This is a genomic window from Psychrobacter nivimaris, from assembly GCF_043419765.1.
Lineage (GTDB): Bacteria > Pseudomonadota > Gammaproteobacteria > Pseudomonadales > Moraxellaceae > Psychrobacter.
In genome coordinates, this window is sequence record NZ_JBHOFX010000002.1 from 173,014 (window position 1) to 230,684 (window position 57,671).

43 protein-coding genes (2 of these 43 only partly in view) are annotated in these 57,671 nt (G+C 43.7%); 21 read left to right on the forward strand and 22 right to left on the reverse strand.

Annotated features, from left to right (window positions below; all coding sequences use genetic code 11):
* On the reverse strand, positions 1-520 hold the beginning of the coding sequence (locus tag ACHEVO_RS04155) for a PepSY-associated TM helix domain-containing protein (protein WP_394124039.1). The gene continues 986 nt to the left of window position 1, outside the view; the window shows 520 of its 1,506 coding nt (coding positions 1-520); the start codon lies at positions 518-520; its stop codon lies off the left edge, out of view.
* 448 nt (positions 521-968) lie between these two features.
* On the opposite strand from ACHEVO_RS04155, the gene ACHEVO_RS04160 reads away from it, so the two are divergent.
* The gene (locus tag ACHEVO_RS04160; protein WP_394124040.1) at positions 969-3,149 is read left to right on the forward strand and encodes a TonB-dependent siderophore receptor; all 2,181 of its coding nucleotides are present in this window, start codon (positions 969-971) and stop codon (positions 3,147-3,149) included.
* A gap of 73 nt (positions 3,150-3,222) precedes the next feature.
* Positions 3,223-3,969, forward strand: coding sequence for a siderophore-interacting protein (locus tag ACHEVO_RS04165; RefSeq protein WP_394124041.1), 747 nt, complete (start codon positions 3,223-3,225; stop codon positions 3,967-3,969).
* Positions 3,970-4,036: 67 nt separating this feature from the next.
* Here ACHEVO_RS04165 and ACHEVO_RS04170 read toward each other — a convergent pair whose 3' ends face one another.
* The 4 genes from ACHEVO_RS04170 to hppD form a co-directional block, all read right to left on the reverse strand.
* Entirely contained in the window at positions 4,037-5,446 is a 1,410-nt protein-coding gene (locus tag ACHEVO_RS04170) for a Na+/H+ antiporter NhaC family protein (protein WP_394124042.1), read from the reverse strand.
* A gap of 83 nt (positions 5,447-5,529) precedes the next feature.
* Positions 5,530-5,871 (reverse strand): 4a-hydroxytetrahydrobiopterin dehydratase, encoded by a 342-nt coding sequence (locus ACHEVO_RS04175; RefSeq protein WP_394124043.1) that lies wholly within the window; start codon positions 5,869-5,871, stop codon positions 5,530-5,532.
* A gap of 149 nt (positions 5,872-6,020) precedes the next feature.
* A complete protein-coding gene (gene phhA / locus ACHEVO_RS04180) occupies positions 6,021-6,968 on the reverse strand; it encodes a phenylalanine 4-monooxygenase (protein ID WP_394124044.1) in 948 nt (315 codons plus the stop codon).
* A gap of 132 nt (positions 6,969-7,100) precedes the next feature.
* Positions 7,101-8,201 carry a 4-hydroxyphenylpyruvate dioxygenase gene (gene hppD, locus ACHEVO_RS04185; protein WP_394124045.1) on the reverse strand — a complete coding sequence of 367 codons (1,101 nt, stop codon included), beginning with the start codon at positions 8,199-8,201 and terminating at the stop codon, positions 7,101-7,103.
* Between the two features lie 161 nt (positions 8,202-8,362).
* On the opposite strand from hppD, the gene ACHEVO_RS04190 reads away from it, so the two are divergent.
* The 5 genes from ACHEVO_RS04190 (at position 8,363) to dctP (ending at position 14,226) form a co-directional block, all read left to right on the forward strand.
* Positions 8,363-9,310, forward strand: coding sequence for a LysR family transcriptional regulator (locus ACHEVO_RS04190; RefSeq protein ID WP_394124046.1), 948 nt, complete (start codon positions 8,363-8,365; stop codon positions 9,308-9,310).
* 157 nt (positions 9,311-9,467) lie between these two features.
* A complete protein-coding gene (locus ACHEVO_RS04195; protein ID WP_394124047.1) occupies positions 9,468-10,664 on the forward strand; it encodes an amino acid aminotransferase in 1,197 nt (398 codons plus the stop codon).
* A 311-nt stretch (positions 10,665-10,975) separates the two neighbouring features.
* Entirely contained in the window at positions 10,976-12,277 is a 1,302-nt protein-coding gene (gene fahA, locus ACHEVO_RS04200; RefSeq protein WP_394124048.1) for a fumarylacetoacetase, read from the forward strand.
* A 173-nt stretch (positions 12,278-12,450) separates the two neighbouring features.
* Positions 12,451-13,026: a VOC family protein gene (locus ACHEVO_RS04205; RefSeq protein ID WP_394124049.1), complete on the forward strand. Its 576-nt coding sequence runs from the start codon at positions 12,451-12,453 to the stop codon at positions 13,024-13,026.
* Between the two features lie 147 nt (positions 13,027-13,173).
* Entirely contained in the window at positions 13,174-14,226 is a 1,053-nt protein-coding gene (gene dctP, locus ACHEVO_RS04210; RefSeq protein ID WP_394124385.1) for a TRAP transporter substrate-binding protein DctP, read from the forward strand.
* 45 nt (positions 14,227-14,271) lie between these two features.
* Here the strand turns inward: dctP and ACHEVO_RS04215 are convergent, their stop codons facing one another.
* A complete protein-coding gene (locus tag ACHEVO_RS04215) occupies positions 14,272-15,129 on the reverse strand; it encodes an IclR family transcriptional regulator (RefSeq protein ID WP_394124050.1) in 858 nt (285 codons plus the stop codon).
* A 157-nt stretch (positions 15,130-15,286) separates the two neighbouring features.
* On the opposite strand from ACHEVO_RS04215, the gene maiA reads away from it, so the two are divergent.
* On the forward strand, positions 15,287-15,937 hold the full coding sequence (maiA, locus tag ACHEVO_RS04220; RefSeq protein ID WP_394124386.1) for a maleylacetoacetate isomerase: 651 nt from the start codon (positions 15,287-15,289) through the stop codon (positions 15,935-15,937).
* Positions 15,938-16,286: 349 nt separating this feature from the next.
* Entirely contained in the window at positions 16,287-17,465 is a 1,179-nt protein-coding gene (locus ACHEVO_RS04225; protein WP_394124051.1) for a hypothetical protein, read from the forward strand.
* 172 nt (positions 17,466-17,637) lie between these two features.
* Here the strand turns inward: ACHEVO_RS04225 and ACHEVO_RS04230 are convergent, their stop codons facing one another.
* The 3 genes from ACHEVO_RS04230 to ACHEVO_RS04240 form a co-directional block, all read right to left on the reverse strand.
* A complete protein-coding gene (locus ACHEVO_RS04230; RefSeq protein ID WP_394124052.1) occupies positions 17,638-22,908 on the reverse strand; it encodes a YadA-like family protein in 5,271 nt (1,756 codons plus the stop codon).
* Positions 22,909-23,337: 429 nt separating this feature from the next.
* On the reverse strand, positions 23,338-24,975 hold the full coding sequence (locus ACHEVO_RS04235) for a sensor histidine kinase (protein WP_394124053.1): 1,638 nt from the start codon (positions 24,973-24,975) through the stop codon (positions 23,338-23,340).
* Positions 24,976-24,989: 14 nt separating this feature from the next.
* The gene (locus ACHEVO_RS04240; RefSeq protein ID WP_394124054.1) at positions 24,990-25,676 is read right to left on the reverse strand and encodes a response regulator transcription factor; all 687 of its coding nucleotides are present in this window, start codon (positions 25,674-25,676) and stop codon (positions 24,990-24,992) included.
* 355 nt (positions 25,677-26,031) lie between these two features.
* Here ACHEVO_RS04240 and ACHEVO_RS04245 point away from each other — a divergent pair, with 355 nt between their 5' ends.
* Complete coding sequence (locus ACHEVO_RS04245) at positions 26,032-26,559, forward strand: Spy/CpxP family protein refolding chaperone (RefSeq protein WP_394124055.1); 528 nt, start codon at positions 26,032-26,034, stop codon at positions 26,557-26,559.
* A 105-nt stretch (positions 26,560-26,664) separates the two neighbouring features.
* Here the strand turns inward: ACHEVO_RS04245 and ACHEVO_RS04250 are convergent, their stop codons facing one another.
* Genes ACHEVO_RS04250 through ACHEVO_RS04260 form a run of 3 tightly spaced genes read right to left on the reverse strand, consistent with a single transcriptional unit; the run spans position 26,665 to position 31,323 of the window.
* Complete coding sequence (locus tag ACHEVO_RS04250; protein ID WP_394124056.1) at positions 26,665-27,543, reverse strand: exonuclease domain-containing protein; 879 nt, start codon at positions 27,541-27,543, stop codon at positions 26,665-26,667.
* A gap of 44 nt (positions 27,544-27,587) precedes the next feature.
* Positions 27,588-29,174, reverse strand: coding sequence for a hypothetical protein (locus tag ACHEVO_RS04255; RefSeq protein WP_394124057.1), 1,587 nt, complete (start codon positions 29,172-29,174; stop codon positions 27,588-27,590).
* Positions 29,175-29,229: 55 nt separating this feature from the next.
* Positions 29,230-31,323 carry a hypothetical protein gene (locus ACHEVO_RS04260; RefSeq protein ID WP_394124058.1) on the reverse strand — a complete coding sequence of 698 codons (2,094 nt, stop codon included), beginning with the start codon at positions 31,321-31,323 and terminating at the stop codon, positions 29,230-29,232.
* A 339-nt stretch (positions 31,324-31,662) separates the two neighbouring features.
* Between ACHEVO_RS04260 and ggt the strand changes: the two genes are divergently transcribed.
* The 5 genes from ggt to cysE all read left to right on the forward strand — a co-directional run bounded on the left by ggt (position 31,663) and on the right by cysE (position 40,070).
* Positions 31,663-33,621 (forward strand): gamma-glutamyltransferase, encoded by a 1,959-nt coding sequence (gene ggt, locus ACHEVO_RS04265; protein WP_394124059.1) that lies wholly within the window; start codon positions 31,663-31,665, stop codon positions 33,619-33,621.
* A 294-nt stretch (positions 33,622-33,915) separates the two neighbouring features.
* Entirely contained in the window at positions 33,916-37,635 is a 3,720-nt protein-coding gene (gene dnaE / locus ACHEVO_RS04270) for a DNA polymerase III subunit alpha (RefSeq protein ID WP_394124060.1), read from the forward strand.
* A gap of 72 nt (positions 37,636-37,707) precedes the next feature.
* Entirely contained in the window at positions 37,708-38,088 is a 381-nt protein-coding gene (locus ACHEVO_RS04275; protein ID WP_394124061.1) for an Hpt domain-containing protein, read from the forward strand.
* On the forward strand, positions 38,088-38,969 hold the full coding sequence (locus tag ACHEVO_RS04280) for an RNA methyltransferase (RefSeq protein WP_394124062.1): 882 nt from the start codon (positions 38,088-38,090) through the stop codon (positions 38,967-38,969). The genes ACHEVO_RS04275 and ACHEVO_RS04280 overlap by 1 nt, the downstream gene beginning before the upstream one ends.
* Before the next feature lie 189 nt (positions 38,970-39,158).
* Positions 39,159-40,070, forward strand: a complete 912-nt coding sequence (gene cysE / locus ACHEVO_RS04285; RefSeq protein WP_394124063.1) for a serine O-acetyltransferase — start codon at positions 39,159-39,161, stop codon at positions 40,068-40,070.
* Positions 40,071-40,576: 506 nt separating this feature from the next.
* Here cysE and ACHEVO_RS04290 read toward each other — a convergent pair.
* The 7 genes from ACHEVO_RS04290 to pheA all read right to left on the reverse strand — a co-directional run bounded on the left by ACHEVO_RS04290 (position 40,577) and on the right by pheA (position 48,449).
* Positions 40,577-41,020 carry a hypothetical protein gene (locus ACHEVO_RS04290; RefSeq protein WP_394124064.1) on the reverse strand — a complete coding sequence of 148 codons (444 nt, stop codon included), beginning with the start codon at positions 41,018-41,020 and terminating at the stop codon, positions 40,577-40,579.
* A gap of 409 nt (positions 41,021-41,429) precedes the next feature.
* Complete coding sequence (locus tag ACHEVO_RS04295) at positions 41,430-41,957, reverse strand: 2-amino-4-hydroxy-6-hydroxymethyldihydropteridine diphosphokinase (RefSeq protein ID WP_394124065.1); 528 nt, start codon at positions 41,955-41,957, stop codon at positions 41,430-41,432.
* Positions 41,947-42,384, reverse strand: a complete 438-nt coding sequence (folB, locus tag ACHEVO_RS04300; protein WP_394124066.1) for a dihydroneopterin aldolase — start codon at positions 42,382-42,384, stop codon at positions 41,947-41,949. The genes ACHEVO_RS04295 and folB overlap by 11 nt, the downstream gene beginning before the upstream one ends.
* Positions 42,385-42,426: 42 nt before the next feature.
* On the reverse strand, positions 42,427-43,389 hold the full coding sequence (gene rarD / locus ACHEVO_RS04305; protein ID WP_394124067.1) for an EamA family transporter RarD: 963 nt from the start codon (positions 43,387-43,389) through the stop codon (positions 42,427-42,429).
* 195 nt (positions 43,390-43,584) lie between these two features.
* Positions 43,585-45,918 (reverse strand): bifunctional prephenate dehydrogenase/3-phosphoshikimate 1-carboxyvinyltransferase, encoded by a 2,334-nt coding sequence (locus tag ACHEVO_RS04310; protein WP_394124068.1) that lies wholly within the window; start codon positions 45,916-45,918, stop codon positions 43,585-43,587.
* Between the two features lie 110 nt (positions 45,919-46,028).
* Positions 46,029-47,171: a histidinol-phosphate transaminase gene (hisC, locus tag ACHEVO_RS04315; protein ID WP_394124069.1), complete on the reverse strand. Its 1,143-nt coding sequence runs from the start codon at positions 47,169-47,171 to the stop codon at positions 46,029-46,031.
* Between the two features lie 105 nt (positions 47,172-47,276).
* On the reverse strand, positions 47,277-48,449 hold the full coding sequence (gene pheA, locus ACHEVO_RS04320; protein ID WP_394124070.1) for a prephenate dehydratase: 1,173 nt from the start codon (positions 48,447-48,449) through the stop codon (positions 47,277-47,279).
* Between the two features lie 475 nt (positions 48,450-48,924).
* Between pheA and ACHEVO_RS04325 the strand changes: the two genes are divergently transcribed.
* The gene (locus ACHEVO_RS04325; RefSeq protein ID WP_102092478.1) at positions 48,925-49,869 is read left to right on the forward strand and encodes a transaldolase; all 945 of its coding nucleotides are present in this window, start codon (positions 48,925-48,927) and stop codon (positions 49,867-49,869) included.
* Positions 49,870-49,969: 100 nt separating this feature from the next.
* Complete coding sequence (locus tag ACHEVO_RS04330) at positions 49,970-50,425, forward strand: hypothetical protein (RefSeq protein ID WP_394124071.1); 456 nt, start codon at positions 49,970-49,972, stop codon at positions 50,423-50,425.
* Between the two features lie 149 nt (positions 50,426-50,574).
* On the opposite strand, the gene ACHEVO_RS04335 is transcribed toward ACHEVO_RS04330, so the two are convergent.
* Positions 50,575-51,141, reverse strand: a complete 567-nt coding sequence (locus ACHEVO_RS04335) for an adenine phosphoribosyltransferase (RefSeq protein ID WP_057759806.1) — start codon at positions 51,139-51,141, stop codon at positions 50,575-50,577.
* Positions 51,142-51,515: 374 nt separating this feature from the next.
* On the opposite strand from ACHEVO_RS04335, the gene ACHEVO_RS04340 reads away from it, so the two are divergent.
* The gene (locus ACHEVO_RS04340) at positions 51,516-51,680 is read left to right on the forward strand and encodes a rubredoxin (RefSeq protein ID WP_057759803.1); all 165 of its coding nucleotides are present in this window, start codon (positions 51,516-51,518) and stop codon (positions 51,678-51,680) included.
* 27 nt (positions 51,681-51,707) lie between these two features.
* Entirely contained in the window at positions 51,708-52,757 is a 1,050-nt protein-coding gene (locus ACHEVO_RS04345; RefSeq protein ID WP_394124072.1) for an alpha/beta fold hydrolase, read from the forward strand.
* 270 nt (positions 52,758-53,027) lie between these two features.
* Here the strand turns inward: ACHEVO_RS04345 and ACHEVO_RS04350 are convergent, their stop codons facing one another.
* Positions 53,028-54,050, reverse strand: a complete 1,023-nt coding sequence (locus ACHEVO_RS04350; protein WP_394124073.1) for a WG repeat-containing protein — start codon at positions 54,048-54,050, stop codon at positions 53,028-53,030.
* A gap of 494 nt (positions 54,051-54,544) precedes the next feature.
* Between ACHEVO_RS04350 and ACHEVO_RS04355 the strand changes: the two genes are divergently transcribed.
* The gene (locus ACHEVO_RS04355; protein WP_057759795.1) at positions 54,545-55,477 is read left to right on the forward strand and encodes a DMT family transporter; all 933 of its coding nucleotides are present in this window, start codon (positions 54,545-54,547) and stop codon (positions 55,475-55,477) included.
* Between the two features lie 144 nt (positions 55,478-55,621).
* On the opposite strand, the gene ACHEVO_RS04360 is transcribed toward ACHEVO_RS04355, so the two are convergent.
* Positions 55,622-57,046: a solute carrier family 23 protein gene (locus ACHEVO_RS04360; protein WP_102092484.1), complete on the reverse strand. Its 1,425-nt coding sequence runs from the start codon at positions 57,044-57,046 to the stop codon at positions 55,622-55,624.
* Between the two features lie 519 nt (positions 57,047-57,565).
* Between ACHEVO_RS04360 and ACHEVO_RS04365 the strand changes: the two genes are divergently transcribed.
* Positions 57,566-57,671, forward strand: the 5' end (the start) of a protein-coding gene (locus tag ACHEVO_RS04365) for an L-serine ammonia-lyase (RefSeq protein ID WP_227511229.1). It continues 1,331 nt past the right edge of the window; only the first 106 of its 1,437 coding nucleotides appear in the window; it begins with the start codon at positions 57,566-57,568; its stop codon lies off the right edge, out of view.

The window sequence follows — 57,671 nt, forward strand, 5'->3', positions numbered from 1 at the left end:
TACGTTTTTGCCACCACAGATACCAACCAGACAAAATCATCAAAATAGTCAATGATGCCGCCGTTTCTAACAAGTAATCACCAACTTTACCAATCAGCAAATCACTGTGAATATCGTTAAACGTACTATAAAGACCGCTACTGGTAGGCACACTTTGGACGATATCAGCCGTATAAGGGTTGACTGCCACCATATTGCTTTGGTCGTCTGATTTTATCTGAAATAAAGCCACCGTATCGGTATCACGAGGGGCGATATATTTAATCAGCGTGCTATCAGGCAAGGTGCTCAGCGCGTTTTTTGCTTGAGTAGAGACAGGTGCTTGAACCGTAGACTCTGGCACGACAACCGTTAAGCGGTCGTTGTCACGTCCTACTGTGTTGGACATAAACAGCATACCGAGCGCCGTTATCGCCAAAACAACTAAAAAGGGAGCAACAAAAATGCCTGCATAAAAATGCCAACGCCACACTGTGAAATAGCGCTGGTTGTTGGTGGATTGGTTGGAGGGTGTGTCCATAAATGTGACCTTAAACAATCTTTGGTTGCTCAATAAACAACGTAAACCTATCGATAATAGTGATGTATCTGCTTGCAAGACCAATCTTAAAAAGTCTCGCAAAGAGCTAGCATGACGCCGTACAGTGACGTCGATACAGCGATGTAAAAACTCTTCTGTAAATAATTGTATTCAGAATGCTGCTGCATAATACGAGAAAAGCCTGACAAAAACCATCGTTTAAAATACATCGGTCAAAACAGTAAGTCTGCATGGCTCTATTCGCAATACTGCTTCATTTGCAATACTGCGCCTCTACCTTTTTAAGTTCTGCAAATACTTCTCAAAACTGTCGCGTTGTAATTTTTTAATGATAATAATTATCATTAGTGTTATTATTAGCGTCGTTGTAAATTTGCTTTAACTGTTATCAATAATATTTAATTATTTTAGTCCAAGAGGAAATCTGATGCGGTCTCATCTAACCACTAACGTCATTCGCAAAAAATATCTCACTACAGCAGTACAAATTGGCCTGATTATGGGTATGAGTCACGCCGCTTACGCTGTAGAGACGACAAACAATACTGAAAACGATGAGGCTGCTACACCATCAGCCACCTTAGATGCTATTACCGTCTACTCAGATGGCTATCGTAGTACTGGCACCAAAACTGCATTGGACCCAAACGATGCGCCAATGAGCTATACCAGAATCGATCAAGACCTGTTGCAAAAGCGTCAGGCAGATAGCGTCAATGCTGCATTACGTTATGAGCCAGGTGTAAGCTCTGAAAGCCGCGGTACGGTATCTGTCTTTGATGAGTACAATATTCGCGGGTTTAAAACCTATTCAAACTTTTATGACGGACTAAGACTGCCCTACGATGGCGCTTGGAATCTGATGCCACAAGTCGATGTCTATGCGACTGAAGCGGTAGAAGTCGTGAAAGGTCCTGCTTCATCCCTTTATGGCTATGCAGCACCCGGCGGTATGGTGAACCAAATAGCCAAAGCCCCTAAGAGCACTCAAGAAAACGAAGTACAGCTACGACTTGGCAATCAAAACCTAAAAGAAGTGGCCGTCGATAGTACAGGCCCAATCACAGACACCTTGGATTATCGCTTAGTCGCGCTAAAACGCCAAAAAGATGGGCAAATGCAAACCACAGAAGAAGAGCGATTGCTGATCAATCCATCGCTTAAATGGCAGGCAACTGATGATGTCTCAATACTTGCCAATCTGTTTTATCAAGATGATCCAGAGATGGTACCATCTACCCCATTGCCTGCTGTCGGCACCGTCTATAATGCAAGCTATGGCAAGCTCGACAGTGATGCCTATGCAGGCGACGACTGGAATAAATTTAGTAAAGAAGTATTTATGCCAAGCGTCACCGTGAACTGGGATATCAATGACCAGTTAACTTTTAAACATATCATGCGCTATACCGATGCCGAGGCGCAGCAACGCAATATGTATAACAGTGGAGGGTTTGTAGAGGGCAGTGACACGATTCTCAATCGCGTGGCTTATACCACGGATGAGAGCATGAATAACTGGACCACGGACAACCAGCTTGCCTATAAATTCAATACAGCTAACACCTCACACAATCTACTGTTCGGTGTTGAGTATCAAGAGACAGATAGTAGCGCGACTTACTATGATGCTGGGGCAGATGGCACGCCAAATCTTGATTTATCTAATCCAAATTATTCACAAATCAATGCTGACACTCTGCCATTAGATGCTTATCGTCAAGAGGAAGATATCGAACAAAGCCAGCTTGGACTCTATGTGCAAGATGAAATGAAATGGAAAGACTGGACTGTAGTGGCAGGCTTACGTCACGATAATTTTGACAGTATCACTGAGCAAACCAAAGCCACTGAAGGCGTCATCTATAGCGACAAAACAATTGACAATGATGCCTCAGAAACCAGTGGGCGTTTCGCTGCCATTTATGACCTTGGTAATGGTTTCTCCCCTTATGCCAGCTACTCGCAGTCATTCCAGCCAGTGGTCGGTAGTAACTTTATTACCAATGAACCATTTAAGCCAACCACTGCCGATCAAGTAGAAGCTGGGGTAAAGTACTTGTCAAAAGATCGTGCCACTCAAGGAACGCTTGCCGTATTTGATATCACACAAAAAAACGTCGTAGTAGCGGATGAGATCAACTACAGAAGCCAAACGCAAACTGGTGAAATTGAATCAAAAGGCTTTGAGATATCAGGCAGTCGCATGCTCAATGACTGGGTAGATCTCGCGGCAAGTTACAGCTACACCGATGCTGAGATCACAGAAGATGAGTTCAACCCTGATGTAGTCGGCAACACCCCTGCTCAAACGGCCAAACACAAAGCCACGCTATGGGCAGACTACTATGCCACAGACAAACTCACTCTAAATGCTGGCATTCGCTACGAAGATGGCATGCAGATTGATAAACAAAACTCTGATGACTTACCCAGTGTGACGCTGGTAGATGTCGGCGGCAGCTATCAGATCAACCCTATGCTGGCTGTGGGTGCTAGTATCAACAATCTGTTCGATAAGACCTATGTTGGTGCTTGTTACGACATCAATAACTGCTGGATGGGACCTGAACGTCAGATGTCAGTCAGCCTAAAAGCCAATTTTTAATCAAATTTACAAGCAGCGGGTTGGTGCTATTAGTAAGCTAACCCTTAACCCGCTGTTAGAAGGAAAGCATAATATGGCAAAACCTACTCCAAGAGAACTAGAAGTTATTGGCACTAGATACATTACGCCAAATATGTGTCGTGTCACGCTTGGCGGTGCTGGCATGGTTAATTTTCCTATCGATCAAGAAAGTGCTTATATCAAACTGATATTCCCTCAAGATGCAGGTAGCCGCCCACTGATGCGTACTTATACGGTGAGCGTGCAACGTGATGACGCAATAGATGTTGATTTTGCTTTACATGAGACGGAAGGACCTGCATCAGCATGGGCACGAAATGCGCAAGTCGGCGATCAAATTCTGATAGGTGGTCCAGGGCCAAAAAAGCTCATTAACAATGAAGCAGATTGGTTTTTATTGGTCGGCGATATGACCGCGCTACCAGCGATTACGGTCAACTTAGCCCTGTTGCCTACTGAGGCTCGTGGTTACGCGGTACTTGAAGTGACGACTGAGGCAGATCGTCAGACGCTCAAAAAACCAGAGAACGTCGAGATACATTGGGTGATTAATGCGCATCCAAATGCAGACGATAGTCCTTTACTGAGCTGTGTTAAATCTTTGAATTGGCTTGATGGTCAACCTGCTGTATGGGCAGCGTGTGAATTTCATAGTATGCGCGCATTGCGCCAGTACTTCAAAGTTGAGCGCGCGATACCAAAGACGCGTTTATATGTTTCTAGCTACTGGAAAGTCGATAGCACAGAGGATCAGCATAAAATCGTCAAAAGTCAGGATGCGCAAACGGAAGATCAGTAGTTACGTATTTCGAAACAAAAAAGGTGGGGCTAATATTAGCCCCACCTTTTTTATAGCCTGCTGTTTATCACAATTCAGCGGTCTTCATATTGCCCTCTTCCACCCGACTAATCGTCAGCCCAGTGAACCCGAATAGCAGTGTCAGCAGTAATGACAAATAACAGAAGAACGCATAAGGCAAGTAGTCTAATACTGGCACCCCTAACGCCTGACTGATAAATACCCCGCACACACTCCAAGGCACCAATGGATTAATCACCGTCCCCGCATCCTCAATCGTCCGCGACAAATTCTTAGGATGTAGATGTAGACGCTCAAACGTCGAACGAAATGCCGTACCAGACAATAAGATACTCAAATACTGCTCACCAATCAACACGTTAATGCTTAGTGCCGACATCGCTGCCGCAAATATCGCTCGCCCTGATGTCGTCAATGTGTCCTTAATACCAGATAGCAGTGCTGGCAGAATACCTAGTGCCGTTAACAGACCACCTAAGCTTAATGCCAGTATCACAATCGCCTGCGTAAAGAACATACTCTGTACACCGCCGCGCGACAGCATACCGCCTACTTCCCCTAGCTCTAATGACTCAGCAGGAGCATACCCTCCAAACAAGTAGCCGCCCAATTGACCAAAGCTTGGTGAACTATGTACATAAGTAATGATGAGTGCCGCAGCAATAGTACAGATAATTGTATAAATCGCATTGACCCGAAACAGTGCTAGTCCAACCAGTACCACAAACGGCAATACCGAGTACCCATGCACCAGACCACTGTCTATCAGTTGTCCTTGTAGCATGGTCACTTGACTCAGATCAGCACTGGTCGTTTGTCCTGAGAACATCCAAAACAAGATAACCGTCAGTACCCAAGCAGGAACCGTGGTGTACATCATATTGCGAATGTGCTCAAACAGATCGATGCCCACGACAGAAGAGGCAATCGTACAAGTATCAGACAATGGCGACATCTTATCACCGAAGAACGCGCCTGATACCACTGCCCCCGCTGCTATCGCCACGTTGGCATCAAAGGCATTACTCATACCAATAAATGCTACGCCAAGCGTTGCTGCAGTCGTCAAACTACTACCTAAAGCAATACCGATAATAGAGGTTAAGATAAAGGCAGAAATATAATAGTATTCAGGTGATATCAGCTGAAAGCCTACATACATGAGTGTAGGTATAGCACCTGACATCATTAGAGCCGCAACCATCAGTCCGATAAAGAAGAACAGGTAGATAGCACCAATACCACGCATGACACCTGAGGCCATTTGCGCTTGCATGTCATCAAAGCTGAGTCCTTTGTACATACCGATAGCCAGTAGCACACAGATAGCCAATATAAGAGATAGGTGCGGCACCCAGCCAAAACCGATCATGGTGATACCCATGATACCGATGACGATGGCGGATATGATAAAGGCGAGCTTGGCACTGATTAATGTGAGCGGTTTTGGTGGCATGACACATCCTTAAAATGCCAGTAAATACTGGCACTAAATTGGGTTTGATTTTAATTTTAGTGACTTGCTAGTGAAGCAACTTATTACTTATCGATTAAGTCATCGGTCTTAGCTGCCATGACGAAATCATTGCGATGCAAACCCTTGATACTATGCGACCACCAAGTGACCGTAGCCTTACCCCACTCTACCAATATACCCGGATGATGCCCTTCTGCTTCAGCGATGTCTGCCAGTTGATTGGCAAATGCCATTGCTGAGACGAAGTTTTTAAATTTATACTGACGCTGCAATTGCTGAATGCCATCTACTTCGATCAATGACCAATCAGGAATTTGCGGTAATAGTTCTCGTGCTTCGGCTTCATCGACTTTCGGTGCGCCAATGCGGCAAGCTTCGCAGCTGTTTTGTGATAGTGCTGTCATAATAAAATCCTTTTATAGTGGCTATTTTTGATGTCTGTTTTGCTAGCTATTTTCTAATACTCGTACGTCCATGTCGATATAGCTGTATTGCTATCTCAATACTTTGTACTGAAGTGATGATTTTCACGTTTAATTTTGAATTGACGTTTTTAATGAGTTTTTTCTGGATAGGTCGGCTCAAATAGTCCAAGCGACATAGCTTTTTTGACCGCACCCATGATGTCACTATTGACGATATCAAATAAGGTATCTAATTCATCAATGACATAGTAGATCGGCTGTATCTGATCGATACGATAAGGCGTCCGCAACACATCGAGCAAATCAAACGCTCGGTGCTCAGGTTGCGGTTTAGGCTGATGCTGTTTTGTATATCGAAGGTTTGATTGCTCTTGTGCTGTATGATCAAGTGCATAAACCGTTTCAGAAGGTGAGCTTAATATACCGCCACCATAGATTCTACGATTTTCCACGCGACTACCAACCAAGCCAAACTCGATGGTAAACCAATACAGTCGTGCTAAAAACCAGCGCTCTTCTTTCGTTGCGCTAAGACCAAGCTTGCCATACGTCTCATTAAACGTCGCAAACGCAGGATGGGTCAACAGCGGGCAATGCCCAACGATTTCGTGAAAAATATCAGGTTCTTCGATATAGTCCATGTCATCAAATCGACGAATAAAAGTCGCCACAGGAAAGGACTTATTGGCGAGCAGTTTAAAAAATTTACCAAAGCTGATTAATGCAGGCACAGCGGCGGTCTGCCAACCTGTGGTCGCTTGCAATACCTCATCGATATCATGCAACTGCGGGATATTCGTTGTCGGTAAATTTAACTTAGTCAAACCCTCTAGATATGCAGTACACGCACGATTGGGCGTTTGTTCCGCTTGACGTGCCAGCAGCGCTTGCCACATTGCATGCTCATCATCACTATAGTGAATATGACCATTGCTATCTGGCTGATGCGAGATATACGGCTGTTTCTTATTTGCTGCGTCAGGATGACTGGCCGCATCGTCGCTTTGCTTACTAGTAGCAACGCTATTGGTACCGATGGCAGTATTAAGAGAATCTATCTGTGATAGGCGTTCCATGCCTGTATTCCTTTTATCGCAATGAGAGCATTACCTTTGCAATCGTGCTGTTAGGTAATGCACCTATTAAGGACAACACAAACTCCTTTTGTCTTGTCCAATTGTTAGATGTGGTCTAAGCGTTAGATAATATTATAGGGCTTCAGTCTCTTGCTGACCGACTGTGCCGCGACGTACTTGGTCGCGCTCTATCGATTCAAACAACGCTTTAAAGTTACCTTCACCAAAGCCATCGGCATAATCGCCTTTACGCTGAATAAACTCAAAGAACACTGGGCTACCCAAAATAGTTTCAGAGAAAATCTGTAGTAGCAGACGCGGTGCACCGCCTTCTGTCGTACCGTCTAACAAGATACCACGCGTTTGCAAGTCGGCGACATTTTCACCATGGTTTGGCAAACGCTCGCTCAGCATTTCATAGTAAGCAGCATTTGGTGCGGTCATAAGCGGAATACCAGCCGCTTTTAGCTTATCGATACTGGCAAACAAGTCATCACTGGCTAGCGCAATATGTTGAATACCTTCGCCATTGAAGTGCATTAGGTACTCTTCGATTTGACCACCGCCCTGTTTGGCTTCTTCATTCAGTGGAATACGGATTTTTCCATCAGGTGCGGTCATGGCTTTACTGGTTAGTCCCGTGTACTCACCTTTGATATCAAAGTAGCGAATCTCGCGGAAATTAAAGATACGCTCATAGAATTTTGCCCAATACGCCATGCGTCCACGATAGACGTTGTGCGTTAAATGATCGATGACTTTGAAGCCATAGCCGACAGGGTTTCTGTCGATATCTGCAAAGAACTCAAAGTCGACATCATAGATAGATTCGCCATCTTTATAACGGTCAATCAAATAGATTAATGAGCCGCCAATGCCTTTGATAGCAGGCAATCTAAGCTCCATCACCCCAGTTGGTACGTCTACTGGCTGTGCGCCCATTTCTACCGCACGCTCATACGCTTTTTTGGCATCTTTTACCCGAAAGCCCATGCTACAAGCACCGGCGCCATGCTCTTCAACGAAATAACTGGCTTGGCTTTTTGGTTCGCGGTTTAGGATAAGGTTGATATCACCTTGGCGGTATAGCGCAACGTCTTTTGAACGGTGATTGGCGACATGGGCAAAACCAAGCTGCTTAAACAATGCGTCGACTGCATCAGGCTGCGGAGAAGCAAACTCGACAAAATCAAATCCATTTAGTCCCATTGGGTTGTCAAATAAATCTGCCATTGTAATTATCCTTAATTTCAATTGGTGGTAAAAAATCGGTTATTAGCGAAAATCTATAAAACGATTAATAATCAATCTTTATTGTTGACGTTGTATTTATATTAGATTAGCTTTATTTATAAGACTAATTGTTTTTTATGATTTATTTATCAGGTTTACTTATGAATATCAGCATTCGCCAATTGACCGCATTTATCAAAGTCGCTGACAACGGCAGCTTTACTCGTGCCAGCGAACAGATGTATTTGACTCAATCTGCTGTTAGTGGATTGATTAAAGAATTAGAGACTGGCCTCGGTATCGTGCTGTTTGATCGCACCACTCGCCAGTTGTCTCTGTCAGCAGTAGGACGGCATCTACTACCACAAGCGCGGCGCATCTTGAATGAGATGCAGCTGTTTGAAAATGAAGCAAGTAGCTTGACCAGCTTGGCCCAAGGTCAGGTGCGCTTGGCGGTATCACAGTTTGCAGCGTCTTCCCTACCTGCCGTCATCGCTCAATTTGCCAAAGAATATCCAAATATTGGTGTCTCACTATTGGACTGTTCAGCAGAAAACTTGCTTAAGCATATCCAAGATATCGAAGTCGATTTAGGCGTTGGTACTGAGCTTGGCTTTATAGAAACTGAAGATGATATCGGGGCTGACTTGTTGTATCAGCTACCATTTTGTGTGGTTATGCCAGACAATCATGCACTGGCACAAAGAGACGAAATTACTTGGCAAGATTTATTAGAGACGCCGCTGATTACCTTACAAGGTCCGTTCCTAGATCAAGTAACCGCAGAGCTCGACGACTCTATCTCCGCTCACGTTCAACAAGCTCGATACAAGGTGAACTTTATGTCCACCGCGCTTGAGATGACACGCCAAGGCTTTGGTATCACGCTGTGTCTGCCCTATATGCCTGAAGTTATTGATTGGGTCAGCGCCAATGGTCTGCTGATGCGACCGCTTACACAACCAGTCAAAATGCGGCAGTTTTTTATCTATCAGCGAGCCTCACGGGCGCTGTCTCCGGCGACCAGTGCTTTTAAGCAGTTTTTGCAAACGTATTTTGCGACCCATTATAACGACCTACATCACTCTGATTCATCGTCTAGCGAATGACGTATAGCATGTCAAATGCGCTTGATAGATGAATAAACAATCTATTTGGCTATTTATTTTATTAATTGCCGCATATAACCCACTCTCGTGTTGAGTTCAGCCGCGATTTGCTCTATGATTTTCGGCTGCTCGATTTATATTTTTATAAGGAAATGGCATGTTTGAACGTATCGATTATTACGCTGGTGATCCAATCTTAGGTCTTATGGAAAAATACTCAGCAGATAGCAATCCTAACAAGGTCAATTTAGGTATTGGTATTTATTATGATGAGAATGGCGTATTGCCTGTACTCGACTGTGTAAAAACAGCCGAAGAGCGTATTGCTGATCCTATCGCACCGCGTCCATACCTGCCAATGGCAGGCCTACCAGGCCACCGCAAAGGCTGTCAGGAATTACTATTTGGTAAAGACGCCCAGATTTTAAAAGACGGCTTGGTCGCTACTATCGCCACCATCGGTGGTTCTGGCGCGCTAAAAGTCGGTGCTGAATTTATTCATGACTGGTTTCCACAAGCTAAGTGCTATGTGAGCGATCCGACATGGGGCAACCATATCGCTATCTTTGAAGGCTCTGATGTAGAAGTCGGTAAATACCCGTACTACGACAAAGCCAACAGCAGCATCAAATTTGATGAAATGATTGCGTTTTTTGAAACATTAAACAAAAATGACGTCATTTTGCTACACCCATGCTGCCATAACCCAACCGGTATGGATTTGACCCAAGCACAATGGGATACTGTACTCAACGTCGTGAAGGCGCGTGAGCTGATTCCATTCATGGACATCGCTTATCAAGGGTTTGGCGAAGACATGGACAGCGACGCTTACGCTATTCGTAAAGCAGTTGAGATGGGCTTGCCATTGTTTGTTAGCAACTCATTCTCTAAAAACTTATCGCTATACGGCGAGCGCGTCGGCGGCCTATCAGTCGTCTGCCCAACCGTAGACGAAACCGAGCGCGTATTCGGTCAGCTAAACGCAACCGTACGCCGTATCTACTCAAGCCCGCCGTCACATGGTGGACGTGTGGTCGATATCGTCATGAATGATGAAGCACTACATGAGCAGTGGGTTGGCGAAGTTTATGCGATGCGTGACCGTATCAAAGCCATGCGCCTAAAGCTAAAGTCAGTGTTAGAGGCTAAAATCCCTAACCGTAACTTTGATTACATCACTCGTCAAAACGGCATGTTTAGCTTTACTGGTCTCACGCCTGAACAGGTCGAGCGCCTACAAAGCGAGTTTGGTATCTATATGGTTTCTAACTCACGTATGTGTGTGGCTGGCCTAAATACCAGCAACATCGACTATGTAGCCAATGCCATGGCAGACGTCTTAAAAGATTAATTAGTCCAAGTTACTTAACATATTACTCAATATGTAACTTTATAAAAAATAAACATAGATAAGAAAGGCTGAGCGATTGCTCGGCCTTTTTTTATGCCTAGCATTTAATCAAAGTTATTTCGTCAGAACTATTTTATTAAAATCATCTAGTCAGAACCCTTTAGTCAAAACAACGACAACCACTTTTCAAAGCAGCCTTTTCACAAAAGACATTGCACAAAAAACTTGCAATCCATATATCAATAAATTACATTATACGTAAGTAATTAATTATAACGTAATTCATAATTTATATTAGCAAGGAGCAAATCATGTCAACGACTGACAGCACCCTCACCTCTTTTATCGATATCGCTGCTGACTCTGACTTTTCTATTCATAATCTCCCTTATGGTATCTTTAGCGAAACTAAAGACGCTGCTAGTGATAACAAGCGCCGTGCAGGCGTTGCCATTGGTGATCATGTACTGGATCTATCTGTACTCGAAGCCGAAGGATTATTAAGTTTAGACGGTGGTCCGTATTTTGACCAATCCACGCTAAATGCTTTTATTGACTCTGGTCGAGACAATTGGACGCAGGCACGCACGACGATTCAGACACTGCTGTCTAGCGACAATGACACTCTACGTGACAATGCAGACTTGCAGAAAAAGGCGCTGTTCAAGCAAGCAGACGTCACCACGCATTTGCCAGTGCAAGTACCAGGCTTTACCGATTTTTACTCTTCGAAAGAGCATGCGACCAACGTCGGCACCATGTTCCGCGATCCAAACAACGCCCTCCTGCCTAACTGGTCTGAAATGCCTGTCGGCTATAACGGACGCGCCAGCACCGTTATCGTCAGTGGAACTGATATCGTACGTCCATCCGGTCAGCTAAAGCCTAGCCCTGATGAGCGCCCTATATTCTCAGCCTGTAAGCGTTTAGATTTTGAGCTAGAGACCGCCTTTGTCGTTGGCAAAGGCAATCATATCGGTCAGCCAATCACCGTAGATAATGCCGCTGATCATATTTTTGGCATGGTGCTACTCAATGACTGGTCAGCACGAGATATCCAAAAATGGGAATACGTACCTTTAGGTCCATTTAATGCCAAAACCTTTGCCTCCGAGGTTTCTCCTTGGATTGTCACCATGGATGCATTGGCACCGTTTAAGACGGCTTGCCCAACACAAGAACCCAAGCCGCTTGCATATCTAAACGAAAAATCGAGCGACAACAGCTTTGATATCAATCTATCAGTTGAGTTACTGCCTGAAAATGCGGAAACAGCGACCATCATTTGCGAGACCAATTTTAAATACATGTACTGGTCAATGGCACAGCAGCTTACCCACCACACCATCACTGGTTGCAAAGTTGAAGTCGGTGACATGATGGGTTCAGGTACGATTTCTGGGCCAACACCTGACTCTTATGGCTCAATGCTAGAGATTGCTTGGAACGCTACCAAACCAGTCACGCTAAAAGGTGGCGAAACACGCAGCTTTATCGAAGATGGTGACACGGTCATTATGAAAGGCTATAGCGAAAAAGATGGTATACGTGTTGGCTTTGGTGAAGTACGCGGCAAGGTATTACCAGCGCTTAGCTTTGATTTTGACAAGTAGCATTTGGAAAATAGTGACTAATAAATAGTATTTAAAAATAACATAAATAGAGAAATAGCAAAATAGGCGTGAAAATTCTCATGCAGGCAGATAGGAAGACAAACGCATTCACCTACTCATCGTTATGTGAATAAAGCCAAATGAGTGACACGCCTTATCAAAAGGACATTGATATGAGCTTTCAAATTGAGAAAATCCATCATGTGGCTTACCGCTGCAAAGATGCCAAAGAAACCGTCGAATGGTATAAAAAAAATCTAAACATGGATTTTATTTTGGCATTCGCAGAAGACCATGTGCCTTCGACCAAAGCCTTTGACCCCTATATGCACGTCTTTTTGGACGCTGGTAATGGCAATGTCTTAGCATTTTTCGAAGTACCCAACCAACCTGAGATGGGCTTTGATCCTAATACCCCAAGCTGGGTGCAGCACTTAGCGCTAAAGGTTAAGGACCGTGACGAGCTAATCGTTGCCAAAGAACATTTAGAAAATGCAGGCATCAATGTTATTGGCGTGACCAATCACGGTATATTCCACTCGATTTATTTCTTTGATCCCAATGGTCATCGTCTAGAGCTGACCTATGACGATCCAACTTCAGAAGACAAAGTCTCGATGATTACAGACGCCATCAAGCAAGACATGCTAGACGAGTGGTCTCGTACCAAGCGTGCTCCCGCACATACACAGTTTTTGCATAGTGATGAGTTGGCTGAAGCACGCGAAGTTGCTCCTGTCGGCGAGTAACTCTCCTGTCATCCTGTTTGCTACTTTTTTACATGATCAGTTAATCATCGCTTTAATTATAAAGTAGCTAATTGACGACATACCCTAGGTGTCAATAGGTAGTAAACAATACCGAACCCTATCTAACCATCATGAAAGGATTCTATGATGAAAATAAGAACCCCGCTAGGAATACTCTTAGCCGCCTCGCTTGCGATGACTGGCTGCTCCAATAACGACCAAGCAGCAGGCGCGTCTACAGATGTAGGTGAAGTGACAACGTTGCGGTTCTCGCACTTCATGACTGCCACTGACAACATAAACACCGAAGCATTGGAACCATGGGCGAAAAAAATTGAAGCCGATTCAAAAGGCCGCTTAAAGGTTGAGATATACCCTTCTGCGACGCTCAGCAAACCAGGTGCTACCTATGATGCTACGGCGAAAGGCAGTGTAGATATTGGTATGCAAGCGCAAGGATATACAGCAGGACGATTCCCTTTGACTCAAATCGTAGAGTTGCCAGGCATTACAAATACTGCACAGCAGCAGAGCTGTATACTTCATAAACTATATGACGAGGGTGTCATTAAAGACGAGTACGAAGACACTCACTTGCTAGCGCTGATAGGCACTGGACAAGGTGCACTTCATACGGTTGATAAACCGATTCGTACACCAGCTGATATGAAAGGTCTACGTATTCGCCAACCTTCTGCGGTTGCGAGCCATATTATCGAAGCCACTGGTGCTGCACCTGTCGGCATGCCTGCCAGTGATACTTATACCTCTCTGCAGCGCGGTGTCATTGATGGACTCAGTTTTACTTGGCAACCCATTCAAGCGTTTCGCCTTGATGAGCTGATCAATACGCACACCAACATCCCTTTTTATAATTCTACCTTTGTGATTAGCATGAACAAAGAGAAATATAACAGCTTGCCTGATGACCTCAAAAAAGTGATTGATGATAATTCTGGCCCAGAGCTGGCAGCGCATATCTCTAAAGTATTTGACGTCAGCAATGCCAAAGCAATGGCCGCTGCCAAAGAAAAAGGCGATATTATGATTGATATCCCTGATCCACTTAATGATCCAGATTGGAGAGGTCCATTAATGGAAGGCTCTCAGCATTACCTTGATGAAGTAAATGCAACTGGCCTAGATGCTGACAACGTATACGAAAAAGCAAAAGCGGCCAGTAGCGCCTGTATGGTTTAGAGGATGAATTGAAGGCACGCCCTAGCTTATAGCACCACATACTGGCTAGGCAATTTGATAACGCTGTGCTATCGCCAGTATTTGCTTAACCACATTATGTTGCTCACTCATAGGCAATTGCTCTGTTGTTCCAATGATAGTGATAGCATATTCTAGCGGTAGCGCTTCGTTAACAATTTTATCACTACTCGTGGGTGGGTTAACAGCGCTACTGGCAAGCTGTGGCAATATTACAGGAATCGTAATGGCGTTAATACCCACGAGCATATCGCCCGTCACTGTCGCATAGCCTTGAGTACGAATCTTGGCCTGTAGCTGGGTAAAGTGCTGCCACTTCTCGGCCATATCTGCGGCGGTATTACTCGTATGCCATTCAGCTGTGACCAATGGCTGAATGACGGCATCAGGTTGATAACTGGCAAATAACTGCCCTGTGGCCGATGTCGTCAGAGGCATACGTGAGCCAATGCGAGTAATGATACTAATCGGACTGTCTGGCTCAACGGACTGAATAATAATAGGGCCTTCGCTAAACCATTTGGCAATTTGCACACCGCAATTTAAGGTGTCTTTGATTTCATTAGCCACTTGCGTGAGACGTGCCAAAAGATTGTTTTGGTTGAGTCCAGTATGTCCTAGTGATGCCAACGCATTGACTCTATCACCAAGCCCATAGCGACCATCATCGAGCTTACGCGCGTAGTTTTTGCGGATGAGACTGACCAAGTAACGATGGGATTTTGCTGGATGCATTTGCATGGCTTCAGCGATATCTTTTAGCATCATAGGCTCATGGCGGTCGATCAGCACATCGAGTATCGACAGCCCAACCTCAAGCGACTGAACCCCATTTTGGTTTTTACTGGTGATAGAACTGTCTACAAGGGTGTTGTCTGCTGGCATGATTTGCTCGATTCTGGTGTGCTTGGTTATTTTTTAATTTTGGTTGTTAGTGGTCTGTTCAATAAGGGTTTATCCGATCAAATATCACTGAGATACAGCCCCTACTTCATAATATTTATTTTTTTGGAAACACATCTACATAAGGACATGAATAATGATGGCACTTTATGGCTACTTTCGTAGTAGCACTTCTTACCGCACTCGTATCGCGATGAACCTAAAAGGCTTGGATTACGATGATATCACGATCAATCTGGCTCAGGATGAACAGTTAGAGTCTGCCTTTAAAGCCATTAATCCGCAAGGATTAGTACCTGTCCTACAAGCTGACGATTTATTATTATATCAAAGTCCAGCTATCTTGGAGTGGTTAGAAGAGGTCTACCCTGAGCACGCACTATTACCTAAAGATGCTGCTGGGCGTATGCAGGTACGCGCGCTGAGTGCCATGATTGGTTGCGACATCCATCCAATTAATAATCGCCGCATTTTGCAGTACCTGCGTAATGAGCTGTCAGTAAACGAGGAAGATGTGATTGCATGGTGCAATCGCTGGATCAGTGAAGGTTTTGCCGCTTTAGAGACACGTTTGGCGGCGGATAACAATCGCGGACAGTTCTGCTATGGGGACAGTCCTACTCTCGCAGATTGTTATTTGATTCCGCAAGTCTCTTCTGCTCGCCGCTTCAAAGTAGATTTGAGCGCTTATCCCAATATCGTCGCCATTGATACTCATTGCCGTACACTAGAAGCATTTGCAGATGCCGACCCTATGATGCAGCCTGATGCGCCGAAACGTAATGCCTAATTTAAGACAGTTTTTATAGGATACCTATCTTTATAGAATATTTATCTTCTCGGCCAAATATTAAGTGACTTAGAATTAACACTTAATATTTGGTCGAGCTTTATTCTTCGCTATTCTTTACCCCTACCTATTTTTACAGCTTAATTCCTAGCTTAATTGCTGAATTTAGCCTCATTGATTATTATTTATTCAATTTTTACAATATAATTTTTAATATATTCATATTAACGGTTGTATGGTGGGCAGCTGTTGGTTATTCTTTATATAAGCATTTGTCATCGCTCAAATTTGTACTTTATCAGCTGTAGAAAAAAGTACTGTCTTATTCATCACAATAAGGTTGAACAATATGAATGATATATCCTCAGCAGAGATAACCACCCTACCATCGGATGCAGCAAACAAGATTTATGCATCAGCAATCATGTTCAGAGATGAAACAGAAAGCGCTAGAAAAATTGCGCCCGTAGTGGTCAATAAGCTTTCAGAATTTGCATTATTTAGAATGGGGTTGCCTAAATCGTTAGGAGGATGGGCAGGCAACCCAGTAGAAACGCTAAAAACTTACGAGACGTTGGCCAGTGCTGAGGCCTCCGTTGCTTGGATCGTTTGGAACAACCATTTGGCCTGTACATTCGGGCGATTTTTGGATGAATCCAGCATGAAAGAAGTATACAGCGACCCCTCTCATATTTATGCCAATTCCGCACGTCCTGAAGGCGTGGCCCAAACAGTAGATAATGGCTATATGGTATCAGGACAATGGACACTCGTCTCTGGATGCCAATTGGCTGATTGGTTTGTGCTCCGTTGTCTCGTTATCTCCGAAGGCTCTCCTACGACCCTTGGCCCAGGTGCAAATTTAAAGCTATCTTTTATTCCTAAAAAAGATGTAAAAATCATTGATACATGGGACGTGGGCGGCCTAAATGGCACAGGTAGCCACGATATAGTTGTCAAAGACGCTTTTGTCAAAGAGGCTTATGCAGTTGACTTTGATAGTCCTGTGGCTGTCGATACTGCCTACAGTCGTCTGCCTATCGGTTGTATCAATGCTGCTGGCTGTGCGGCGATGGCGCTAGGCGTATTAAAAGCCGCCATGGATGACTTGGTTGATATGTGCCTTGAGAGAGTAACACCGGGTAAGAGTCCAGATCTACGCGACCGTGCAACGGTACAGGCTACTATTGCTAAGAGCAAAACAATACTGGCATCAAAACGCACCCAACTGCATCATAGTGTCGAGGTACTATGGAAAGAGGCACAGCAGCAGAACACCTTTACTGATATACAGCTTGCAGATGTATGGGCAGCGTCTTGTGAAGGCGCAAGAGAAGCTCGTGACATGGTATCTGAAATTTACGCAGTCGCAGGCACAGCCTCCCTATATAAAAAGCATAAGATAGAACGAGCACATAGAGATATTCATGCGATTTTGCAGCATGGTATCATTCAACCTCACTGGATGAATCAAGCAGGTATGGCCTATGTTGGACTGAAACCGAATGGTGCAATGTTCAGAATATAGAATCACCTTAATTACAAGAAATAAGCGCTTGTAAGACACAACCTACAAGCGCTTATATTTACTTATCGGTAGCTTTATTACCTTAATTGTTTATCTTTAAGCCGTAAAAAAGCAAGACATCCAATGTCTTGCTTTTTTATAGTCTACCGATAACTACAATTGAGAGGTTTTGTTAGTCAAAATGGAAGCCTGCACCAACTGCACCGCCTACGTTGCCTTGAGTATCTGCTGTACCATTTACCTTAATGACCCAGCGACCGTCATTAGATAACTTAGAGAAACCAATTGCTACAGCACTCTCTCCGTTATAGGTACCGACACCGCCACCAATCAATGACTTACCTGCGATATAAGCCTGAGGCATTGCCGACATAGCCATTGCAGCTGAGATACCTGCATTTGCATCGTCTTCTACTTCGTCAATTTTGTAGCCAAGATCGCTCATATTGTTATTGAGTCGACTATCAAGCGCGCTAAGCTGACTATAATTGACGGCGTCTGTTGCTTCGACCCCATCGGCGACACCAGTCATGCGTTGGTTACCAGCATATAGACCTTGAGACGTCATACTTGGCCCATCTTGCATACTGATACCCTCACTATTGATAACCGTTGTCCCAACTGTGACACTATCAACGCTGATATTACCGTTTAGATCAAACTTAATACTACTGCCATCTGCTGTGGTGGTGATGTTATTGCCACCAGTGAAGCTTAGGACACTCTCATCGCCAATTGGTTTGTTGATATTGGCACCACTGTCTGCGCCAAAATTGAGTCCAGCATCTAGCTTGTCCGTATTGGTTTCGATATTTGTAGTATTGGTCGTGATATTGCTGGTATTCGTAGCAATATTTGTCGTATTGGTTGCGATATTGGTTGTATTAGTGGTAATGCTCTCTGTGTTAATTTGCACATTTTCACTAATTTCAATCGTGCCTTGTCTGATAGAAGCAATCGCTCCATCGATATTGCTTTCACCCGTTCCACCAATGTCACTGTTGGTAAAAGTACCATCTTCAGCATTGTAAACAGTGTCACCACCGATAATACTGCTGATACCAGTGCCTTGGGCATAAAGCTGACCACCATTTATAGCGTCCTGACTTGTCGCCGAAACTTCCCCGTTTTGAACGTTGGTAATTTTGGTATTAGCGGCATCAATACCACTTCTCGTGATGCTTGGGCCACCTGCAATGGTCAGTCCATCGTCATTCATGACTGTACCACCAGTGGTTACGCTATTCAAAGTAATGTCTGGGTTCAAATCAAAGCTAATGTCATTAGCATTGGTAGGTATGGCTGCAGCTTGTAGTGATGGACTACTATCGAAAGCAGCCACATCACCCACTGATTTCCTAGATACCTTGATATTACCGTCTTTACTACTGAGGTCGACAGCATCTCCTTGTTTTACCATCGTAGCAATATCACCTTGAGCGGTGATGCCCCAACCTTGATCCAAGGCAATGGCGACATCTTTTAACTGCCCAACATTGACAGCATCTGTATTTAGTACACCTTCCCCAACGTTGCGAATGGTGTTGCCTCCATTGTCTAGACCACGGCTACTCAATGAGACCTGCGAAACCATTCTATTCACGCCATTTCCAACGAAGGTAAAGCCTGCATCACTCATGATGCTATTGCCTATCTGTATACTGCCATCATCTCCGAGGTCTAACTGATTATTCAGTTTCACTTGGACGCCAGTCGCAGAAGCGACAGTAGTCAGATTGTTATCTCCTGTGACATTGATCGTATCGCCTAGCGAAAATTGCTGATCATTGGCACTATTGCCGTCACCAATTTTGATGCCTTTAGCGATTTCATCATTAGTCATAGTGAGCTGTGCAAAGTTTACGGCATCGGTTGGGGCAATTCCCTTATCAACTTTGATAATTCTATTATTACCATTATCAAGACCTTCGTTGCTTAACGTAATGGTCTGATTAGGACCATCAGTGATGGTGACGCCTGCATTGTTGAGCACCATGCTTTCCATTCTCACGCTACCGTTTTTACCAAGCATGACATCTTCAGCCAATCTAACGTTTAGATTGCCCTCTTCATCAGCGATCACACCAATATTGTTCTCAGTTAACTCTGTCGCGCCTCCCTGGAGTGTCAACGTTTGACCCAACTTGCGATTGACGACAACGGTTGTATCATCTCCTGTGAAGTTCAGTCCTAGGTCCACTGTATTTTTGGTTGCATTTAATTGTCTAACATTGACAGCATCTGTATCTCCCTGACCATCATCTACATTGATGATTCTATTTCCGCCATTATCAAGACCTTCACCACTCACACGAACTGTACTATTAGCAAAGCTAGCGCTAGTAAAAGTGACATCTTCCTTTGTAGCAACTTTAATGCCACCATCCTCGGCACTAAGAACAATATTATCTCCCGTTAGGAAGTTAGCCGTATTATCCGTTTGATTAAGCGTTTTAACATCAACGCTGTCTATTTGGGCAACAATGGTCTGCATAGCACTGTCTGCTTTAACTAGACTGGCTTTGCTATCGGCACTTAAATCAACAGCGTAATCGGTCGTGTTAGTTGTATCATCTTTTTCACCTGCGGTAACTGTGACAGCTGCAGATCCTGCTGAAGCAGTAACGCCATCTGCATTAACAGTATAGACATCTTGACCGTTACCACCTGTAGACTTCACAACACCCGCAATATTAGTACCTGCGGCGACCTCTGTTTTAGCAGCAGCAGAGGCACTGCTGAGCTGACTGACATTGACAGCATCTTTAGCCTGAGTGCCATCATCAACATTTACGACCTTTCTGTTGGCAGCATTGATACCACCAGATTTTGTTACGCTTGGACCACCAATAATATTGAGACCATTACTAGATAGAAGAGTTTTAGAAAATGGCGTTGATACAGCAACGCCTAAACTACTAACATTTGTATTAACAAACCTATTCCCCGTTCTAACACCTAAACCATCAACGGTAGTACTAAAGTATGAGTTACCTGTTTTAAGACCAGAACGATCAAGTGTCGTTGTATCACCAAAATCGAATGGAGAGCTTGAGCCCATTCTTACACTACCGTTATTACCTAGGTCTAAATTGTTGTTGAGTTCGAACGAGACATCATTACTAGTAGTGTCTTTAGAAACAGTGATATTGCTATTTTTGCTATTAAAGTCAACTGAGTCGCCAGGTCCTACAGTACTTGCAGTGGTAGCATCACCTTGTGCACTGATATCCCAGCCTCTATTAGCAATGTCTGTAACAGCTTTTAGCTGAGATACGTTCACTGCATCCGTATCTGCTGAACCACCTGCAACGTTAACGATACGACGTTCGCTTGCAACAGCGCCTACTGAGACAGTGCCGTTATTGGCATCAGCCGCAACATTGGTTAAGAAAGATGCACCGCTTTGTACAGCTGCAATAGAGTTTTGACCTAAAGCGACACTGTTTAGTGCATTTGCTCTAGAACCCTTACCTAGTGCAACACTACCTAACGCTTCAGCTCGTGCATCAAGACCAAGTGCAACGGTGTCTTGGGCAGTTGCTTTTGCTTCGTAGCCTATCGCAACCGCACGACTTGCGGTTCCGTTTGTGGCTCTTTGACCTATCGCCACTGAATTAACACCCGCTTTGGCCTCCTGACCACCAGCAAAGCCGTTGAATGAAGATCGCGCACCTTCACCGATGACGGTTGCATTTGCGTTTGCAAATGCGTTCTCTCCAACAGCGGTTGCATTATTACCTTTTGCGTTGGCATTCGAGCCAACGGCAAGAGCGTCAGTACCTGTTACTGACGTAGTGTATGGCTGTGCACTGCTAGAACGAATAGGAAAATCAATGCCAGCAACGATAGTATCTAACGCTTTTAATTGAGATACGTTTACTGCGTCACTGTCTTGAGTACCTGCTGCGACATTTACAATTTGGCGAGTACCATTAGTAGAGCTACCAACAGAAACTGCACCAAGACCTGTACTATTAGTTGCCGTAATAGCTGCTTTGTCTATGACACTAGCACTTGATGGAGCAAAGCCAACCGCACCACCTGCAACGTTAGCCACAGATTGCGATCCTAGTGCCACACCATCTTGAGCATTAGACTGAGCGCCAGCACCTAGAGAGACAGAACCATCCTTGCTTGCTGATGCGCCAATACCGAATGCGGAAGCAGCAATACCTGCTGTACTAGATTGCACGCCAATAGCGGTAGACAAGTCTCCTGTAGATAGCGCCTTTGAGCCAATAGCTATGGAGGCTGCACCTGCAGCTTCAGTATTCCTATCATACTGTGTTGGTTCAACAAGATCTCGACCAGTGTAAGATCTAAACACCGTATTAACACTACCACTGTTTTGGCCAACATTAGCTGTGCCATCGGTGTTTGCTTCGGATGCAGCATTCAAATCGTCACCACCGATAGCAATAGAAGAGCTACCTTTTGAGACAACATTTGCACCAATAGCGATGGATTGTTCTCCTGATGCAGTCGTGTGCTGACCACTCTCGCCACTACCAATGGCTATCGTTTGGCTACCAGATGCACTGGCATTGCCACCCATAGCCATCGCATTGTAGCCTGTTGCACCATCATTGTTTTCGTTACTTAATACCCCTGTGACGCTGCTATTTACACTGTAGTATTTGGTTTTGTTAGCCGCAACCGTACTGGCTAAGCTATGAAGTTGCGAGCCATTAACTGCATCTTTGCTCCCTGCCATAACAGCACCATTGGCTACATTAGTGATTTTATTATTGCCAACATTAATGCCAGTTGATGAAATCACAACGCCATTATTAAAAGTAACACTATCAAGACCGGTTAGGTTTTTCGCCAGTTTGACGATTAAGGTGTTACTCATATCATCTGCAACAACACCGATGTTGTTGTTCGATAATGCTGTGGTTGCACCACCTTTGACGTTGAGTTTCTCACCATGATTACGTGTAATAACACCACCTGTATCGCCAGCGAATCTTAGACCAGGCAAATGATTATTTCCGTTGTTTCCGTTGTTTCCGTTGTTTCCGTTGTTTCCGTTGTTTCCGTTGTTTCCGTTGTTTCCGTTGTTCCCGTTGTTCCCGTTGTTCCCGTTGTTCCCGTTGTGACCATAACCATTGCCGTTTCCATGGGTATCGTGTCCAACTCCGTTGCCATTCCCATGGTTACTATGACCATTACCCATGGTCTGATGGTTGGTATAATAAGTGTTATTAGAGTAGTTAAGATCTGCATTTGCCTGCATGCCAAAGCTAGCAGCTAGTAGCCCAAGCGCTATAGTGCTCAGACGTAACGTACGGATAACGGATAGGTTAGACGTTGTGTTGATGGTAGCGTTAGAGTTAACACTCGATTTGGAAGATTTGCCACGTCCCTTCGCGTATTCACCAACGGCGGTAAAACAATTTAAGGCTTCATTCCAGATGACTTTATAGATGCGGTTCATGATGCGTACTCCCTTACAGACTTGTCAGATTTAAAAAATCAGAGATAAGATCCATGTCAGAGAGACGATGTGACAAAATAAAACGGGTTATAAGCTTATAATAACGAGACCTTGTTCAAATAATAGTTGTAATAGTCTTTAAGGAATAAGACGTTCTGTTTTGTATAATCTTTATCACTCTCTGTATATATTAGTATTACCGAATATATACAGAGTAACAATACCGTTCATCCGCATTTTAATACCGTTCGTCTATTATATTCATATAAACGAATATAATTACTTTTAATTTTTGTCTATTTATAATAAATTACGTCGGTTTTAAAAAGAGTCAGCTTTTATCTACTACTAAATATGCGCTTATATACATTACAAATACATGATAAGCGCATGTTAGTTACATAAATTGTTTCTACATTATTTATCTTTTTATCTGCTAGGTAGCACTATTTGAACCACCAACCCTTGAATGCCATCTTGCCGGTTATGAGCATTGATATATCCTTTATGCGCCATAACTACAGCATGAACAATGGCCAATCCAAGACCATAGCCGCCAGTATCACGGTGTCGAGCAGTATCGAGCCGCACAAAAGGATGGAAAATACGTTCTAAGTCTTTGTCTGCCACACCGCCGCCTTCGTCTGTTATATTAATTTGAACAGCTGGTGCCTTATTGTCCATTTGTATTGCCTTTATTTCAGCAATCACTGTCGAACCCGCTGCCGTGTGCATAAAAGCATTGCGAATGACATTTTCAAGTGCGCTATACAGCTGTTCAGCATTGCCTTGTACTGTCCAAAATCCTTCCAAATCATCCAACGCTGAGGCTTCAGGCGGTTGCCATTGCCAATGTACGTCTTTATGTTGAAACTCAAAGCAGACATCCTCTCCGATATTACTAATAATGTCAGATATATCGACTGCCTCACTCTCTAAGTTATCAACGGTATATTGCTGCATTTGCAGGGATTGAATATGAATGATTTGCTCAATTAGCTCATTCATTCGTGTAGATTCTTTATCGATACGGTCTAGATAACGATTGGCATTGGGCGCAAAGTCTCGAGTCAGCTCAGTCGCGACATCCAGACGAGCAAGCGGCGAACGCAGCTCATGTGAGATATCACTGAGCATTTGCTTACGTGCAAGCTCACTATCGACGAGCCTCGTTGATAGATGGGCAACGTCTTTGGCAAGTAGCCCCAACTCATCATCGCCCATCTTGGACAGTTCTGGATTGGCTTGATAATTACCATCGATCATACGGTGTACGGTATTTTGTACACGGCCAATCCGCTGGGTTAACGTGCGACTGAGCCATATGCAGACCAATACACTAAAGATAACAATTAATAGCAAACGTATTGGAAAATTGCCGTGCTGTATCTCTACCACGTCTGAAAAACGTAGGTGCGGACGCAACTGTATGATGATTGACTGGCCATCAGGTAGTTCAACAGACATATCGGCCAGTTCAGGACGAGTATCAATATCAGCTACTGCGGCACTACTTGCCGTTCTTGGTTTTAAGAATTTTTGCCAAAAAGACGGCTCATCTTTTGGTATCTCATTGTCGTGCTCACGCAGTCTATTGTCAGCATTGCGGCCTTCTACACCATAAACATTATTTTCTACTCTAGGTGGTCTAGGCAGTATTTGCTGCACCGGTTGTATCGCACGATCTATTAGCTGTCGACCACTTTGCAGCTGTCCTTGCGCGCGCTCATCTTTGTCACGGTAACGCGGGAATATGATAGCGCCCTGCGCATCATAGACTCTGATTTGATTCATCAACTGGCGGTCTTGACGATACATCTGCCTGACAGACTCTATATCACCAGCCCGTAGTGACGCGACCATCTCTTCACGCTTTATCAATAGACTATCGATTTGCACGTCCATACGAGAGGTCAGCTCTTTTTCAGCTAGCCAGCGTTCTACCACGATGGACAGTACAGAGGTGATTAAAATCGTCAGTAATAGGCTCAGAAACAGACGCCAGAACAGAGTAATACGCACCTTAAACTTAGGTGCTTTTTTGAGGGTCTGCTCAGAAGCTTTCATCGATATGTCCGTCATTACAGCACCAGTTGATAACCTCTACCACGCACCGCTTTTATTGGCTCATCGTGGAAAGGTTGAAGTTTTTTACGTAAGCGAGATACATGTACATCAAGGCTACGGTCAAATGGCTGCAATTCACGCTGCAAGACATTTTCTGACAGCCATGCTTTACTTACCACTTCCCCTTTTTGCTTGAGTAGAGCCACGAGCAGATCAAACTCTGTACCAGTGACTTGTAGCGTCACCCCATCTATCTGACAGGCACGTTGGTTTTGATCGAGATGCAAACGACTCTCTGGCAACGGAGTATGCTCTGATGCGGTCGTATTGGTACGTTTAATCACTGCATTGATACGCGCTAGTAGCTCTCTAGGGTTACAAGGTTTGGTAATATAATCATCAGCACCAAGCTCTAGACCAATGATACGATCAATCTCTTCCCCTTTTGCCGTCAACATAATGACTGGAATATCAATAATATTTGGTAATTGGCGCAGGACACTCAAACCATCTAGTTTTGGCATCATAATATCGAGCACGAGTAAATCATAAACCGTATCTTCGTGTGCTACTGCTTTGAGTCGTTGTATGACTGCTGCACCATCATGCACGCAGTCACAGCGAATGCCGTGATTGTCCAAGTACTCTTGCAATAACTGAGTCAACTCTTCGTCGTCATCGCCTATCAGGATATTTGGCATGCTTCTCTCCTTTAATTTTTATTTATTTCTATTTACTCAATCTATAATAATCATGGCGCAATAAGTCCACGTACAAGTGTCATTTTGATATGGTTAGCAAAATTGTCGCCGTGACATTTTTATTGTCGGTAGACTGTAGTTAACCATATTATCAGGCAAGCACTTGCCAATTCACCAGAAACGTTACCTTTCTTAATACTTCATAAATGTTCGTAACCTTTAACTGTCGTAATATACTCTTATCAACAGCAAGTATTGCATTTCTAAGATGGCTGACGATAACGTTCAATAAATGCTACTTGCAAGATAAAAATTTAGTACTTATGAAATCAAACTCAATGTAATCAAGGATATTATGATGAAAAAATTACTATTAGGCTCAGTATTAGCAGCGTCTAGCATATTTACAGTGACCGCTTGCACCAGCGTTAACGCAACCACTGATACAACGCCAACTGCGCAAATGCAAAAGAACCACAAAGATGGCATGAAAAAAGGTGAGATGAGAGGCCCAATGTCAAAATTGGATCTAACAGCGACACAGCAAGCGCAAATCAAAGCCATCATGCAAAACAAACGTGGCGATCGCACTGCTGACCGTGCAGCACATCAAGCAGAACGCGCGCAAATGGATCAGCAAATACAAGCGTTGACCAATGCTAGCACTTTGAATACTGCTGCTCTGAACCGTCTGGCTGATCAAAGAGTGGCAAAAGAAAAGCAACGCTTTATCGAACGTGTACAAACACAACATGCTATCGCTCAAGTGTTGACTGCTGAGCAACGTGCAAAGATGGAACAAATGAAATCAGAGAGACAGGAAAAAGGTCGCAAGCATTCAAAAGACCGTAAAGGCCATGACAAACAGCATCAAGGTATGTAATAAGCCACTCCGGAAAAGTGTTATTTTACCCAGCTGTATACGTATAAAATGAAAAAGCGCGCCGTTAATAGGTGCGCTTTTTCTATATTCGCTTTCAAGCTAATCTTAAATTTTGATTAATTTTAAGAACTCTTCTTCTGCAAGAATTTTAATATCCAGCCCACTTTGTATCAACTCTTCTACCTTTCGATGCTTACTGCTTTTTTCATGACCTGCTAACAATGTTAGATCCTGAGAACCAACTACAAGATAATTTAACTTTTTTGAAGCCCCTGCTTTGACATTAAAACCATTTTTAGCTGCTATGTCAGAAATCTCTGCTCTACTAATACTAAGGTCTCCTGTAAAACAAATATTAAGACCTGCATATCTTCCTAACTCACTCCCTACCTTCGTGATATTACTTGGATAACTTCTACTATTAAGACGTCTTTGCTGGTGATAAATACGATTATAGTTGCTATCTGTCACCCAATCATGAATTGATAGACTATTTTCCCTAAGGATAGTTACCGTTATAAAGCCACATGCTTTAGCATCTTCAAGTGCATCGTGATGGTTAAATTGGTAATTCCACTCTTTACATACATTTGCCAGACTATAGCCTTTTACTGCGAAACGATGACATGTCCTACGTACTAATACAGTTGCATCTACCCACTGTAGCTCTGGTACTGGTAGTTTGTGAGCTTCTAAGCTTTTTATCAAAGCTCTTTGATCAAAATTAGTGTAGCTAACAACAACGTTATCGCCAATAAACTTTAGTATCTGCCCATATATATCGTACATAGACGGCGCATCTCTTACCATACTGCTAGTAATCCCATGTACTTCTACATTTTGAGCACTAAAAGAAGTTTGGGGTAATACTAAAGTGCAGTAGGTATCAATTAATTTACCGTTTAAGTATTTTGCTAGACCTATTTGACAGATAGACCCTACATCGCTATTAGCGGTTTCAACATCAATGGTAACAAAGTTCACTATATATTCCTTAATACAGTAGGCCTACTCTAAATTATCTTTACCTACTCAACCGAACCAAAACGCTCTCTGACCATCGGCAACATGTTGAAGACCATTTTACCTACTGCTGTGCCATTACCATCTTGGTAATATTGCAGCAGCTCTGGAGCATACTTTCGTAAATCAATGCTATTGCTAGCGCTCGGCGTCTGCACATTACTTGGTAGGTTAGGAAACGCCAAGTCCTTAGTACTAATAGCAGAATACTGCTGCAACACATCTATCCTCATGCCTTTGTTGTTATTCGCTTCGCTAGTGTTATCTAGCTGACGACGTAAGTGCTCCCACTTGAGTTGACCACGTTTATCAAACCCGTACAGTTCCTGTACTTCTGTATTAGCAACGGCCTCACCTGACGTGGCTTCCTCATTCATTTGATTTTTTATCATAGCCAGTATTTTTTGTACGATAGACTTACTGGTGAATGCCTTTGGATTTTGAATCGACTCAAACGCTGTCATCGGTTCGGGTTCTTGTACTAACTCTGGGTATTTTTCACTGATTCGATCGTAGAAAATCTGCATATATTTCTGTTGCGACGCTTGATAATCCTCAAAGCTTTGTACTCGGCGAATGATTTGATCACTTGGTAGCATAGCCGATAACTGGTGCGCGGGCAGCTTTGGAGACAGTGAAGCAAGTGAGTTAGGAGCAACATAATTAAACTGGCTGACAGGAGCCGCGTCATAAGTCGCATCTAATGCCGCAAAGTGGCTTTTGATTACTTCACCACCAAATCCTTTAGGTAACGTACCATCATCAATGGCTATTTTTAACCACTTATTTTGCCATTTTGTACCGAGTTTATCGTCTAACAATTCTGAGTTTAGAATTGCAAAATTATCTGCCCATAAGTAAATATCACCGTTTTTAAAATCCATATATATAGGCTGGTTGATACTGCTGTGATGGTTGCGTGCTTGATATTGCGCACTAGCGAGCATCGTAGCCTTGCCTGCCATCGGTTGATAGATCCCTTGAGAGTCGATAGAAAGCGGCTTTAGTAGATACTCATCTAATAACTGTGCTTTCTTCACATCTAACGGTCTTTGTTTATCCTCATAATTATCAAATAGCGCTTGATAATCTGGTGCTACTTTTACATCGCTATCGTATTGATGGTCATCCCATGCATGATAGGCAGCTACGCACTCAAAGTACGACTGCCTTACGCTGTCACGCTTAGTATCGTAATCTACCGCTAAGATATCTTTGTTTTGCTGTTCGGCTTGCAGGATTAGAGCAGCGTACGCTTGGTCATGCGCTTCTTCGCAGTGTTCATCTACATAGTTTGATGCCGCCATTTTCTTAGTATTAGTATCGGCATCTGTAAATTGTTGGTTATTACCAATCTCAAGATTACTATGATAGCTAAAGGACTGACGACGCTGTTTTTGTAGTGCTGTTTCTAGTGTTTTTTTGGCCATGCTAGGTGCTTGTTTTACAGCCACCGTATTGGACTGGCCCAAACTGGTAGACTGGCAACCTGTTAACAACAGCGCCCCTGTCAAAAATGCGCTGGTGACTAGCAGATTGTTTTTAGTCTTAAATGGCAGACGTTGTGCAATGGTGTGATGTACTGTTTTCATTTTTTATCCTTAATAGATATGAGCGTAAATGCAATGAGATGATGTCATTTGACTTCTATTTTTCATTCATATCATCTTGAGCATCGTCAACTCGGCTCTCATCGACAGCGTCTACGCCATTGTCATTATCGTTACCATACTCATCAGTGCCATATTCATTACTGCTATAAGCACCTTCGACACCGCTATCTTGATAGTCGTAGCGTGCATAGCGGGCCGTTTGTAATCTGTCTTTTTTATCGCGCTGCGTAGCTATCCATGCATTGCCATCGATAGGAGGCGTAGCGTCTGAACCAAAAGACTCAGCAAGTAGCGGTGTCAAGGCATGACGGTTAAAGCTGGCTTTATCGTAACGTACTTGGTTTAGCATGGTTGTGGTCGACCCCATCAAATCACCACCGATATTGACACGTTGCTGCTTGGCCAGTAGTCGATCTGAGCTGTCTAAGTAATAGTAGTTGATTTGATTAAAAGAGATAGGACCGATAGCTTCGATCAGCTGCAATAGCGAACCGACATCCGCGCTTTGATAGCCTTTATTGTATAATTGCGCTTTAGCAAGTGCTGTCTTTAGTGCGGCACCATCAGGATATTTATCTGGATTGGCATCTACATAGTCTTGCAGTGATTTGGTTACATATTTGAGGGTCTTACCGATCATCTCACCGCTTTGCTGACTACCGAAATAAACTTTGACTGTGCGAGTCGCACCGACTTCTTTGGCAAACGTGTCACCACTGATATCGACTGCGCTAAAATGCTCAGGCGCGAGCTCAGCCATACTGTTCTGTATTGCGTTGAGCACTGCATCGTAGAGCACCGCTGGTGGCAACTGTGCCGTGATACTTTCAGGCAAACCAAAGCTCACCGTGTGCGAGGTCATCTGTGATGGTAGTGGCGTATTCTCAGGGTTAACAAGTGCAACAATCGGCATGATGGCCGATGGATCTACTACGACACTGCTGTTATTAAAATCAAATGCTAACGGTATTTGTATCGACGAGCTAATCGTTGGTGTGGCGTAATCGTAGCTATAGACGCTTTGTAGTTGACGCTGCTTGGGACGGTATTGACTGACGCTATTGAATGTTAAATGCTCATACTGATAAGCATTGGATGCAGCTATTTGCTCAGGAGTACGGTGGAACATATCAAGTATATTGCCAATCATGCCTGTAGATGACATTGGTAGGCTGCCACGATTTACCGTCTCTGTCTTAGCTTGCTGTTTTGCCATTTGCATGGCTTCATACTTTGCAGCCATTGATTTGGGACTTAACCCTGACATCCCTGAGAGCATACCTTCACCACCGCTACTGTATTCATCATAATTATCATAGTCGTCACTACTGTAATCATCGCTGCTATAGTCATCTGCTGTATCGTAGACATACTCGTTATCGCTGTTGGTATCACTGCTCGTAGGCTCATTCTCCCCCGCTTCAGCCAATATAGCAGCAATAGCTCTTCTCTCTGCTTCAGCTTCTGCTCTAGACTTATCATAATCATTAGGATAGTCGGACTCTATCGAATCTTTTGCGTCATCATAATCGTTATAGTCATCATTGTATGGCTCATCATCACTTTCGCTATATGCACCTTCAGGCTGATACACATAGGTTTCTATGATCGTTCTGAGCAAACTACTAGATCCTGCGTCGATACTATCTGGGTCAATGAATGGTGTTGAGCGATAGTTGGCTGTGGCGACTGCGACATGCTCGGTCGCCAAGTGCTGACGAATGGCTGCAAGCAAGTGTGATTTGGCTTGGTTTTCGGTATTTGGGTGCTTCTCTTGATCAAACAGATGCTCATAACGTGCGGCCTGAGCGTTTTGACTGGCAGTAAAAGCTTGACCCTGACGTTGGCTCTGCGCGGCGTTTGCGACACTAAAGTCCATCATGGTACTAGAGGCGCTACTATTCGACGACAGATTGGAAGATGAGCTGGTTGGAGTTGATTGGCAACCTGCGAGTACAAGTGAAGCACTACCAACTAGCAATGCTATAGACGTCAATTTACCGGTTGGATATAGATGACCGTTGTTATTTTTACCATTATAGTTTTTGTGATCAGTGTTCGATAAATAAGCAGGCGCAGTCTCAGAGTAGCGCTGTCGATTGCGGTTATTAATATGGTGTGATGACATAGTAATCTCTTTGTATGAATAGACAGTCGATAATGAGTGTACAGTGGTACCGTTATTTATATCACAAGACGTTACAACTTAGTAATATTAGCGAATATTTTTAAAGAATTTCTTCATTCATAAATAATTTGCTCTGTATAACAGCTTTCTTATCATTAGCTTCATCTACTTGAAAATTAGCCTCGTTTATTTGAAATACAGTTGATACAACTAAGCGCTATAGAAGCGTATACCACAAAAAATAATAAACAACTTTCTACTATTTCATATTTTCGTTACTATTTAGGCTTACCTACTTCCTAGCTCTATTTTTTCCACTCGCGTAAAAAGGACTTTGCGATGTCACAGTTATTATCTCGCCACCATCGAACCGCTCAGCAGCGTAAACCAAAAATTAATACCTTACTCAAATCTAGCGTCGTGCTCATTACCAGTACGCTACTACTATCTATATCCGCACAGGCCGTAGAGCCAACGACCTCAGTAAGTAATGCCACGGTCAACAACACATCAATCAATACCAGTGCCATAAACTTGGCCATCATGGCTGATAGTCCAACGGTATTATCTGAAACCAAGCGCATCACGCGAGCGAAGACAAATACACTTAGCACCACATCGAACAATGCTAACAATACTAATAGCGACCAAGCCATCTATTCTGAAGACGCCATTCATCATCCAGTTTGGGCAAAAAACGGCATGGTTGCTACCCAAGAAGCGCTTGCCTCTGATATCGGTTTACAGACTCTAAAAGACGGTGGTAATGCGGTAGATGCTGGCGTTGCAGTGGGTTTTGCCCTAGCAGTAACCTTGCCGCGTGCGGGTAATATCGGTGGCGGTGGTTTTATGATGATTTATGATGCCAAGCAAGGCAAAACAGTGGCGCTCGATTATCGTGAAAAAGCACCAAGTAGCGCCTCGCGCGATATGTACCTTGATAAAGAAGGCAATGCTGTCAGCGACTTATCTCGCTATCATGGCTTGGCCGTTGGCGTGCCAGGGACAGTAGCAGGACTACTAAAAGCATTAGAAGAGCATGGTACGATGAGCCGCGAGCAAGTAATGGCACCAGCGATAGCACTGGCTGAAGACGGTATAGAAGTCACCGCTGGCTTGTCCGAGTCACTCACGGCGTTGAGCGATCGCTTGCAAAAATGGCCAAGTACCAAAAAAGTGTTTTTTAAGCCTGATGGCAGCGCTTATCAGCCGGGAGAACGTTTAAAACAGCCTGAGCTTGCGCGTTCGCTAAAGCGGATTGCGGTACAGGGTACCGATGGGTTTTATAAGGGTGAAACCGCTCAAAAACTGGTCAAAGCAGTCAATGAAGCAGGCGGTAGCATGAGCCTGCAAGATTTGGCCAATTATCAAGCCATCGCTCGCGAACCTGTCAAAGGCGACTACCGTGGTTATGAGATTGTTTCTATGCCGCCGCCCTCCTCTGGTGGTATTCACATCGTCCAGATTTTAAATATCTTAGAAGGCTATCCGCTCAAAGACTACGGACAAAACAGCGCACAGACTATTCATCTAATGGCGGAAGCGATGCAGTTAGCGTATGCAGATCGAGCTGAGTACTTGGGAGATGCTGACTTTATCGATGTACCTGCCAGCGGCTTAACCTCACAAGCCTATGCAGACAAACTGCGTACGTTGATTGATCCCAATAAAGCCACGCCAGCAGCGACTATCAAAGCGAACAATCCTCTGCCCTATGAGAGTGATCAAACCACGCATTTCTCTATCGTTGATAAAGACGGTAATGCGATAGCCAATACTTATACGTTGAATTTCTCTTATGGTACTGGTCTCGTTGCGGACGGTACAGGCATTTTGCTCAATAATGAAATGGATGATTTTTCTGCCAAACCTGGCGTACCAAATGGCTACGGTTTACTTGGTGGCGACGCTAATGCTGTGGAAGCCAATAAGCGTCCACTGTCTTCTATGAGTCCGACACTCGTATTCAAAGACAGCAAACCTTACATCGTCACGGGTAGCCCAGGTGGTAGCCGTATCATCACGACTGTCACTCAGATTATCTCCAATGTCATCGATCATGATATGAATATCGCTGAGGCAACACATGCGCCGCGTATCCATGATCAATGGCTACCTGATGAGATTCGAGTCGAAAAAGCACTGAATATCGACACAGTGAAAAAGCTCGAGTCAATGGGTCATACGGTCAGTCCAAAATCCGCGATGGGATCTACACAATCGATCATGCTCACACCAAACGGTGTTTACGGATCGTCTGATCCACGTATTGTCGATGCGGCGGTGGTTGGTTACTAAGAAACTGACTTTAGTTATCAATTACATAGCCCTCTATACCTCGTTGTATTGAGGGCTTTTTGCTGTTGTCTATAACCGAGTTTTTATACCTTAATGACTTAACTTACGCAGATTAAACCCTTTGAACCTGTGGCTGTCTGCGGCAAATAATGCTATTATTGACGACCCCATTTAAAACGTATCAATATGGCTATCGAGGTCTTATCGGCCTCTAGATATCAGTATAATTGATTGATAATCATCAGTTATTTTATCGCTAGCTTATTTCTTTGATCGTACCAGTAAGAGTCTTCTATGGCATTTGTACATCTTGGCATTCACAGCGAATATTCCATCACCGATTCTATCGTGCGTATTAAACCGCTGGTAAAAGCTGCTGCGGCTGATAATCAGCGCGCGTTGGCATTGACCGATTTGTCCAATTTATATGCCACGGTAAAGTTTTATCGTGCCTGCTTAGGTGCGGGTATCAAGCCTATCATTGGCAGTGAAGTCATCATGGATAATGAAGACACACGCCTCACCCTACTTGCGATGAATAACGAAGGGTATCAAAACATTACCCGTATCGTATCGCTTGGGTTTACCGAAGGTCGTGCTGATCCTATCAATCATGGCACGCCAGTTATTAAGCGCAGTCATATATTAGAACATGCAGCAGGTGTGATTGTACTGCTCACCGAAAAGTCAGACGTGGGTCAAGCATTGGTCGGCTCGATGCCAGAAAAGGCCGATGAACTACTTACTGAATGGCAGTCAAAATTTGATGATCGTTTATACTTTGCGATCAAGCGTACCAATCGTTCAGGCGAAGATGCTTTTATTAAAGCAGCCATCCATTCAGGTGCCAAACACAGCATTCCTATCATTGCGCATAATGACGTGCGTTTCTTAGAGCAAGATGATTTTGATGCTCATGAAGCCCGCGTCTGTATTGCAGGCTCTTATGTCCTTGCTGATCCAAACCGTCCGCAGACTTACTCGGATGAGCAGTATCTAAAAACACAAGCTCAGATGGAGCAATTATTCGCTGATATTCCGCAGGTCATTGATAATACCTTGCGTCTCGCTACACGCTGCAATGTCACCTTGACACTTGGGATTAACGTCCTACCTGATTTTCCTGTTCCTGAAGGCGAGACGATTGAATCGTTTTTCCGTGCCGAGTCACAACGCGGTCTTGAGCAGCGCTTAGACAAGCTGTTTCCTGTCGAGGCACGTACGGACAATTGGAACGATTTCCGTCAGAGATATGATGAACGCCTAGCATATGAGTTAGATATTATTCTATCCATGGGCTTCCCTGGTTACTTCCTAATCGTCATGGACTTTATCCGCTGGGCAAAAGCCAATGGCGTGCCAGTAGGCCCTGGACGTGGTTCTGGTGCAGGTTCATTGGTCGCATACGCATTAAACATTACCGACCTTGACCCGATTCATTACGATCTACTATTCGAGCGCTTCTTGAACCCTGAGCGTGTATCGATGCCCGATTTCGATATCGACTTTTGTATCGAAGGTCGTGACCGCGTCATTGATTATGTCGCGCAAACCTATGGCCGTGATGCCGTATCGCAGATTATTACCTTTGGTACCATGGCAGCGAAAGCAGTTGTGCGAGATGTGGCACGCGTACAAAGCAAATCGTACTTTTTAGCCAATAAAATATCTAAGCTGATCCCAAAAACGCCTGGCATCACACTGAGCCAAGCGCTTGAGCAAGAACCACAGCTCAAAGACTTGATCTCTAATCCTGACAATATGGATTATGAAGATGCCATTGAGATTTGGGAGATGGCGATTAAGCTTGAAGGCGTCTGCCGAAACGTCGGTAAACATGCCGGTGGCGTATTGATTGCTCCGCACAAGATCACTGACTTTAGTGCCATTTACTGTGATGATGAAGGTCACCGCGTCAGCCAGTTCGATAAAGACGATGTAGAAGCTGTCGGTTTGGTAAAGTTTGACTTTTTGGGTCTACGTAACTTAACCGTCATCAACGCGGCAGTTGAAAATATCAATTTACGCCGTGCAAAAGAAAACGTACCTGCCTTAGTTTTAGAAGATTTGCCGTTAGATGACAGCAAAGCCTATAAGCTGCTGCAAGATGCCAAAACCACGGCGGTCTTTCAGCTAGAAAGTATGGGCATGAAAAAATATCTGGCCAAATTGCAGCCGACCAATATCGAAGATGTCATCGCCATGTGTGCGCTGTATCGTCCCGGCCCACTCGATGCAGGCATGGTAGAGATGTATATCGACCGTAAGCATGGTCGTGAGGAAGTCATTTATGACCATCCCAATCTTGAGCCGATTTTAGAAAACACCAATGGCGTTATTGTCTATCAAGAACAGGTAATGCAAATCTCGCAGGTGATGGCAGGCTATAGTTTGGGCGGTGCTGATATGCTACGCCGTGCGATGGGTAAAAAGAAACCTGAAGAGATGGCCAAGCAGCGCGATATCTTTGTCACGGGTGCCACCTCACAAGGTATCGATGAGGTCACGTCAGGCGGTGTATTTGACTTGATGGAAAAGTTTGCCGGTTACGGTTTTAACCGCTCGCATTCTGCGGCTTATGGCGTATTGGCTTATCAAACGGCTTATCTAAAGCAATACTACCCTGCTGAATTTATGGCAGCGGTCTTAACTTCAGATATGAACAACACCGACAACGTCGTGTTCTTTATCAATGACTGCCGTGAAAACTTTGGGTTGACCGTAGTCAATCCTTCGGTCAATCGCAGTGAGTGGCATTTCGTTGCCGATACTCCGACCAATATCATCTATGGTCTTGGCGCAATCAAAGGCGTGGGTGAAGGCGCGGTAGAGTCTATCGTAGATGCACGCCGCACGGATGGTCCTTTTAAAGATTTATATGACTTCTGCCGCCGTGTGGACATCAAAAAAGTCAATAAGCGCACACTTGAAGCATTAGTCAGTGCTGGCTGTTTTGATGACTTTGCCGCCACGCTACGACCTGACTTGCCAGCCGATGAAGCTTACGAGATTCGCGGCGCTTTGATGAGTCAATTGCCAAGCGCGGTACAAGCCGCTGAGCAAGACCGTCAAAACCGCGAAATCGGTATGATGGATTTGTTTGGTGAAATGGATGGTGTGGTCGCAGCACCGCCGTTAGTGATGACGCCAGAACTCATCTGGGGTGACAAACACCGCCTAAAAGCGGAAAAGAACACCTTGGGATTGTACTTAACGGGACATCCAATCAATGAGTATTTGGATGAGTTGAAACGCTATACCTCTGGTGCGCGTCTCGACAAGTTAACCGATACTGGCTATAACGGCAGTTGCTATTTCTCGGGGCTTATTATAGATATTGCCAACTTTGGTAATCGTAACGTGATTACTTTAGATGACGGTACATCGAGACTCGAGGTCAGCTGTTATGCTGAGCGTTTTAACCGTGTCAAAGAGCAGTTGAAAATCGATGAAGTCGTCATTATCAAAGGCAGCATCCGTGAGCGTGATGGACGTTTGTTTGCACGTCTCGATAGTGCCATGAGCATGGTAGATGCGAGACTACGTTGGCTCAAAAAAATCAGTATCAAAGTTCACGGTAGTGATATTAATTTGCTCACACGTCTACAACCACTACTTAAATCAGCCCAAGCTGACATTATTCCCGAGCCGCGTCTGGCTTATAACCAAGAGCAAGACGAACAAGGTAATGGCGGTAACAATGTCTACGACCCTGCAATGGGTGGCAGCTTGTATGATGAGAACGGTAATGATTTATTGGCATTAGAGAGCGACATGAACCATGATGCGGCCAATCAAAACGGTATGTCAGCCAGTTATGCCAATAATGCCCTGAGTAATACTGACGCTTCTATCAATGATAACTGTCTGCCACTTGGACTAAGTATTTATGAAGTCTATGGCATCGCAAATGTTGGACTGTCTGAGCACTGGCGCGTTTATCCAAATGACGACAACCTGCAGACATTAAAGACTTTGGTCAGTGAAGAGAACTTACATTTCCATTACAGCTAAGACGTACATTACGTTTTAAAAATTCATTATAGTAATCTTATTGCTTTAACTTTTATAAATTGGACAACCACCATGGATGACACTACAAATAATAATATGCTCGGACAAACTGATGAAGAAATTATCAATCATGAACAGTTCGAGGACATGCGTGACCTGCTCGAAGAAGACTTTGTTGATTTGATACAAGTATATTTTGCTGATAGTAAGCAAAGAGTTGCAGCGCTACGAATTGCCCACCAAAAAGACGATAACGCCCATGGCTTCGAAACTGCTCATGCTTTAAAAGGTGCTAGCGCCAACTTAGGTACGACTCAATTAGTCCGTCTTAGCAGCCAGTTACAAGAATACTGCCGTGAGCGCCGTATCAATGAGCAAGCCGTCCTGATCGAAGAGATTGCCATTGCGTTACACCGTGCTGAACAAGAAATCAATCAGAGACTGGAACAATAATGAGTAACGACGCTTCATTAGCCGTATCATCACGCACAGTGAACGACTACCTTGATTGCTTGCAAGTAGTCATGGTCAATACAACTTTACCTGCCAATATTGGTTCGGCTGCCCGCGCGATGCATACCATGGGCTTGTCTCACTTAACGGTGGTCGATCCCAAATTACCGATTGACGAAACCAGTGTGTCTCATGCAGCGGGTGGCAGTGAGTTATTATCGTCAGCTTTGATTGCACCTACTTTAGAGTCTGCTATCTCTGGCTGTCAGTTGGTGTTTGCCGCTAGCAGTCGTAGCCGTCACTTACCTCGCCCTGTCGTGACACCTACGCAAGCCGCTAAGATTATGTTTGACTTTATCGATGCGCAGGCAGCTTTAAGTGCAGACGATAGTAATGCTGATACCTCATCTGCTGCTACTTCTAACAAATCAAATATTGCTATTCTATTTGGACGTGAAGACCGTGGATTGACCAATGAAGAATTGGCTTATGCCGATTATCATATTCAAATTGACGCCAATCCTGCTTACCCTGTGCTAAATGTCGCATCAGCGGTGCAAGTCATCGCCAGCTTTATCTTTGCTTATGCTCAAATGCACACTCAGACAGTGGATAGTCTAGATTCGGATACAAGCACAGACGCCCAATCGACAATCAATGTGAATTTGCGTCAGCAATGGGATGAGCCTGCTATTAATCAGCAGCAGCTGCAACAGCTCACTCAGCGTACCACTGACCTTATGGTGCAGCGTGGATTAGCAAATAGCGAACATTTGAAGTCATTGCCATCACGCTTGTCTAGACTTGGGTCACGCCTACAGCTTGATCAAAAAGAATATCAGCTATTAAGCGCTTTGATTGCAAAACTATCAAAAGACTAAAACAAGCCATAGTTTATAAGCTTGTTTTTATTTGACAGCTTTTTACTATATTTTGCCGTATAAAGCTGTTATAACTTGCAGAAGCTTAGCGAAAATATATATTCCTGATTATCCGAACTTTATGACCACAGATTAGAGGCATCGCTGTTTTCGCAACGACACTCTACCGACGAATAGATAGGACGCTTTATGTCATTGCCATCCAAATTATTCAAATCACTTGTTACTATCAAGAATGATTTGAAAGAAGATATTGATGCAGTATTCACCCGAGATCCTGCAGCGCGTAATAGTCTGGAAGTGATCCTAACTTATCCGGGCATACATGCGCTTGTTTTGCATCGCGGTGCACACTGTCTTTGGAACAATGAACAGAAACTAGCCGCTCGCGTGATCTCTTACGGCTCGCGCATCATGACAGGTATCGAGATTCACCCTGCTGCCAAGATTGGTAGACGCTTTTTTATCGATCATGGTGTTGGCGTCGTCATCGGTGAGACTGCTGAGATCGGCAACGATGTGACGCTATACCATGGTGTTACTTTGGGCGGTGTGTCTTGGAATAATGGCAAGCGTCACCCAACGCTAGAAGACGGTGTAACGGTCGGTGCTGGTGCAAAAGTTTTGGGGCCGTTTACTGTTGGTAAAAATGCTAAAATCGGCTCGAACGCAGTGGTAGTCAAGCCAGTACCAGCAGGTGCTACGATGGTCGGCAGTGCCGCGCGTATGATCTCAGATCATCACGATGAAAAAGGTAATCCAATCGCGACAAAAGTACAAGATGCCAAGCAACAAGAAAAAGTTGCGCAAGCTGGTGAGAGCAACGATCAAACTAAAGATACTACCCCTACTGCCAAACGCACCAATACCTTCCGTGCTTATGGTATCGACCCTTATTCACAAGACCCTGTTGCAGAAGCTTTTGCTAAAATGCTTGAGCACATCCAACAATCAGAAAATCGTCTCGATCAACTGCAGTCAGCGATGTGTGATATTGATCCCAATTTTTGCAAAAAAGAGTATGACAAACTGTGTCTAGAGGATTTAGATGTGATTGGTCGTGCTGATGTAGAAGATATCAATGATGAAAAAAATCGCTAAGACAATCGTTAGAAGTAGGCAGTACTGTTACCGTATAAACTGATAACAAATGCTTATACGAATTGTAGAAAAGACACAATAAATTCAAGGCGGTCTTAGATAAAATCTACCATATCCGCATACATGGTAGATTGACTTGCTTGACTTCCTAGCAAATTCCAATCTTTCGAATCGCTGACTTTCATCTCAGAGTAAGCTGCACAAGCTAAGAAGTTCTCTGATGAGTTGATAACTTAGAAGACCTTTGTTCGTCCTGTATATCCAATATTACTCAATGTATACAACAACGATATAATCAAAATTAGATTGTGCTATATCTCTGTGCCTGCGCTATACCAGATATTTAACAATTTTTACTAAATAAATATATCCTGACCTCACCGCTTCTTGTGAGCTTTGATTTATCATATTGTTAAAATTAGAAAAAATTATTTAGCAGCCTTTCCGCACTGTTTACTTCACTAAAGCTATCAATTATTTCATTTTTAACCGTCTGCGACATGTATTTAGTACTTTTTAGTATCAGTAGTAGGTTTGAAATCGCCCAAGTAATCGTAAATAAAAATCTTTCTAGTAATTAATAAATTGATATCGACATACTGAATGGGGTGGCACTTCTCTTTATTGTATTCAAGATATTGATAAAACTCGTCCCTCTGTTGACCATTCCACTTATATCCATAAGGCATATTTCCTGAAAACGTTCTATGACTCTCAACTTTATGACCATCTATGGTCAATCTTAATATCTTCATTTTACTTGTGTCGGTATAACTACTTCGTAGATACAAACACCCTTCCTTTATATTATTTGGTTTTTCTGCTTTTCTTTCAGCGATATAGCGCACACCCCAGACCTCAAAAATAAAGTATCCGCATAATAAAGTTATGATGATAAGTTTTTGATGTCCGAGATAGATACCGCGGATTTTTTTACTATAACTTTTCATCCTTCTCTTCTTATAATTTTTAGGTTTCATCAATAACTGGGGTTAGTTTAAAACTAGCTATATTTAAATGTAATAGACCAACGTTCTTTACCACAGGGTATTTATCTTCGGTAAGGGTTTTAAGATGCTCGGAAGGCGTGTTATCGCAGGCAGATAAAGTAGAGATTATTATTACTAATAAACTCGTGACTATCTTTTTCTTCGAAAAGTTCATTGGTTTTTTGCATAGGTAGTAGTGTCTTGAAGATTACATCGTCACTTATACTAACAATTGCCTATATAATCGCATAGTTTTTATTAGATTTTTGTCTAGGAAACTGATGCGCTGAGGCAGAGTGAATGCTGAATAGCGATAGTTTTAGGTGAAAAGATATAATAGCAGTTAAGATATGGCTACTCATTAGAAAAATTAGAGCTTGGTTAAAATCAATTCTTCAACCCCTGCTTCCTCATGAGCTTTAAATGGATAACGATCTGCCATTATTATCCAATCAGACATTGGTTTAGATACTAATTTCTTGCTTAGGCTATTATTTTCTTTTGATAATTTGATGAGCAAGATATCAATGTCTATCGTCACACGCCTTATTTGGTTAGGCTCAGTCTGTCGGCATCTATTACAATCGCCTTCAAGCGTTTTAAAAGTTTGCTGTAGTTGTTGCAGACTCATCGGTGTGGTCAATGTTAGATGGACACACTGATTGGTATAATCAGGTTTTGGTAATTGGGTAGTCGCAGTAAAATCAGGATTTTGAAAAGCCGTAGACAATCGCACCTCACCTAGCGCTGCCAAGCGCTGCCGAGCAAGCGGGAGATACTTGTCGGCTTGATAGTTACTACCTAGCGCTAACACTAGCTCTACCACGGGATGCGTTTGCACAGTCTCAGGTGCGCATTGTGTTAGCATTTTCAAATCCACTGACGTTTTATGCATCATCAGCTTGGCTGACGTTAACTTCTTTGGCAGCTTTTTTAGTAGCTGGCTCGTTGGTTGATGCTGGCGCATAGCGCGTTATTTGCACCCCTACCGTATCCGCTTGAGCAATAGCGGTAGGCTTAGCAATGCTCAACGTTATTTTTTGACAGTCATATTTTGCAAATATCTTATCAGAGATCTGACCAGCCAAATGCTCAAGCAGCTTCGCTTGAATCTCTTTGCACCACTCACTCACATCATCGCAGACTTCTTTATAACTCAGGGCATCGCTGACATCATCTGACACAGCAGCACGGCTAATGTCAGTCTCAAGCGCGATATCAATGAGTAATGGCTGAGTAATGGCTCGCTCCCAATCAAACACACCGATTACTGCATCGACTTTTAGACCTTTTATAAATACCACGTCAGACTGAGTATGAAACATGCTTTCATCCTTGTTTGCTAATTTTTTTCGTGTTTTTGAAATTTATTTAACCGATTGTAGTGCTTCTTCACGTAGGCGCGCCGCTTTTAACACTTTACTTGGACGATGGCGCCACAGGTCAATGCTGAATAATAACAGACCTAACCAAATCAGACCAAATACTGCTAAACGATGTAAATCGAACGGTTCTTTATAATAGAACACTGCCAAAAAGAAAATGAAGGTCGGCGTCAGATAATTCATAAAGCTTAAGATACTGTATGCAACGAGCTTGGTAGATTTATTGAATAATAAAAGCGGTATTAGCGTAATCGGGCCTGCGATCATGAGCAGCCAAATATTTGAGCTAAACCAAAAGCTCAGTTGATGACTTGCCACATCAGATTGCCAAAACCACCACAGACATAACGGTACTAGCATGGCGGTCTCGACAAACATGGCATCAACAGCAGTCAATGGCGTTTGTCGTTGAATCGTCCCGTAAGTACTGAAACTGAACGCCAAAATCAACGATATCCACGGCAGACTGCCAAGCATCACCACTTGAATGACCACAGACAATAATGCAAAGCCAATGGCTACCCATTGCAAAGGACGCAAACGCTCTTTGAATAAAATCATGGATAGTGCAACGCCAACCAATGGCCCAATAAAGTAACCCAAACTGGCCTCAAGGATACGGTCTTGATTGACCGCCCATACATAGGTCAGCCAGTTAGTTGCGATAATTAACCCAGAGACGAGTGATAGCGCAATCCATCTTGGGTTTTGCTTGAGCGTTTCTATCCACCCCCAGCGTTTGGTAGCCACTAACACAATCAGTAGGCAACAAAACGTCCAAACGATACGGTGACCTATGATCTCCGTCGCATCATAATTAGATAGCTGTTTGAAGTATAACGGAAATCCGCCCCAAATAAAGAACGCGATAAGCGCAGTAATAATGCCGCGTCTGGTTGTGGTTATCGGGGCAACGGGTTTTTTGATGACATTTTGGGTAGTCATAATATAGGACAACTTTTTAGAGCAAAGCGCACTCTCACCTAATTCTAATTATTATTGTCAATTGAATCGTGAAAGCGCAGGGTTACTACAGTGAGATTATAAGGTAAAAAGCAATGTACTCATGCCAATAGTGACATGAGTACATTGCTAACGATGTTAGATTAAACTTTTAAGAGTTAATGGTAGCTTAGCGACTTACTCAGCAACAGTATCCACTTGGATAGACATACCGATTTGGTTGGCAAGTTCAGCAAATCCTGGGAAACTGGTATTAACCGTTTCAACCCCTTCAATGGTAATTTGCTTGGATGCACGCAGACTGGCTACAGAGAAGCTCATTGCAATGCGGTGATCATGATGAGAGACAATATGACCGCTACCGAAGACAGGTTGGCTATTGTTTACTTCACCGTTTTCAGTAGCAGCGCCTTTACCTTCGATAATGAGACCATCATCAGTCACAGTACAATCAATACCAAGTGTATGTAACCCTTCTGCCATCACAGCGATACGGTCCGATTCTTTAACACGCAGCTCTTTAGCACCAGTCAATACCGTACGACCTTGGGCACAGCTGGCTGCGATAAACAGCACAGGGAACTCATCAATCGCCAGTGGTACAAGATGCTCTGGTATTTCAATACCGACTAGGTTTGAGCTACGAATCGTAATATCAGCAACTGGCTCGCCGCCCACATGTGTTTCATTGCTTAGGCTAATATTTGCATTCATTAATTTTAGAATATCAATGACGCCAGTACGCGTAGGGTTGATACCTACTTGGGTCAAGGTCAGCTCGCTATTTTGACTGATGGCCGCTGCTACCATAAAAAATGCTGCAGATGAGATATCAGCAGGAACAGCGATATCGCCGCCTGTTAGTGTGCCGCCGCCAGTGACACTGATGCGATTGCCTTCTACGGTTACTTGATAACCAAAGGCTGATAGCATACGCTCAGTGTGGTCACGGCTGATCTCAGGTTGTGTGACCGTTGTCGTACCCTCGGCCCATAGACCTGCTAGTAGCAAGCAAGACTTTACCTGAGCTGAAGCGACTGGCATGTCATATTCAGTGCCTTGTAATGGCTTACCCACCGTGTCACGACCGGTGATACTAAGAGGCGCAGTACCACTATGACCAGTACTCTGAATCACAGCTCCCATAGACCGTAGCGGTGCCGCCACGCGCTCCATTGGGCGTTTATTCAAGCTAGTATCACCTGTCAACACGCTATCAAACGATTGCGCCGCCAAGATACCAGACAGCAGACGCATACTGGTACCAGAGTTACCCATGTACAAAGGGGTTTTGCTAGGTTTTAAACCATTCATACCGACGCCATGAATGGTCAAATTGCCATTATCAGGGCCTTCGATAGTCACACCCATATCACGGAATGCTTGTAGCGTTGCTAGCGCATCTTCCCCTTCCAAAAACCCAGTCACATTTGTCACGCCTGTGGCAAGACTGCCGAGCATAATGCTGCGATGCGAGATAGATTTGTCACCAGGAATGGCGATGGTGCCAGAAACAGTATTGCTAGGGGTAATATTATAAGAAGCTGACATAGCAGAAGTATCCGTATAAGGGGTGCTGGCTAACATATGGCCGAAATGTCGCCGTGCGGCTTGCGCGCGGCCCAAAAGTCCTATCAGGGCGGTTGAATCTTTATCAATGATAAGCTGGCGCATTGTCTGTAAATAGACACCATACTCATCAAGGGCGCTGACAATCGCGCTTTGGTTGGCAAAAAATATATCATGCCACATTTTAGGATCACTGGCAGCGATACGGGTAAAATCGCGGAACCCACCAGCGGCATAACGAAACATATCTAAATTGTCATCATGGCTTGCCAATTGCTCAACTAAGTTGAAGGCAAGTAAATGTGGCAAATGGCTGGTGTGCGCTAATATGCGGTCATGGTGCTCAGCATCCATTGACATGACATTTGCGCCTACTGATTCCCATAATAGTCGCAACTTTGCAATAGCGGTTGCACTGGTCGTCGGTAGCTCGCAAATAATGACGCTATGATTAACAAATAAACTGGCGCGGCGCGCATGATACCCTGAATTTTCAGCCCCAGCAATTGGATGCGCTGGCACCAATCCTGTCGGCAGCGAACCGAACACTGCTTTAGCGGCATCAATGATATTGACTTTAGTACTACAGACATCCGTCATGATGCAATCACTGGTAAGCTGTCCGTTATCTATCGCTTGTTTGATATCAACAAACACTGCTTGAACAGCCTGTACTGGCACTGCAATAATGATTAAATCACTGCCAGCGATGACGTCCTGTAAGTTTGCACTACCTGCATCTAGCAGACCATGCTCGATGGCTTCTGTGATACTTGGTGCATGCCTATCGACTGCTACCAAACGCTCGCTCAAGCCATTATCTTTAATAGCTTGCGCAAAACTGGCACCAATCAGCCCAAGTCCAATCACACAAACTTGTTTAAATATAGATGGCGTAGTATTTAGAGGCGATTGAAGTTTATTATTTTTCTGACTACTCACGGCTTTTCTCGTTGGACACACTAAGACATAGATAGGGCCAGTCTTAGTGTTATAAATTTTAATGGCTAATTAAGAACAATTTTTAAATTACAAAGCACTTATGGATACGCTTAGTCTTCAGTCAAAATAGAACGCAGAGTATCAATCAAACGCAGATTGTCTTCAGCCACACCTACTGTGATACGCAGCCAGTTAGGTAATCCATAAGTATCCAACGGACGGACAATAACGCCTTGTTCAAGTAGCGCCTGATGGATAGAAGCAGCGGTTATATCTTCCATCTCAACCTGCACTTCGACCATAATAAAATTGGCATGCGACTTCACAAAACCCAATCCTAGCGCGTCAAACTGCTTTTCCAACCAACGCATTTGCTCATCGTTTATCAGACGAGTTTTTTCGATAAAGTCTTGATCGGCAAGTGCAGCAGCAGCGGCAGCTAAACCAACACGGCTGACGTTAAATGGCTGACGAATTCGGTTTAGTAAATCCGCCACTGCCATCGAGCTTAGAGCATAACCGACGCGTAAACCTGCCAGCCCATAAGCTTTAGAAAAAGTACGTACAATAATGACATTATCGAACTCATCCAATAATGCGCGGTTGTTACTCTCAGGACTATACTCGATATAAGCTTCATCCAGTACCACCAAGACTGAGCTTGGTACACTGGCAACGAACTGGCGCAGCTCTTTTTGCTCTAGCTGCGTACCCGTTGGATTGTTCGGATTGGCAATAAAGACGATTTTGGTATTCGGATTGTCTTGAACCGCTTGGCTCATGGCTTTTAAATTGTGGCCAAAGCGTTGAGCAGGCACTTCAATTCCTGTGGCACCTTGCATCTTCGCTAGCATAGGATATACCACAAAAGCATACTGACTATAGACGATGGCATCATCAGCACCCACAAAGCTGCGTGCTAAAATATCGAGCAAATCATCAGAGCCATTACCTAAGGTAATTTGATTGGCATTGACATCGTTAAAGTCAGCCAGCGCTTGCTTTAGATAGTAACCATTGCCATCAGGATAGCGCGACAACTGCCCTAGCTGCTCAGTCACTGCTAGCGTCACTCGTGGGGAGCATCCCATCGGATTCTCATTGCTAGCCAGCTTGACCACGTCTGAGACACCATACTCACGTGTCAGCTCCTCAATTGGCTTACCGGTTTGATAAGGTGCCAATGCCAAAATACTGTCGTAAGCTGGCGTTAACGGCGATAGATCTGACGCGGTCAATTGAGTAGTCTGCATGGTTTATCCTTAGATGGTATCTGTAAATGCTTTGTTTGAATGCTATCTGCAAAAGCTAAGACCCATCTATTATGTATGAATACCAGTGAGTAAGCCTATAGTTGTCTATAGGACAGCTTTTGGATATGAGCCCAATATGCGTAAATCCTTGACCAATGGACGAATATCATTGATGGCAGCGCTAACGTTTGGATCATTAACATGACCATTCATATCGATAAAGAATACGTATGCCCACTTGTTAGGACGCTCAGGACGCGTCTCAATACTGGTCATCGATACGCCATGATATGACAAAGGTTTTAATATTTCGATCAGTGCGCCTGCTTTATCATGAGCGGAGACGACGATAGAAGTTTTGTCTTGACCAGATGGCGCAATCGCTTCATGACCGATAATAAGGAAGCGTGTAGTGTTACTTGGATTGTCTTCGATGTTTGAGTACAGCTTATGCAAGTCATACTCTGCAACAGCAACATCACCTGCAATCGCAGCTGAATGCCATTCGTTTTTGAGGCGGCGAGCGGCTTCACCATTACTTGATACAGCAACGCGTTCGACATTAGGGAAGTTTACATCTAGCCAATGACGGCACTGAGCAAGCGACTGCTGGTGTGAATAAATACGGCTCAAGCCATCAATCTTGGTATGTTCAGCAACCAAGAAGTTTTGATGAATTGGCAGTTCAACTTCGCCAATGATTTTCAAAGTAGAAGACAAGAAACCATCTAGAGTATGGTTGACGACGCCTTCTGAAGAGTTTTCAACAGGAACCACGCCATACATCGCTGTCCCCGCTTCGACTTCGCGGAACACATCAGTAATGGTTGTCATCGGTACGGTATCCGCTGCTTTACCAAAATGCTTGAGCGCAGCGGCATGCGTGAAGGTACCGACAGGTCCCAAGAAGGCAATACGCTGCGGCGCTTCTAAATCCAAGCATACTGACATGATTTCACGGAATAAACGCGCCATTTTCTCATCAGCGATGGGACCTGCATTACGCTCCATGACAGCTTTTAGTACCTGTGCTTCACGCTCAGGGCGGTAAAAGATAGGATTGCTATTGTCATCAGCGGCGGTATGATTTTTCTTTACCATGGCTACTTGCTGAGCCAGCTTTGCACGGTTGTTGATTAACGTTTGAATCTCACAGTCTACTGCGTCAATATTTTGGCGAATATTGTCTAAAAACTCTTTTTCAGTTGCGGTATCGCTAGCGCCTGTAGTGGTTTGATTTAGATTATCCATTGTTTGCTCTGGTGACTGCTCGCTCATTACCGCCCATCCTTTTTAGATTTTATCGCTGTTAGATATTACTATTATTTAAACTCTACTATTACGTAGCTATTACTTAGGTAGCACTATTGCCAAATCTGACTGTTTTCTGTTTTTAGTTAAAGACTAAGCCTGATAGTAGAAACTATCTTCAAAACCAACCTCAGAACAGTCTATCAAAAACACCCTATATTGCTAGTGCCATTTGGCGTTAATGCTATATTTACTGCCAAATACAGCAGCTTGATACATAGCCGGCTCTACTATAGCAAAAACTAAGGTCAGTGCCCATGCGTAAATGCGTATAAATATACCAACTGTGATTAATATTAGCACAGCTGAGCCAGATAACAGTGGCGCATAGCATAACTATGAGGCAACACCTGCCCAAAACTGTGTTACAGTTCCAGTTCAGCTCCCTACCCTGTTATATATAAGAGGAGCATCATGTGATTAATAAGAAAAAGGATACCTGATGAGCGCATTACAACAGCTACGCACTATGACCACGATTGTTGCTGATACTGGTGACCTTGCCGCTATTGCCCGTTTAAAACCTATCGATGCAACCACCAACCCAAGCCTTATTACCAAGGCTCTAATTCATCCTGACAACCAAGGCATGTTGTCAGAGACCATGAGTCGTCACAATGGTGACGTGGATGCCGTGATCGATGCGCTGACCATTCAGGTTGGCTGCGATATTTTAGAGCTGATCGAAGGCCGAGTCTCTACCGAAGTGGACGCTCGCTTATCTTACGACACTCAAGCGACGATAGACAAGGCACTGGCGTTTATGGACGCTTACCAAAAAGCGGGCGTCGATTCAGAGCGAGTATTGATCAAGATGGCGGCAACTTGGCAAGGTATCGAGGCAGCACGCTATCTTGAGACTCAAAATATCCACTGCAACCTGACCCTACTGTTTGGACAACATCAAGCGATTGCCTGTGCAGATGCTGGCGTGACTCTGATATCACCTTTCGTTGGCCGTATTCTAGATTGGCAAAAACGCCAACAAAGCCGTCAAAACGTACCGGCTTCTGATGACATGGGCGTACAGTCAGTCAAGCTCATTTATCAGTATTACAAACAACACGGTTACGAGACGCAAGTGATGGGCGCCAGTTTCCGCTCTACCGAGCAAATTTTGGCATTGGCAGGTTGTGACTTGTTGACGATAGCTCCCAACCTCATTGATGAGTTGGCAGCCATGGATACCGAGGTAACTCGCCAACTGTCTCCGAGTATGTCGATGGATATGAAAGCGATGACTCAAGTAAGCTTAACGCATGAAGAGTTTAGTGCTGCGTATCAGCAAGACAAGGTTACACAGGACTTATTACCTAAGGGAATTGACGGTTTTATCGGGGCGCGTGACGAGCTGGCCAAGACATTAGCAGCCATTCGCGGACAATAATAGCCACACGACGGATACTGGGCTGGCACAAAAGATATTTGCCTACTAATAGTAAGTTGGCTATCATTACCTACTTCAAATGACAAGAAGCAAGGCTTATATGAAACGGCTATCAATATTATTGGCAGGCAGTGCTTTAGCGATTAGCGCCCAGGCAGTTAACTGGGTAGAGGTGTCCGAGAGCAGCTCTGGATCAATTTTTAGTATAGATTTGGATTCTATTGAAAGCTCTGACATCAGTATCATAGATGAAAAAGATGTCGAAAATATCACAGTATCTATCCTTAGAACTTATCCTAAAGACAAAGATGACTCGAAGGAAGAAAAAAGCAATATTGACCATAGTGAGCAGCAACTACTCATTTCATGCAAAGATGCCAGTTACTATAGACGAGCCTTTGTTAACTACGATGCTGAAGGCAAAGTAACCAAGTCATGGCAGTCAGAAAAACCAATATTGACCACAAAAGACTTTAAAGTCACCACCCCAAAGACAGTCGGTCGTACGGTGATAGAGCAGTCTTGTAAAGATTACGAACAAGACGAAGAGCAATAAATACAGCCTACTTAACACAATACTAAAAAACATCAATACAGTATCGAAAAAGCGCCCTGACATAGTATCAGGGCGCTTTTTATTTGGAGAATCGTTTAACTATATTGACAATACGACATGTCTAATAGTCAAAAACATAGCAATTCATTTTAAGCTTTTAATACCGTATAAACAGGTACTGGGAACTCGCCATGCAAGTCAACCAAGTCCAATAACACTAACGCACCGACCACAGTATGGTCAGCCGATTGGCACAGCTCGTAAGCAGTAGTCAACGTGCCACCAGTCGCCAAGATATCATCGACCAATAGTACGCGCTCAGGCGGTAGATTGTTTTGCATCTCAAGCGTGTCTTTACCATACTCAAGTGCATAGGCTTTGTTGGCAACCGGTGGCGGCAGCTTACCTGGTTTACGTAGCAAGATCATGCCTTTGCCCAGACGGCCTGCTAGCATACTGGCAAAGACAAAACCGCGCGCTTCTACCGCACCTAGACAATCTACCTCATCCATAAGCCCTTCTGGCAATGCAGCAAGCAGCGCGTCAATGACAGCGTCAATATGACTGCGCAGTAACGGGGTAATGTCATAAAAATCAATGCCAGCTTTTGGAAAGTCTGGTACTGTGCGAATAATCTGCCAAAACGGATGGTCAGTATTGAGCACATGAGACGTCTCATTGTTGGTGGCGGATGTGGCGGCGGCATTGGTACTCATGATGACCCTTAGCTTATGTATTTAGATGGTTTAGTTAGTTTAGTTAGTTTAGATAAGACAACAACTGGATGATATATCAGCGATAAATGCTAAGTGTTACTGTGAATTTAGCGGCGATTATTATAGCATAATTGGTTTTCGTATGGCGGGCTGGCGTCCAGTCTTGTTATTAAGCGCTAATAAGGTAACGTATGTGATTGACTTGATAAAAGAAAAGTCATCTCAATATACAAGTGTAAACTTAACTATGAAAATTGCGGTTATATGCTAAACTACGTGCGTTTTTGCAGTCTAATATAATAGCTGTAATATTAAAAATGAGCGTTTATAGCACGCTGTAACTGTAATACTGGTAATGATCGATAGGACTATTTATGAAACGTTATGAATGTATTGTCTGCGGCTGGATATATGATGAGGCGCTTGGCTGCCCAGAAGAAGGTATCGCACCTGGTACTAAGTGGGAAGACATCCCTGATGACTGGACTTGCCCTGAGTGCGGTGTCGGCAAGCTTGATTTTGAGATGCTTGAGCTGTAGTAGATGACCCTCTAATTAGGACACTTCATGACAAAATCAAATGACATCAATAGTGCCAAATTGCCTGAAACGCTAGATAACAATCTAGAAGATCGTCTGAATAACTACCCTACTCCTGAGTGGCGCAAATTTGGGGAGCATCAATGGCGCGACTCTGACTTGAGTAAGCACCTTCGTCAAGCAATGATTGACATCGGTGATGGTATTGAGTTGTGTGTCGAAGCTGGCGGTAATCCTAATAATCCGCCACTGCTGATGATCATGGGGCTAGGATCACAAATGATATTTTGGCCAGACAATTTTATTAAGCGCTTTATCGATGCTGGTTTTTTTGTGATTCGTTTTGATAATCGAGATATCGGCTTGTCTTCTAAAGTACAGATAGAAGGCTTGCCGCGTATTAGCCAGCTCAAAATGATGGTTCGTCTACAGACAGGGCTGTCTAACAAAAGCACACAGGTTGCTTATAACTTGACGGACATGGCTGAAGACACCGCACGTTTGATTAAAGCACTAAAGCTTGGTAAAACACACCTGCTTGGGGCGTCGATGGGTGGTATGATTGCACAAATCGTGGCGGCACGTTATCCGAGCTTAGTGCAGCGAATGGCGCTTATGTTTACCACGACCAATCGTGCATTTTTGAAGCCGCCCAAGCCTAAACAGCTATATACCCTTATCAATCGTCCAGAGAGCCACTCTGAGCGTGATATCGTGCGTCATAGCGTTTGGTTTATGAAGACCGTTGGTACACCAGGTCATGTGAATGTGCGTATGGTCCGTGAAATCGCTAAGATTCGCTATCAGCGCAATTTTCACCCGCTTGGTACGGTGCAGCAGCTCAATGCTATCTTGGCATCAGGTTCTATCAGCCGATTTAGTAAGCAAGTCAAAGCACCAACGATTGTATTACATGGTAGCGCTGACGGACTCCTGCCTGCCTCGCAGGGCCGAGTCGTTGCCAAGACCATCCCTAATGCTACGTTCCATCTCATCGAGGGCATGGCACACGATATTCCAGAGTATTATCAGCCTTATATGGTTGACTTAATCAGCAATCATTTATCAAGCAACTAGCTTTAAAAACATCAATATCAAAAAAAGAGTATAAAACCTAGCGAAAAATCACAGGTTTTACACTCTTTTTTATTGCCTATTTAATCCTAGGGCGTGTCCTCAATTCAATCGATATTTATCTAAATGGGTTAAAAATGGCTAAATCTTGCCAAACGGCGTCAAATAGCTGACTAATATCTCGATATTATCTGCGCTATTTTCCTTGTTTGACTGCGATTTATCTCATTTTTATCACCATTTTTAAAATGAGGACACGCCCTAGTAATTGCATCAATCACAAGCAACACCAGCCCCTTCTTTATCAATGCACATTTTATTCCCATTCTTTAGGTTACCAATCCACGCCTTACCACCTGTAAATACAAAGGAAGGTTTGCCCTGATAGCTATCGTTAGCGTTCACACCATTGTTAGCAAAGCGAAAAGGAATCACCAGCTCACCGCCTAAATTGATAAAGCCCCACTCTTCACCGATACGCACGCCAGCATATTCCTCAGAAAACGGACGCACTTCATCAAATGAGTACGTAATCATAGTGACATTATTATCATCGACGAAACCCCATTTACCATCTTGCTGACGCGATTGAAGCGTCGTAAAACGCGCTGGTACAGACTGTGATGCTTTGCTAGATTTTTCGTTAGATGAAGTAGGTTTGTTCACTGCCTGAGTGTCATTCTGGGCATTTGGATCATTCGCTGCATTACCGTTTTTATCCACCCAACTGGTTGCACGGCCTTTGCGTACACGCGCCACCCCATTACGATAATTATCGATATCATCAATCGCTGCAGAAAACGAGACAACGGTACTATTGGCTGTGTTAATCACACCATAGTTACCCTCTTTTTTTACTACGATACGCCCATCCGATACAGGCCGCGCCCAACCTTGACTCTCTGTCAATATATCGTACATGGCAGGCACGACTTCGCGGCCCTGCATATTGAGATAACCGACTCGGCTGTTACGCAGTACAGGCAACAGACCGCCCGATAATTTATCCGCATCGACTTTTTGATAACGTGACAAATCAACGACTCGTTTGCCTTTTTTATCGATTAAAGCCACTGGCGCACCAAAGTCTTTTATCGCCAAAAAGTAACTGCTACTGGCCGTGCAGGAGACGTTTTTGTAATAACTTTTTGGGATTTTACAGCTGGCGGCGTGTGCGCTAGGCATCAAAAACAATGCGCTAGATAGCATCGTCACGACGACACTGTATTGCGATATTTTTGGTAGCAAACCAGACAGTGTATGTGACTGTTTTTTTGATAGCAATCGTTGAAGCATAAATAAACCTAGACAAATAATATAGATTGTTTGGTATAACAAATCAGACGTTAAATACATTATATCGTCAATCTACTATACATGTGTTGCAGCAATAATGTCGCTTAAAGTGCTACACACATATTATCCCTACAAACCATCTCTACAAAAATATCACTTGTATACATCATGCGCTTTCATACTCCTACGAATCGTCACCCTGATACAAATATTTTGATATAAGTACTATTACCCAACTGTCATAAGACTCTTGTGAAAAACGTAGCTATATCAAATACTTTGATTATTTATTTGCGTCCAACATGCCCAATAATTTTCCGCATAGCGATAGTACCTGTATTCAGCATAATAAATTATGGTTTTGCCATTTCATTTTGCACTTAAAACCACGACAATATGGCTCTATGTCAACATAAGTTCTGACATGATGCAATGATAATAAGAGTGCTGTTATTCAAAATACTATTATTCAAATACTGTTATAAGGACAAATTATGGCTATTGCTTCAACGCGATCTGCACCTATTGGCTTAGTCATTGGTTGTATCATTTTTGGATTGGGCAGCTTAATTGTCGCTCACGTCGATATTGGTGGTTGGGCCATGTCGTTTTGGCGATTGGCTGTTTCTGGTATTGTATTTGCGGTATTGGCTAAGATAATGGGCCAACGTATGCCCAAATCAAGACGCGCTATTTTTTATGCATTATTATCAGGGGCATTTCTAGGATTAGATTTGGCGCTTTGGCATGAGAGTATTTATGCGGTTGGGCCTGGTATTTCGACGCTGCTTAATAGTCTGCAAATATTTTTCTTGGCCGCGATTGGGTTTTTGTATTTCAATGAGCGTCAGTCTATCGTACAGCTTATTAGTTTGTTCTTAGCCATGATAGGCGTGGCGATGATAGGTAGCCCTGAATTCGCACACAACACCGCTGCGACTTGGGGTTTCGTCACTGGTATTGTATCGGGTGCGATGTTAGCTGCATCAATGACATTTATCCGCAAAACACACGATACTGAACCGACGCCTATATTTATGCTAATGCAGCTAATCAGTATTGGCGGCGTCTTAGCCATGATTATACCGATGTTTGTATTTGATACAGGTAATATCCTGCCAAATACCTGGTCTGAGATTGGTTGGGTGCTTATCTATGGTACGGTGATGCAGTGTCTGGCATGGGGATTGATTGCCTACTCTATTCCTAAGCTATCTCTGGCACTGACTGGACTGCTATTGTTGACTGAACCTATTGCAGCCCTCGTCATTGATTATAGTTGGCTGGACAAGCCGATTAACACTTTGCAGTGGAGTGGCGCACTATTAACGATGTTTGCTATTTACTTAGGCTCTTTAAAACCAAAGCCACGCGCCCTTCGCCGCTATCGATTTTTTTCAAGATTTTATAAGCGTGACTATAAGTAATATTGATTTTTTCAATACGGTTACTTAATATTGCCGTACAAAAAAGCACCCATGCTATCGGTAGCATGGGCGCTTTTTGTTAGATGAGATATGCTTTGACCGTCTTTATTTGATAGGCGCAAACTTCAATCTCATCAGCCTTACTTATTTCGCCTCAGAACTTTGGTTAAACAAAGCGTTTAACACGATAGCGGCTAAAGTAGCAGTACCGATACCGCCTAAATCAAAGCCACCTAAGTGCAAACTAAAGTTACCAGTACCCATAATGACCGTCACTGCCGCGATGATTAGATTGCTGTTTTTACTAAAATCAATATGGCTATCGATCCAGATTTTTATCCCAGCAACCGTGATAAGACCAAAGACAACAATAGAAGCCCCGCCCAATAGAGCCGCTGGTATGGTCTGAATGATCGCACCAAACTTTGGCGACAGTCCCAATATAATAGCAACCAAACCTGCTACGACAAATATCGTCGTGCTATACACTTTGGTAACCGCCATGACACCAATGTTTTCAGCGTAAGTAGTGACACCTGTACCACCAAATCCTGCCGAAAAAGTTGTGGCTAAACCGTCCGCCAAAAATGCTCGGCCCATATAAGGGGTCACACGAGCCTTAGTCATGCCCTCTACTGCTTTAAAGTGCCCTAGGTTCTCAGCCACCAAAATAAAGGCCACAGGTGCAATTAGGATAATAGCGCTCATCTCAAAGCGCGGCGTATGAATGCTTGGTAGTCCAAACCATGAAGCGGCAGCTACTGTACTAAAATCAATCGCTGTACCAAAGCCTAGAATATTGGTCATGACAAAATAAGCAACGTACGACAGCACTAGACCGACGAGTAGCAATAGACGTCGCAACATACCGCGAGTAAATACTGCCACACCACTAATGAGCAGTACGGTCAAAGTGGCCATCCAAGCATCAAACTGATTGGCAGACACGCCTTGAATGGTCACTGGCGCCAAATTAAGACCGATAATCATGACAATCGCACCCGTCACGATAGGTGGCATCAAACGCTCAATCCAACCTGTACCCGTCTTCATCACTAGCAAACCAATCAATGCATAAATAATACCGCAGGCCATAATACCGCCTAGCGCAACATTTAGATTGTCATTGAACCCTGCGCCTGCATAAGCGGTCACCGCGATGACTGGACCAATAAAAGCAAAGCTTGATCCCAAGTAGCTCGGCATACGCCCACCGGTAATCATAAAGAACATTACCGTACAGATACCGGACATCAAGATAGCTAAGTTAGGATCGAACCCCATCAATAAAGGTGCAAGCACAGTTGCACCAAACATGGCAAACGTATGCTGTATACCGAGCAATACGCTTTTTGACGGAGGTAGATAGTCGTTGATACCAACTGGGTCACGATCTAAGTCGCCCTTATAAGGACGCCATGTCGGAAACCAACGGCCATTTTCAAAATCTGGATTATGCGGGTAATTGATAGCGGCTGAATCAATGCCTGCAGACTCCAAGGCATTTTGAGTCGATAGATCTTGAGCGCTATTGTCTGACGCTGATGAAGGGTCTTTTTGAGATGGCATGCGCGCTTGTCCTATGTGAGCTAAGCTAAAGTAATAGGCTAGAATAACTGATAAAATAAGAATATTAATAAATGGACATATTTCTAAGGGCTTGTATAAATAGCAGAACATTAAGTCTTTCTATCTATAATATGTCATCCCAATTCATTCATTTATGTTGTAATATGACAAACCAAAAGTATTATTTGGTATGATAGCCATATCTTTCTAGATTTATGAATACAGATATGTCTGACTGAAAAATTCAGTCTTTTTTAATCCGTCTTATTTTACGATGATAACCAACTTACAGGATGTTACATAGTTGTTGACTGCGAGCATGATAACGGAGTTTCAAAATAAATAAAAGTTATTATTCAACTGCCCTCAGTGCTCATTTACCTTATAACCTTCATAAATAGTGTCTCGCGCCCACCTATCAATGGTGACTAGGAGCGATGGCTGTCTATTATATTTTTCACAAAAGCGCCCAATGCCATAGATAAAATAGGCTAAAGCGCTTAAAATTTTTGGTGACTTATTATGATCAGTGTTTTTGATTTATTTAAAATCGGCATCGGCCCATCCAGTTCGCATACCGTCGGACCGATGGTCGCTGCAAACTTATTTTTGACCTCGCTAACTG

Coding starts and splice junctions, on each gene's coding strand:
- ACHEVO_RS04160 (WP_394124040.1), top strand. CDS start 969: ATGCGGTCTCATCTAACCACTAACGTCATTCGCAAAAAATATCTCACT.
- ACHEVO_RS04165 (WP_394124041.1), top strand. CDS start 3,223: ATGGCAAAACCTACTCCAAGAGAACTAGAAGTTATTGGCACTAGATAC.
- ACHEVO_RS04170 (WP_394124042.1), bottom strand. CDS start 5,446: ATGCCACCAAAACCGCTCACATTAATCAGTGCCAAGCTCGCCTTTATC.
- ACHEVO_RS04175 (WP_394124043.1), bottom strand. CDS start 5,871: ATGACAGCACTATCACAAAACAGCTGCGAAGCTTGCCGCATTGGCGCA.
- phhA (WP_394124044.1), bottom strand. CDS start 6,968: ATGGAACGCCTATCACAGATAGATTCTCTTAATACTGCCATCGGTACC.
- hppD (WP_394124045.1), bottom strand. CDS start 8,201: ATGGCAGATTTATTTGACAACCCAATGGGACTAAATGGATTTGATTTT.
- ACHEVO_RS04190 (WP_394124046.1), top strand. CDS start 8,363: ATGAATATCAGCATTCGCCAATTGACCGCATTTATCAAAGTCGCTGAC.
- ACHEVO_RS04195 (WP_394124047.1), top strand. CDS start 9,468: ATGTTTGAACGTATCGATTATTACGCTGGTGATCCAATCTTAGGTCTT.
- fahA (WP_394124048.1), top strand. CDS start 10,976: ATGTCAACGACTGACAGCACCCTCACCTCTTTTATCGATATCGCTGCT.
- ACHEVO_RS04205 (WP_394124049.1), top strand. CDS start 12,451: ATGAGCTTTCAAATTGAGAAAATCCATCATGTGGCTTACCGCTGCAAA.
- dctP (WP_394124385.1), top strand. CDS start 13,174: ATGAAAATAAGAACCCCGCTAGGAATACTCTTAGCCGCCTCGCTTGCG.
- ACHEVO_RS04215 (WP_394124050.1), bottom strand. CDS start 15,129: ATGCCAGCAGACAACACCCTTGTAGACAGTTCTATCACCAGTAAAAAC.
- maiA (WP_394124386.1), top strand. CDS start 15,287: ATGGCACTTTATGGCTACTTTCGTAGTAGCACTTCTTACCGCACTCGT.
- ACHEVO_RS04225 (WP_394124051.1), top strand. CDS start 16,287: ATGAATGATATATCCTCAGCAGAGATAACCACCCTACCATCGGATGCA.
- ACHEVO_RS04230 (WP_394124052.1), bottom strand. CDS start 22,908: ATGAACCGCATCTATAAAGTCATCTGGAATGAAGCCTTAAATTGTTTT.
- ACHEVO_RS04235 (WP_394124053.1), bottom strand. CDS start 24,975: ATGAAAGCTTCTGAGCAGACCCTCAAAAAAGCACCTAAGTTTAAGGTG.
- ACHEVO_RS04240 (WP_394124054.1), bottom strand. CDS start 25,676: ATGCCAAATATCCTGATAGGCGATGACGACGAAGAGTTGACTCAGTTA.
- ACHEVO_RS04245 (WP_394124055.1), top strand. CDS start 26,032: ATGATGAAAAAATTACTATTAGGCTCAGTATTAGCAGCGTCTAGCATA.
- ACHEVO_RS04255 (WP_394124057.1), bottom strand. CDS start 29,174: ATGAAAACAGTACATCACACCATTGCACAACGTCTGCCATTTAAGACT.
- ACHEVO_RS04260 (WP_394124058.1), bottom strand. CDS start 31,323: ATGTCATCACACCATATTAATAACCGCAATCGACAGCGCTACTCTGAG.
- ggt (WP_394124059.1), top strand. CDS start 31,663: ATGTCACAGTTATTATCTCGCCACCATCGAACCGCTCAGCAGCGTAAA.
- dnaE (WP_394124060.1), top strand. CDS start 33,916: ATGGCATTTGTACATCTTGGCATTCACAGCGAATATTCCATCACCGAT.
- ACHEVO_RS04275 (WP_394124061.1), top strand. CDS start 37,708: ATGGATGACACTACAAATAATAATATGCTCGGACAAACTGATGAAGAA.
- ACHEVO_RS04280 (WP_394124062.1), top strand. CDS start 38,088: ATGAGTAACGACGCTTCATTAGCCGTATCATCACGCACAGTGAACGAC.
- cysE (WP_394124063.1), top strand. CDS start 39,159: ATGTCATTGCCATCCAAATTATTCAAATCACTTGTTACTATCAAGAAT.
- ACHEVO_RS04290 (WP_394124064.1), bottom strand. CDS start 41,020: ATGAAAAGTTATAGTAAAAAAATCCGCGGTATCTATCTCGGACATCAA.
- ACHEVO_RS04295 (WP_394124065.1), bottom strand. CDS start 41,957: ATGATGCATAAAACGTCAGTGGATTTGAAAATGCTAACACAATGCGCA.
- folB (WP_394124066.1), bottom strand. CDS start 42,384: ATGTTTCATACTCAGTCTGACGTGGTATTTATAAAAGGTCTAAAAGTC.
- rarD (WP_394124067.1), bottom strand. CDS start 43,389: ATGACTACCCAAAATGTCATCAAAAAACCCGTTGCCCCGATAACCACA.
- hisC (WP_394124069.1), bottom strand. CDS start 47,171: ATGCAGACTACTCAATTGACCGCGTCAGATCTATCGCCGTTAACGCCA.
- pheA (WP_394124070.1), bottom strand. CDS start 48,449: ATGAGCGAGCAGTCACCAGAGCAAACAATGGATAATCTAAATCAAACC.
- ACHEVO_RS04325 (WP_102092478.1), top strand. CDS start 48,925: ATGAGCGCATTACAACAGCTACGCACTATGACCACGATTGTTGCTGAT.
- ACHEVO_RS04330 (WP_394124071.1), top strand. CDS start 49,970: ATGAAACGGCTATCAATATTATTGGCAGGCAGTGCTTTAGCGATTAGC.
- ACHEVO_RS04335 (WP_057759806.1), bottom strand. CDS start 51,141: ATGAGTACCAATGCCGCCGCCACATCCGCCACCAACAATGAGACGTCT.
- ACHEVO_RS04340 (WP_057759803.1), top strand. CDS start 51,516: ATGAAACGTTATGAATGTATTGTCTGCGGCTGGATATATGATGAGGCG.
- ACHEVO_RS04345 (WP_394124072.1), top strand. CDS start 51,708: ATGACAAAATCAAATGACATCAATAGTGCCAAATTGCCTGAAACGCTA.
- ACHEVO_RS04350 (WP_394124073.1), bottom strand. CDS start 54,050: ATGCTTCAACGATTGCTATCAAAAAAACAGTCACATACACTGTCTGGT.
- ACHEVO_RS04355 (WP_057759795.1), top strand. CDS start 54,545: ATGGCTATTGCTTCAACGCGATCTGCACCTATTGGCTTAGTCATTGGT.
- ACHEVO_RS04360 (WP_102092484.1), bottom strand. CDS start 57,046: ATGCCATCTCAAAAAGACCCTTCATCAGCGTCAGACAATAGCGCTCAA.